The sequence below is a fragment of the Paenibacillus nanensis genome, from assembly GCF_003583765.1.
GTDB classification, from domain to species: Bacteria; Bacillota; Bacilli; order Paenibacillales; family Paenibacillaceae; genus Pristimantibacillus; species Pristimantibacillus nanensis.
In genome coordinates, this window is the sequence record NZ_QXQA01000006.1 from 230687 (window position 1) to 288357 (window position 57671).

Sequence of the window (57671 nt, forward strand, 5' to 3'; positions counted from 1 at the left end):
GCGAGGCCGCCCTGTTCTCTGTTTTTGTAGCTAAGACCGTACATTGGGCCAAAATGCAGCCGAATCCGCTGATGGATGTTGCGGATGCCGTAGCCCAGCGCATGATTGCCGTTTTCGTCATTCAACACTTTATCGATTTTCGCGAGGTCGACCGGCTTATGGCCGTTATCCTCCACCTTAATCGTAACGCGTTCGCCCTCCAGAACGGCGGATACGATAATTTCGCCGTCCTCGCCCATCGCCTTGACGCTATGAATAATCGAGTTTTCGATGAGCGGCTGAAGCGATATTTTGGGAATTAAAATATCGCGGACCGCATCGGGAATATGCCACTCCATCCGGAATTCGTAATTGTAGCGCTTCAGCTGCAGGTTGACATACGCAGAGGCATGCTCCAGCTCCTCTTCCAGCCGAATCAGCTCGCGTCCTCGGCTTAGACCGATCTTCATGAGCTTGGACAGCTCCTTGATCATCTCCGCCGATTCCGAATTGCCCTCCAGCGTGCTCTTCCAATAGATGCTTTCGAGCGTATTGTACAGCAGATGCGGGTTAATCTGCTGATAGAGCAGCTGCAGCTGGGATTCCTTCTGCTTCAGATCCATCGTGTATTTGTAATGAATAAGCGCGTTCAGCCTGCGCGCCATGTCGTACAGCGCGGACATTAGCACCCCGACCTCGTCATGCCTGCGCCTCCCCGGCGTCTCAGGCACCAGCTTGCCCGGCTCGTATGTGCGCGCGAATTGCGCCAGCTTCGCAAGCGGCGTCATTAACGACCGCCAGAAATAGACGAGGAACACGCAGCCCAGCAGCATATAAGCAATCGTTATCCACTGCAGGATCCGCTTCAGCTCGTTCTGCTGCTTCAGCAGCGATTGAACGGGGATTTGGTAGACGAGCTTTTGGCCAAGCGTATCGTAATGATTGACGATATAGATGAAGTCAGACGTGATCAGGTCGTATGTGCGGTACGGTTCCTCAGACGGCGGAGGCTCTGCCGCATTCATGGCTTCCATCGAATTCATCTCCTGCGGAAGCTCCAGCAGTTCTCCGCTTCTTCCCGGTTCCGTCGAGTTTAAAATACGGTTATTCTCATCCGCGAAGGTGATAATTCCGCCCGGCAGCGAGACGGAGCGGAGCGACTCCGCCAGCTTCACATCCATCTTGGTCGCAACCAGCACACCCAATATGTTGTTGCCGTTGCTCACGTTTTTGACCGCCCGAATATAGGCGAGCGTATGAATCCGGGACAGCCCGACGTTGGTATCGATAATATCCATATACCCGCTGCCCTTCTGGCTGACCGCGTAGTCGAACCAGGCCGGCTTGTTATGATCGGAGAAAAAATAAACGCCCGTCTGCATCAATTGGCGTTTCGGCGCAAAAAAATAGTAGTCGTTCGGATCATAAATATAGAGGGAATAATAAACCGCTTCCCCTCCGTTCAGCGGAATCGAATAGCTCGCAAGCAGTTTGTCCACGCTGTCGTATTTGCGCACGCGCTCGATGACGGAATCGTCGCCGCTCGGAACGAGCTTCTGCGTGATCGGATTTTGAATGATGGTCGTCGTAATTTTGTTGATCGTGTCGATGTCGCGGTTAATGATCGTGTGATTTTGTTTGATCAGCTCCACGTAAGCGTTCGTCACATGGTTCTTTAGCAGCTTCTCCGCCTGCAGGTTGCCGTACCAATGGAGCAGAAAGACGGGGCTTACCATGACAAGAAACAGCAGAATCAGCTGCTGCTTCATATTTAACTTCGTAAGGGGATTCATGATCGACCCTCGCATGACGCACCTCCTGCTGTTCGAGGCCGTTCGAATCGAAGCGACACGGGCGCTCTACCTGTACTATAGCAAAAAAACAGCGCTTACAGTGTAGCTATTTCTACGATTATTAGGTCTTCATTCCCGGTGTAATATCGTAGAAATGCACACATGAAGCGCTTGAATTTTATCAATCGGTTATTCGGCGAGAAAGCGGAACATTTCATGGTGGACGGCCTCCGGCTGTTCATGGTTGATGCCGTGTCCGGCTCCGGAAATAATTTTGTGCAGGTATTGCTCCTGTTCCAGCAGCCGGATCATATCCTTCTTCACCACTTGGTGGTGATCGCCAAGCAAAAACATGATTTTGTCTTTAACCCGTTCCCCCTGCGACGGCTCATATTTCACCAAGAAGGAGAAATAAGTGACCGCCAGCATAAGCGGATCGCCTTCCACGATTTCCCCCAGGCGCTGTCCCTCCAAAACAAGAGGAATGAAGTGGCGAAACGGCTACCCTCTTGTTTCTTCGGCGATGCGCTTCGCTTCTTCGGGAATCGCTTCCGAAGCTGACGTCTGGAGCAAAACAAGCCGCCAATGACGCATGGCTAAGCTATCGAAATCCAGAAACGCTTCAGTAAGCCAGCCAATCCGCTCAAGCGGGGTGCCGGGCAGCTTGGCCGCATATTCGATGGCTTTGCCAGCCCCGCCCGCGGCATGCTTTACAATGCTCGTGAAGATTTCATCCTTCGACTTAAAGTACGTGTAGACATACCCCTGGCTAAAACCGGCGCTTTGGGCGATATCCTTAATCTTGGTGCGGGCGAATTAAAAATATCCGTCTTTGAGGACTATTTCCGCTAGAAGAAGAAACGGCGGACCGAGACTTAAAAAGCACAGTCTTAGTCAGCCGCTGAATATCGTCTTCTATTCTTTTTCGCGAAACTTTTTCGCCGTCCCTTAAACCATTTTATAAAGACTATGAATATCGGTTACCTGAGCAAAGGTATCTTGTAAGGATGCCATAAAAGTATCATGAACGGTTTTAGCGGGAATGAACGTGTCGTTCCATACTAAATCTTTGGTGGCGCAGGCGTCACTCAGCAAAATAACTTCATAACCCAATCGGTGTGCCGTTCTTACAGTCGAATCGATACATATGTGGCTCATCATGCCGCAAACGACTAACCGCGTTACATTAATCGCTTCAAGATGTTGATGTAACTCCGTTTGAAAAAAGCTATCGGGAGTATGCTTCACTATAACTTTTTCGTCAGATCGGGGCTGCACTTGTTCATGAATTTTGATTCCATCGGTATCTGGAAGAAAAAATGTTGCATTCTCATCCATAAGAATACACTGTATATGCACAACGGGTAAATTTTGATTTCGGAACAGTGTCAATGCTTCACGTGCATGAGTGACCGCCTGATCACTGTTGAATAATTCATTTCTACCTCCTTCAAAATAATCCTTCTGAATGTCCACCATTAGCAACGCTGTCGTCATGTTTTACGGCTCCTTTATCTGTACTTTTGCTGTTTCTAAAAGTATTTTAGTCTCTGATAAATGAACCGTAAATTACCCACTATTTTGTGGGTATGAGGATGCTGGAAGCTACTTCTTATAGTTGATTCCTTTTCGATCAAGGAGATCGGTTTGTCCCCGTTCCACCATGAATTCAATACCTATCTCTTGCATAATCAGTACTGCTTCTAGGAGCTTTCTCCCGCGGTCCGTAAGAAAATACTCTACATGCAACGGATAGCCTTCCGTTTTGATCTTATCCACGATTGTACAAGATTGAAGTTCCCTAAGATGCTGTAACAGCATCTTTTGGGTAATGCCGTCAATATCTCGCTCCAGTTGAGCTAAAGAGGTATTTCCATTTTTCAGTTGATATATGATCATGGTTTTCCATTTACCTTTTATAATGTCGTGAACGATCTCTAACGGGCATGTGCATATCCCTCGAATTATTATATAGCTCACCTCGATGTGATGGTCATTCATTGAATTAAATATCACTTGCTAGATACTTATGATCATACCACATTGCCAATCGTTGAAACTATGCTTCCCGTTAACATAATAAAGCTGCCGAACGGCACCGGCAGCCTCTTCCTGGTCTTATTCAGCTACCGTTTCCGTTAGGTAACGGCTTATTTATAATGTCTAGCGATACATTTGAACATACCACATTTTGAACCCATGCCGCTCATAAAAACCGACAATACGTTGCCAATCCAAATTCGATGAACCTACAAGTGCATGAGTTACACCGTTTGATTCAGAGGTGAGATCAAGGGTCTGTAGATCCAGAAGCCATCAACGGCATTTTCAAAACAATTTATTTTTTCTGCAAAATACTCTAATTTTTTAGTATCCAAATTCGCTCCTCCAGAGGCTCGTGCCTCATCCTTTTATTGAACAATCGTCTCCCGATAGTCTGAGCGAGGGGACTGATCATTTCGAGGGAGTTGAAAGAATTAACTCTTCATTTTTACCATTCCACTCAATGGTTACATTGATTTTCGAATCTTCTAACGGCAGGGTACCATTTCCCTCAGATTTTGAAACAACTGAATCGCTTCCCGATAACTTCTGTTCCCCACTCCCGCTAATATTGGGTCCTTCATATTTAAATTTAATAACACTTACTTCTTTTGGATTTTCCCCTTTGTAAGTAATCTTCAAGGTATTGTTATGGTATTCTCCTTTTGGATTGTCAATTGAATAACGTGCTGACCAGTTCTTACTCTCGCCTGTATAACTAGTTGAGTTATTGTTTAAACAACCACATAAAGGCACCAATATTAATAGGATAACCAGAATTTTTTTCATTGAACTTACCTCCGTTCACTTTGAAGCTCATTTTTTGCATATCCTTTAAGTTGTTGTCAACATCCCCTTCGCTTTTGATTAACTAACGATACCAGTGATGTTAATAAGTGAGACAAATCAAATCCTTCAGAAAATAAATAAATAAATAAATAAACCTTAGAGAATTTATGGCTGAGAAATCTCTTTCAGCGAGAGCCCCTCAGGAGACATTTCGCTATAATTTTGGCGATAGCCATCCTCTTGCCAACTATTACGGACAGACGTATCGACAATGGTCTTATCCTTCAGATATAAAAGTTGTGGATTGTGCTGTTGTATCCAAAGCCTTGCTTCCTTGATATCTTTTTTTTCAGGAACAGTTATAGACTGTGGGATTAAGTCAAGTAAATGATTATAAATATCGCGTTTTTCATACAATCGAGTAAAAATTGAAGTTTTGTCATCGTACACATCAAGCGATTCATTCACCAATGTGTAATAATAGCTTTGCACTTTAGTATTTTGATCGGTAGGAAAAGGTCTTTCGAATCGAAGTATTTTAAGAATGCGCTGGTCATTTTTAAACCACTTACTTTGCTCATAGACGACCGTATACGAAATATTAATTGCAGAGTCATCGCTAACCTCGTTGAATTCTTCTTGTGTGCTGGGAATCATAATTTCGCCCCCGGGACTAATTGAAAGGCTGTATTCATTCATGTATTTTCCAGTTCCGTGAACTCTATCCGCTTTAATTACTTTCGGTTGTAAAGCAAAGGCACAAGCACCCACCAAAAGGGCAGTGCAGCCCAATCCGATAAACAACTTTGATCTTTTCATTACCCAACCACCTATCTGCTTTGGAAATATCCCGTTTTTAGACAGTCATCAATTGTAAAACATTTAAATACGATCAAGTTTCCTGATGGTATAGGTGATGCTTGATTTCTTTTCTTTTTTATCGATTACACTGCAGCCCTAGATAATCAACGTTCGAAATTATCCAATGGTTGCGCTAATCTGCCCAATAACTTAACGAAAAAAGCAGCTGCTCATTAGGTTTGATGACATGGATTAAAGAGTATCGGCTAACACCCGTTCATTAAGAAAACGGCAGCCTTTCGCGGCTGCCGTTCCTTTATCGTCGTTTAGCTATCGTTGAACCCATAGTTATTCTATATAGTCTTTTATTTTCCGCTAACAGCTTCATTCAAATCCAACATGCGCATCAAAAGGAAGACGGCTTCCGCGCGCGTTGCGGCGGCGAACGGCTCAAATCGATTGCCATCGCGGCCTTGCACGAGACTGATCCCTTCCGCCGCGGCGACTGCGGCACGGGCCCAAGTCGGTATGTCCGCTGCATCCGCGAACGTCGGCTTGGCGTCCCCAGACGTCTCCAAGCCCGCTGCGCGGGCAAGCAGCGTCACCATCTCCGCCCGCGTGATGACGGCATTCGGCCGGAAGGTACCGTCGGAGAAGCCGACGACGATGCCGCGCTCGGCCGCCGCGGCTATGGAGGACGCCGCCCACGCTTCGATGGATTCGGCATCCGCGAAGTGAGGTGCGGACAGGCTGTCGGCCTTGAGCGCTCGCATCAGCATCGTAACGAATTGCGCCCGCGTGACTTGCGCATCCGGCGCGAACGTGCGGGCATCATACCCGCTTGCAATACCGAGCTCTGCCGCCCGCGCGACAACCGACTCCGCCCAATGACCGTCCATGTCGAGGAACCGCGTCGGCGTCGGTTCCTCAGGCAATTCAACACCGAACACCGCGAACTTCGTGAAGTGATCCACCGAGGCTACGACAACCCCATCCTCAACTCGGCTCTCGATTTCGACCCATTCCTCGCGCGCTTCGTCATAGTAGAACAAAGCTGCGCGGAATCCTTTGGGCACCGCTGCCGCATTGAACGCGAAGCGAAGCGTTACCGGCTCCGAAAACGTCGTTCCCGTGTTCACCAGCAGTTCGAATGCTTCGCTTGCCAACTTCATTTCCGCCGGCACCAAATCCGAAGGCAGCTTGATTTTTTCGATGGTGACGATCGCGTCTCCGGACAATCCCGGGATCTCGATCGATACTTCGTTGCCGAACGTTACCGTACATCCGCCGCTCGGGCAGTGCATCGTCGTTTTATCTGTGAAGATCGGCACCACTGGCGCTATGTCGCCCGGCGGTGAGTACACTTCGACTTGAACTTCGGAGCGAAGACCGCCATACTCGGCCGAGATCGTTGCCGTTCCCGGCGATTTCGCCCGAACGATGCCGTTCTCCTCCACCTCCGCGACAGAGGCGTTCGAGGTCGTGTAATTCGCCGAATCGGTAACATCGACCCGATGTCCATCCGAATACGATGCTTCGACGCGGGTAATATGAGAGGACCCTACCCTTAAGCGATAAGAATCCTCGTCAACCTCCAAGCCGACCAGCTTGACTGGCTCTTCCTCTACCGTAATGATTACCGTCGCCGTATGTCCTTCCGGATTCGTCACGCCGGCAGGCGGTGTCAACGTACCTGTGAAAACGTACTCCCCCGCCGTGCTGCCATCGTATGACGGTACACCACCGTCCCACGTCACGCCCGCTGGTAGATCCGTTCCGTCACTTAACCCGATGTCTACCGTCGTCGGAAGGCCGACCTCCGTCAACGGCGTGCCGTACTCAACCGAAATGCCCGTTAATGGAGAGACGGACGCGATTGTGACCGGATTCGCCGTAAAGACGAACGGGATCGATTCGCCCGCCTCGTAACCTGCCGCCGGATCCGCTTTATAACGTACAAACACGGTTTGGTCTCCGGGGAACGTCGGGGCGGAGTCGCTGTCGAATACGACGTAACCGGCGTTTCCATTCCCTAAGTATTCCATGTCTTCCGTCATTCCTGTGATGACGTTCGCTTCGTCGTCCAGCGCAAGGCCTGCCGGCGGACCGACCCGGATGTCGATTAAGTTGGCGCTGCTCCCTGCGACCCGATACGAGCCGTCCGCGAGCTGCAACGCGGCCTGAAGGTTCCACGTGTCCGGAAGCACCTTGAACCATTGCTCGTTCATGTTCGCATCCGTCTTCAGCAGGACGCCGTCGCCCGCATTGGAGCCGCCATATATTAGAAAACCGCCGTCTCTTGTACGCAGCATGCCTTCCGGGACTTGGGGACCTGCGTGAGAGTACTCTTTTCTCCACAGCTCGTTCCCTTCCCCGTCCGTTCGAATCACGACGATATTTTGCTCGCTCCCCTCCAGCACGTTGCCGAGCAAATAATAACCCGAGCTCGCCTCTGCTTCCGTCACAGCTTGCAGCGTAAGGCTCCCTTCACCGCTAGTAAACTTCTTTAAGGAACCCGCACCGGATCCGGCGGCGTAAGTGTACAACATGCCGTACGACGAACCGGTTCCTTCGGAGCCGTACCCGACGATCGCTACGTCGCCGGACGCTAGAGTCACCCCGTCGAACGGAATGCGGCCGTAATTCGTTAGGTGGACAATGCCCGCCCCTGGGTTTCCGTTCGCATCGAGGATGAAAATCGAGTTTACCGTCCCGCTGCCAAAAGGTGAAGCGATACCGCCAACAAGATACCTAACGGTTCCGGCAATGTCCATTGCCGCTATGAAATTCGCGGAACCGCCCCCCGGCAGCTGCACGCCCGATTTAACGACGCCCCCTGTCTCATTAACGAGGCCGTAAAGCATGCCGTCGTTCATCCTGCCGACGAACATATACCCATTGGGTGTTTCCAGCAGGTCGTTCACCGCAGGAGGAATATCGCTGGAGTCGAACCCTAACGAAGTCCGCCATTGCAATTCGCCGTTCGCATCCCATTTCGCCATGAACAACTCGGGCTCCTCGCCGCCTTCGTCTGTCCCCGCCGCGACGTATCCCCCGTCCGATGTGGATATGTAATCCCCATACCGAATTCCGGGATCGCCCGTCACGGAGTCCGCGGCGACGGGCTCCTGCACCAACCGATCGGCGGCGAACGCAGTGGAATAACTAGAAAATACGATTAATGATACAAGCAACAACAGTGTGAATCGCCTCAATGACCGACTTCTAAACCTCACAAAATGCCCCCCGCTTCTATCAAATTACATGGTCCTTCTTATTGTAAAGGAATGGAAGTCTAATAGGAATACCACGATTTGGGGAAATTACAAGACGCTACAACAAAAACACCGCCGTCCAATACTGACGGCGGGTAATCGGTGCCAAATTGACCACAAAGTTTCAGGGACTTTACACGCAAGCGCAGTAAACAACTGCAACTATGACGCTAACCTAAAATAAGAATCTCTACGCAGGTCATATTCTCAACATATCCATGTTCAGCCTCCAGTTATATTAACAACAAGTATTAAGCTCGAGTGATTTTCCCCCAAGCGTGAAAGCAGTGTTAGGTGTAGTAATGCTACTTCGAATAAACTACAGCATTTACGTTAGTTTTTGCAATTAGATCCCCGATTCTTCTTCGCATTAATATCAAAGTAATTAGTTCAATAGGCCAAATTAATACTGTAATATTCCTAGTAATTAAACGAATTGCACCTGGAATTGCTTCATTGTTATTCTCGTCTGTGACGACTAGACCCATAATTCTCTTACCTATACTTCTCCCTTTGTAGAGATCTTTCAATAAATAATACAATATCCCAAATCCTAGTACTGTATTGAATGATTCAAATGGTATCATGGCATTAGAGTCTGTAGGATGAATAAATGAATTCATATTAACTGCAAAAAATAAAATTCCGAACATCAAAGTTCCCACAACATGGTCTAGCAATATCGCGACTAATCTCTGCTGCATTGACTTAATGCTCAACGTTTGCAAATAATATCTTAGTGACTGGATTATAAAATAACATTAAATGCCCCATGTCTTCGAATATTAAAATTTCGTTTCTTTCATTGTTAACAGCCCTAATATCTTTATCCGACTCTATAGAGCAAATAAAACGCATCGGTTCATTCGAAATAGGGCATTTCGGAACATGTGGAAACTGATACCACAAAGGCACCCCACACAATAAGGCCTCTCGCTGATTAAATTTAGAAACATCCAATACATTTGTAGTCTTGAAATTGACTTGAGAATACTCAGTTTGGATGCCTTCATCTATAGATTCATACCAATCATCCGGATCTGTTAAATCTTCGATGAGTTGTGGTTTTAATGGATTGCTGTAATCGAGATAAACACCGCCATAACATTCATTTACAGGGAAAACAATATGTAGCTCATTCATATTTATCCAATTGAAATAAGGATCCGTACAATCTAATGTTCCTATGTATTGAAATTTGGCGGACAATTCAGAGTGCTTTGGAAGAATTAATTTTTGGGGAATAGAGCCGCCAATTCGATGAGTTCCTTTAGGATCCTTCTCCATTAAAAATACTTTATGATCCGTCCAATCACTGATGGGCAAATTCACGTTTTCCCATACTAACTCCTTAATGTCATTATGATGCTTATATCCCTTGATTAGTTTATTTCCTTCAATCTCAAATTCTAGTGCCTTTTGCGCTTCTTTAAAAAACATAAAGCCCTCTTTATCGACACCATGAGTCTTTAAAAATGCAATTGCAGTTTCTATATTTTCAAAGTATATCTCCCAGCCAGCCAAAAATTTTTGTTTTTTTTCAATCAAATTTACCACCTCAACTTATTTATTTGAATAATTATTGCACTCTGTACTAAGCAAATTTGCCCGTCACTTCCTCGATAATAATGCCGCTAACCAGCCGCTCATTGTCTGAAAAAAATGTTTGTAACCAAGTGAGACCAATCTTTCTAAATGCCCGCAGGTTTTATTTTTATATAACTTAAACGTTGCTTACATTCCTTCTTTTAACTTCTTTACTCCTATCTTAGCATTTACTCAATTCCTTCGCCTCTACAAACATCTTAATTACTACTATTGTCCCCAAAAGCAGTGCCTTTTCGGCCATCATTTATTACTCAGCACAACTGTTCTGCTGGCTCTCTACGGTAAAAGGAATTATCTGCCTTCGGGTTAAACAACTGGCGCTAATGCTACCCTCGGCAGCTGACATATGCCCTCAGAAAAAAGAAACTTTATTTTTCGTCCACCATCAGTATTTTTACTGATATAAAAAGTCCTTCCCTCAGACGAAGGAAGGACTTCATTGCGGATCATACGTTGTGTTCTACGGCGCCAAAGGAATTTGGACGGTAAACGTCGTCCATTCATGGCGAACGCTTTTGGCGTAAATTTTCCCTTTGTGCTGCTCGACGATCGCTTTGGCGATGGCCAGGCCCAAGCCGTAGCCTCCGTGCGCGCGGGCTCTGGACGGGTCCGTCCGGTAAAACCGGTCAAAGATTCTGTCCAAATGCTCAGGCTCGATCCCTTCGCCGGTGTTCGCGACGGACAGCGTCATTTCATGATGCTGCTTCTGGAGCTTAATGCGGATGGAGCCCTGCGGATTCGTATATTTGACCGCGTTATCCAGCAGAATCATGACGACCTGCTTGAACTGCTCCGCATTGCCTCGTATCGCCACATTCGGTTCAATTTCGTAATCGAGCGAAATCCGCTTCTCGAAAATGACCGCTTCCATAGGAAGGATGACGTTTTCGGCCGCATCGCTTGCTTGGAAAGCGGTTACGATTGCGGCTTCTCCCGCCGCATCCTCCATCCGGGTCAAATAAAGCAAGTCGCTTGTCAGCTTCGACATGCGGTCCGTCTCCGACTTGATGTAATGCAGCCACTTCATTTGGCTTGCGATCGTCTCTTCCTTGTTCGCGAGCAGAACGTCGGCATTCGTCTGAATAATCGCAAGCGGCGTCTTCAATTCATGGGAGGCGTCGGCGATAAACTGCTTTTGCTTGTCGAACGCTTCCTGCACGGGCGCAATGGACCGGTTGGCAAAAAAACGGCTGATAAAAAAAATAACGACCAGCATCACAGCGCCTACAAGAAGAAACGTATAGATAAGCGTCGTCAGAATGCCTTCGCGGTCGGTTACGTCCAGGAATATGAGCCGATATCCGTTCTCCGTCTTCTGAACGAGGTAGGCCCAATTGTCTCCATCGAGATGCGCCCGCCCTGTTTGCTTCTTGCGGGAAGCGGCGTTTGCGGCCTCTTCGTAAAAGGCCTCGTCCATATCAAAGCGGGAATCGACGCTAAGCACCTGCCAATCCTCGTTCACGACGACCACGAACGAGACGGATCGCCCCATGCGCGGATTCATATCGTCCATAGACGGGTCTGTCTTGCCGCCCGGAAAATCGGTCATCTCCGCCTCTTGATCCGTAACCGTTATCGGCGGATCCCCGCCCATCCGGTTTTTCGGCTGATCCCGCGGCCCGTCAGGCTTGCCGTAAAACTCAGCATTGCGGTGCAGTTCCATGTTAATATCGGCCTGCACATTACGGTGCATAATGGTGTAAATCGCCGCGAAAGCAATCAGCATCATCACCGAGATAATGACGAGATTCAGCAGCAAAAAACGGTTGCGGAGCTTATTGAACATCAGCCCGTCACCTCCAGCACATACCCCACGCCTCGGATCGTATTGATTTTGACAGAGGATTGCAGGAACGTAAGCTTCTTCCGCAGGAAAGAAATATAAACCTCCACATTATTGCTTTCCGCTTCGGAATCAAAGCCCCAGAGCTTCTCAATAATTTGATCCTTGGAGGTCACCGCCATTTTGCGGGTAATCAGCAGCTCCATAAGCTCGCTTTCCTTCAGGATCAGCTTTATTTCCTTGCCGTTCCCCGACAGCTTGAGATTCGCCATATTTAGCTCGATGTCCCCATATTTCAACGTGTCCTCCTGCAGAACCTCGTTTCTGCGTCTTAACGCGGCCCGAATTCTCGCAAGAAGCTCGTCGGTCGAGAACGGCTTCGCGATATAATCGTCCGCGCCGTAATCGAGTCCGGCTACTTTATCGGATATTTCTCCCTTGGCCGTTAACATGATAACCGGCGTCATGACGCCCTCGGTTCGCAGCGACTTTAGAATCGACATGCCGTCCATGCCCGGCAGCATCACGTCCAGCAAGACTAAATCGTAGATACCGCTAAGCGCATTATCCAGACCGGACGGCCCGTCATGAACGGCATCTACCGAATAGTTATGTTTTTTTAAAATCTGCGTCAAGGCCTCGGCCAGATGCTCTTCGTCTTCTACGATTAATATTCTCATGAAGTTCGCTGCCCTCTTTCTTTATCTTTCATTAATTTATACGCATGGGCTCATTATAGCAAGCAAACCTTTAACCAAGCTTAAGCGCTTGCTGGCGGAAAAAAATGAAGCTTTCGTAAATCTTTAAGTTTCATTAAAGGTTCGCCTCGTATTATAAGCCTCAGTGAACGACGCACAAACGACAGCATATGAAAGGGTGAACAGGCATGGCGATCGAGGTTTTCAACCGGTACGAGAACAAGTATCTGCTTGACGAGGAAGCGTATCTGCGGTTTTACGATCGGCTGCTCGACTATATGGAGCTCGACGAATATAACAAGCAGCATCCGTTCTATTCCATAAGCAATATATATTTTGACACGAAAAACCATTCGCTGATCCGCAAAAGCCTCTCCAAGCCGAAGTACAAAGAAAAGCTGCGACTAAGGGCATACGGCGTACCGAAGCCAGGCGCTAAAGGTTATTTGGAGCTTAAGAAAAAAGTGTTCGGCCTCGTCAACAAGCGCAGGACTGCGCTTAAGCTGGATGAAGCCTACGAGTTCGTGCGAACCGGCGTTCTGCCGGACTATCAGGACTACATGAATAAACAAGTGCTGAACGAAATTCATTACTTCCTCGGAAGGTACGAGCTGGAGCCTAAAGTGTATCTTGCCTATGACCGGCGAGCGTTGTTCGATAAGACCAGCCGGGACCTTCGCATCACGTTCGATACCAATATTCGCTCCCGCCGCTATGACCTGACGCTGGAAAGCGGAGATTACGGCGAGCCTTTAATCGAATCCGGGCAGTGGCTGATGGAAGTCAAAGCGGAAAAAACCATTCCGATGTGGCTTTCCCGGTTATTGTCGGAGCACCAAATGTTCCGAACCAGCTTCTCGAAATACGGCAGCGAATATAAGAAATACGCATCATTCGCAAAGACACATAAGGAGGCATTCTACTACTATGCTTGAGTTTATTGAATCTATTTTTTCTTCGACCGCGGATGCTGCGGCTGCGCAGCTTACACTCTCCCATTCTTTGATTACGATCGCGACATCGATTGCGCTCGGCGCTTTGATCAGCTTCACTTATATGAAAACAAGCAACCGGAATGCTTATTCGCAAAACTTCGCCTTAACGATGATGCTGCTGCCCGCGATAGTCGCGATCATCATTCTCTTAATCGGCAGCAACATCGCAAGAGCCTTCAGCTTGGCGGGCGCCTTCTCGATCATCCGGTTCCGCAGCGCGCCCGGGGATCCGAAGGACATCGCTTATGTCCTGTTTACGATGGCGGCCGGACTGGCGGTCGGCGTCGGAAGCTTTGGCTACGCCGTTTTGTTCACCGTGCTGCTGTGCGCGCTCATGTTTATATTGAGCTGCTTCAAGTTCGGCCAGCGGAAGACGACGGAGCGTCTGCTGAAGGTTACGATCCCGGAGGATTTGAGCTACGAAGAAGCGTTTGCCGAAGTATTCATGACCTACGATATTGCTTATGAGCTGAAGAAGGTCCGCACGACGGAGCTTGGCAGCCTGTATGAGTTGGTTTACTCCGTCACAATGGACAACCAGATCGATCAGAAGTCGTTCTTGGACGCGATCCGCTGCCGGAACGGGAACTTGGACATTACGTTAACGATGGCGCCTACTGCTTCGGATTATTAATAAAATTTTGAGAAAAAGGAGCGAACCTCTATGAATAAAACAATTGCGTTGAAAAAACTAGGGATCGTCATCATGAGCATTGCCGTGTTGTCGGCATGCAGTGCGAACGATACGGAAAACACAGCAGCCAACTCCGCAACTGCAGAGACCGTTTCATCGAATGAAGCGGCGGCTGTTGCAACCGCAGAACTTCCGGTTAAGGCCGAATTTGAAGAGGAGGATCTAGCCGCAGACTGGAGCGCAGAGAATGCAACCGCAATCGACCTCGGCAGTCAAGAAGAAACCGTTACGATTACGGCGGCAGGAACCTATGTGTTGAGCGGCAAGCTGAAGGATGGGGGCATTATCGTCAATGTGTCCGCAGAAGACAAGGTTAGACTTGTGTTGAACAACGCCGACATCACAAATTCAAATGGACCCGCAATTGACATTAAGGAAGGCGAAAAGGTATTCGTCACCTTGGCGGAAGGAACGCAGAACAGCGCCACAGACGGAATTGCCTATTCCGACACTTCGGAAGAAGCGCCGACCGCCGCTATTTACAGCAAAGCGGATCTCGTCGTGAACGGCGCGGGCTCGCTTGTTGTAAAGGGTCAATATAAGGACGGCATTACAAGCCGCGACGATCTGAAGCTCGTAAGCGGCACAATTGAAGTGCAGGCGGCTGACGACGCCATTGTCGGCCGGGATCTGCTTGCGGTTCGTGACGGGGTCATCACGGTTGAAGCCGGCGGCGACGGCCTCAAGTCGACCAACGATTCGGAGGAAGGCAAAGGCAATATCGCGATTGAAGGCGGCACATTCGCCATTAACGCTGTAAACGACGGTCTGCAAGCCGCAGTCTCGTTAAGAACGGATGGCGGAACATTCGATATCGTAACGGGCGGAGGCAGCGCCAACGCGCCGGTCAGAACGAATGAAGAACCGTGGGGACGGACGCCTAGAGATGCCGCTGCGCAAGGGGCGGATCCGCAAGCGGCGGCAGCTGCAGAAGCAACAGAGGCGACAGATGCAGCAGCGGGAACGGAGACCGAATCGACAAGCGCGAAGGCGTTGAAGGCGGCATCCGTCCTTGCGGTTACAGGCGGTACCTTCACCATTGATTCGGCCGACGACGCGTTGCACAGCAACAATTCGCTCATCATCAGCGGCGGTGATTTGAGCATTCAGTCGGGAGACGACGGCGCTCATGCCGATGCCTCCCTTACAATCGAAGGCGGCACGGTCGATATCGTGAAGAGCTATGAAGGCATCGAAGGCACGCTCATTACAATCGCCGGCGGCGATATCACCGTTGCCGCAACGGACGACGGCGTCAATGTCTCAGGCGGCAATGATACGAGCTCGGGCGGCTTCGGCCAGGATCAGTTCGCGGATTCGGGGGACAGAAAGCTGGTCATCAGCGGCGGTACGATAAATGTGAATGCCGCAGGGGACGGACTGGACGCGAACGGTTCCATTGAGATGAGCGGAGGCACGGTAACCGTATTTGGACCAACCAATGCGGGCAATGGCACTCTCGACTATGACGGCACCTTTAACCTAAGCGGAGGCACTTTGATCGCATCGGGCAGCGCGGGCATGGCGATGGCCCCTTCCGAGGATTCTGCGCAAGCGACGGTAGCGATGAGCTTCAGCCAAACGCAAACGGCAGGATCTCCGGTCACGCTGAAAGACGCGGACGGCACCGAAATCTTGACCGTTACGCCAACGAAGGACTATCAAATCGTTCTCTTCAGCTCGCCAGAAGTGAAGTCAGGCAGCACATACAGCGTAGCATCCGGCGATACCCAAATCGTGCAGTTCGAAACGGATGGCTCTGTCACCTGGGTGGGCGAATCCGGCGTTACCGAGGCTCCTGCCGGACACGGCGGCATGGGCGGCGGTATGGGGGGAGGCGGCATGAGACCCGGCGGGGGCCAAATGCCAAACGGCGAGCGTCCGGCTAGACCGGGCATGGAGCAGCCGACTGCTGCAGAACAAGCTCAATAAAATAGGCGGGACAGGCGCAATGCCTGTCCCGCTTTTTTGACCACACGCCGTTATTCGATTAACGTCTTCGCCAGCCAATCATAAGACCGTCTGCCGCTGATCTCATGGGCGCCCTCAAAAATATCTTCATCCAATTGATCCGCTGCCTGCATGCCGGCATAAATTTCCTTGAGCCGCGCTATCGCTTCCCGCGTGCCGTCCTCAGGAAAAATCCGGTCGTTCGCACCCGACTCGATAAACAATGCGCGCGGCGCGATAAGTCCGATAAGATCCGGCAGCTCCGCTATATCCAGAATTCCGGGAATGTAATTATCGATGCAGTGGTCGACGGCAAGTATACTTTTCTTAAACGTATTCGTAAAGCCGCATAACACGGTTGCTTTCACCCGTTCGTCGAGCGCGGACGCGTAGGCCGCGATCAGCCCTCCGCCGGAGAAGCCCATCATGCCGATTCGCCCAGCGTCTACATCTGGATCTGTATGGATAAGCTTCAACAGCTGCAAGGTTTCGTGCACGCGCAAACCCGCAAGTGTACGACCGCTCATGAGCAGATGCCTGGACAACGTATTGCAGGAGCTGCGCAAGCCTTTTTCCCTGTCGCTCTCCAGCATCCGGTCGCCAAAGCCGACGATTTCGGGAGCGAACACCTTGAATCCCCGCCTTACGAGCTGCAGGGCAAAATGCTGATGAATGCCGGGCGTTTCCGTATCCTCCGCGCCGTCAGCCGTTAATCCGACAATCTCTCTGCTCCCGTAGCCATGGCCGTGCACAGCGATTGCCGCAGGTTTCAGGCCGGCTTTATTTTTCGGCGTCAGCATATAAACCGGCATGCTGAGATGCCCAGATGTTCGAAGTGCAATCCGCTCGCGGATATAATCGTCAAACTCTTTCTTCTCCAAGACGGTGACGCTCATGTCGGGCGCGCAAGCAAACTCGCCCAGCGCCTTACGCAATCCCTTAAGCATTTCCTCGCGCAAGCTTGCGTAATCCTTATCGCTTTGCCTTTTCGCTGCGGTCTGTTCGTAATTGTCGGCCAAAAACGGTTCCAGCTCATTCATTTCGATCAGCTCCTTCGTTTGCCCGCGGCAAGAAGCCTTTTTTAGAAATTTGCCAAAACAATCTTTCCTGTCGTTCTGCCGGATTCCAAAATAGCGTGGGCCTTCTTCAAATTGGCAGCGTTAATCGGCTCCAGAACCTCGCTGATTGTCGTCCGAATCAAACCTTGGTCCACCATCCTAGACAATTCATTGAGCAGCTTGTGCTGCTCGATCATATCAGGCGTTTGATAGGTGGATCGGGTGAACATCAGCTCCCATACGAAAGTGACGCTTTTGTTTTTCAACAGCGTAAGATCGAGCAATTCGTCGGTCTCGACGATGGAGCAGATTTTCCCTTGAGGAGCGATCGTTTCGGCCATATTCCTCCAATGCTTCTCCGTCGAATTCAGGCAGAAGATATACTCCACTTGATCATAGCCGATTTCCTTCAATTGAGGAACAAAGTCTTGGTAATGGTTAATGATATGATCGGCGCCCAAGCTTCTTGCCCATTCGGCGGATTCGCCGCGGGAAGCCGTTCCGATAACGGCAAGCCCCGCATATCGGGCCAATTGGACCGCGATGGAGCCTACGCCTCCGGCTGCACCGATAATCAATATAGCCTTGCCTTCGTTATCCGCCGGGTTCTTCGAAATGCCAAGCCGGTCGAACAACCCTTCCCATGCGGTAATGGCTGTCAACGGCAGCGCGGCGGCCTGCGCAAAATCCAGAGACGCCGGTTTCGTTCCGACGATCCGTTCATCCACCAGATGGAACTCGCTATTGCCCCCAGGCCGTACGATACTGCCCGCATAATAGACCTCATCCCCCGGCTTGAACAGCGTGCAATCCGGTCCGGTTTGCTCCACCACGCCGGCCACATCCCATCCGAGCACCCGCGGACGCTCCTCCGTGCGTTCCTTTGGCTTGCGTACTTTCGTATCAACCGGATTAACGGAGATGGCCTTTACGCTTACCAGCAGATCCCTTCCGGCTGGAACCGGTTTTGGGATCTTTATATCAATCAAGCTCTCCGGGTGCTCCACCGGCAAATAGTTGTAAAGCCCTACCGCTTTCATCATTTGTTCCGACATATAAGTCATCCTCCCTAACAACAATTTTAATCCTTACTTGTTGCTAAATATAACGCATATGTTCTAATATCGTAAGTACGCACATTGTTGTTATATAGTATCAAAAAATATACTGTGGAGAAGGAGCGGGTCAATCATGCGAAACCGAAAAAGCGGCTACGGCAATTGCCCGAACGATGAAGGCTGTCCGGTCGAATATACTTTGGACGTGATTGGCGGCAAGTGGAAAGGAGTGCTTCTGTACCATCTGATAGATGGAACGAAACGGTTCAACGAGTTTCGAAAAATATGTCCTTCCATCACCCAGCGAATGTTAACTCTGCAGCTTAGAGAGCTGGAGGACGACGGGATCGTTCACCGGGAAGTCTATCATCAGGTTCCCCCGAAGGTGGAATATTCGTTAACGGAGTTCGGATTAACCCTTGTTCCAGTCATTATGGCCATGAAGGAGTGGGGCGAAGCCTACAAGCGGAAAGCGTCGGCTAAAGAACCGTTGGAAGTGAGCCAGGAATAAAGCGGCGCTTCATGGTTTTCTTGGCAGTCCGGTACAAAGTGTTCCTACTTAAGCGGTATTTCAATCGTTTCGCCATTTTCCTTCAAGACGAGCTGTACGGAATGAAGCTTTTCCGGGAGCGGATCGTACCGAAGCGTAAACGTATATCCGTTTTTGGATTCGTTTATGTGAATATCGCTTCTGTGCAATGTAACTCTGTCTCCGTTTGCAACGAGCTCCACGCCATGATTGATTTGACCGAATAGTTTGCGGTTTTCCTCAGGAAGAGTGCCTTCAACTACTGTCATTGTTGGAGTAGCGGTAATGGAACCGAAAATAATCGAACTGCCCTGGGCAGCGACTGTCTGAATAGACTGCTTGATCATGGTCGGCATCGCCTCGTCCGGGTGGAAAGGGAACGTAACATGTCCCTCCTGCCTTTGGTCGCCGTTTGCCGTGTCTTCCCAATATGTGAGGGTTAGTTTTTTGGCAAGCGGACTAACTGGGTCAAACGTGATGATCCCTTTAATCTCGGTTCGGTCCCTGCCTGGCCCCCATGTTTCAGATTGGCTTTTGGCTTCCGTACGGAAGCCCTTGATTCCCGTCGGCAGAAAACGGCTCTTTGCATCTTCCTGCACCAGACCGTCAGGATGACTCAGCGTATAGTACAAAATAAATTGATTTTCATCCGACATGAGACCGTCCAGCGTGAGCATACTTCCATCCGCAAGCTTGACCTGCTCGCCAAGCTCTTGCCCCCAACCCTCTTGGTTCAGCTTATCTAGGGTGCCGTCTGCAACCCTGTCAAAGCCGAGCAGCGTCTTGCCGTAATAAGCCAGCGCACGGTACTGATTCCCTGCGACGAGGAGCATTACTGCAAGGACGGCTGCCGCGATTTTCAAGCCGCCCATCCCCTTTTTTCTGAATGCTATCCGCTTTGGAGCTGCGGTACTTAAAGCGGTTCTTAATCTTGCTTCCATGTTCTCTGGCGCTGTAACTTCTTGTATGCGCGTCTTTTCTTCGTGTAACAAACTTTCAACGATTTTATTCATCCTCGTCCCTCCCGTATAATGTTCTCAGCTTCTTCAGACCTTGAAAGATTCTCGATTTGACGGTTCCCTGCGAAACGCGGGTAAATGCGGCTATCGTTCCATAATCAAGATCGTGATAATACTTGAGTCGAATGGCTTCGCGCTGGTCATCGTTCAGATGGCTCATTAGCGCTTGAAGATGCAATTGTTCGTCTACTTGGCGGTATTCGGACAGTCCGGCTATTTGCCCTTTATTTTGTTCTTGAAGATCTTCGAGCGGCTTCAGTCTTTTGTTTTTTCGCAACGCCAGCTTACATTGATTGACCAGAATCGTCTTGCTCCACGAGTAAAAGGACTCTTCTTTCTTCAATTGCCCAATCTTCTCGTAAAGCTTCACGATCATATCCTCCAGCGCATCCATAGCATCCGCTTCATTCCGCATATAGGAATAAGCCAGCCTATAATACGAATCTTTATCAGCCATGATTAACTGGAGCAAAGCTTCCTTATCCCCTCTTTGAGCTTTCTTTACCTCATTAATCGCATTCATGTATTCACCTCTCTTTCCTGTAAGAGCATCCGGGAGCCTAAAAGGTTCATTTCGCAATTGTTTTTTTATCTGCCATTATACTTCTTTACATTCCAATTGAGCTGTGGTATCTTTATTTCCACAATCATAGAAATAAAGACAACGAGCAAGGGTGTGGGGTTTATGATAGAGGATAACGCGGAAATTCGGCAGGCGGTCAAGGTATATAAGGCGCTCGGAGAACCGACGCGGCTCAAAATCGCTCTTTTGCTCACCGAAGAGCGCAATTTATGCTGCTCCGATATCATGGGTAAGCTGGAATCCGTTGCCGGGTCGACACTCTCGCATCACCTGAAGCAATTGACGGATTGCGGCCTGCTAAATACCCGCAAGGAAGGCACCTATATTTACTACAGCGTTAATCGCGAAATGGCGGAGAAATATGCGCCGTATTTGCTTGAATTGTAGCGGGCGGGCAAATGGCTTTATTTTCGCCGCGGAGCGGTTTGTTCCCGAAACGGGACGAAGACTACCGTAAAAAAGTAGTCTTTTTTCAGATCTTTATTTCTATAATCTTAGAAATATAAAATTAATGGAGTGGAGAGAGGAGCAGTACGATCATGTCAAACGCTTGGAAAATTTACATGCTTGCCGTCATTAGCTTTCTTGTCGGCACGTCTGAGTTTATTATCGCGGGAATTTTGGATAAGGTTGCTGATGATGCTGGAGTAACGGTATCGGCGGCTGGACAGCTGATTACCGTATTTTCGTTGGCTTATGCGTTCGGCACCCCCATTCTGATGGCCGCAACGGCCAGAATGGAGCGCAGGAAGCTGCTTATTTACGCTCTTGCGGTGTTTGCCGCAGGCAACGCAATCGCTGTCTTGTTGCCGGGGTTCGGTTTCCTTATCGCGTCAAGAATCGTCTTAGCGCTAAGCACGGGGGTATTCGTCGTCACGGCGCTTACCGTGGCGGCGAAGCTCGCCCCTCCCGAGAAGCAAGGCAGCGCTATCGCGACGCTTGTTATGGGCTTCAGCACCGCTCTCATTATCGGAGTCCCGATTGGGAGGGTTGCTGCTGCCGCCAACGATTGGAAATTTATTTTCGCAGGGATTGGCTTATTGGGACTCGTCGCCATTCTCCTTATTCTGTTCACGATTCCGCGAACCGACGGCGAGGAACCGGTGCCGATCGGCAAACAGCTCGCGTTATTGAAACAGCCGAAGATCGTTGTCGCCCTGCTGGTCACCTTCTTCTGGATCGGCGGTTATTCCATCGCGAACACCTATTTATCGCCGTTTCTTCTCCAAGTATCGGGTCTTAACGAGCAAGGCGTGAGCGTCGGGCTATTCGCATTCGGAATCGCCAGTCTGATCGGGTCCAAGCTCGGGGGCTTCAGCACCGATAAATGGGGAGCTCCGCGAACATTGGTTATCGGCATGCTCATTCACGCAGTCGCGCTAATTTCCCTCTCGCTTGCCGGGCAGTCGGCCGCTTTCGTTTTCCCGCTTCTTATGCTATGGTCATTTTCGGCATGGTCGTCGGGACCGACGCAGCAGTATAATTTGATAAGCTTGGCTCCCGAAGCGTCCGGCATTATGCTCAGTCTGAACTCCTCAATGCTGCAGTTAGGCATGGCTGCCGGAGCAGGATTAGGAGGCGTTGTCGTCGAGCAGCTCACGCTGTCATCCATCACATGGATCGGTGCGTCAGGCGTAACGATCGCGGCAGTAACGGCCGCTGCATCCTTCCTCTATTCGGGCTCCCGTGTCCGCAAGAAAGCGGCGGAAAAAAAGCTGCTTGATATAGGTGTTTAAGCCGGCTAATCGATTCCGGCAAAAAGATGTAAACTAATGGCCACTATGTTCCAACTATCGATTGCGTTTACTTGTTAGATAACACAGCAAGGCTGCCAATTCTCATGGCAGCCTTGTTGCGCCTCTTATAATATATTTCCCAAAACATATCGGCTCGGGAACTGCTTATCCCCGCCGCTGCCTTAACGCCTCAAACAGAAGCACCGTCGTGGCCATTGCCACATTAAGCGACTCCGCGCCGCCTGCCATGGGGATAATGACGGATTCGTCCACTAATGCCCGGACCTCTTCGGACAGCCCTTCGGACTCGCTTCCCATCACGAGCCAGGTCGCCTGTCTCCAATCGTACTCATAGCAGCTGTGATCGGCCTGCAGGCTAGTCCCGATGACCTTCGCGCCGCCTGCTCTCGCTTTCGGGATCAGCTCGGTCAGGCTGCCCTGCACGATCGGCAGATGAAACAAGGAGCCCATCGTCGATCTTACCGTCTTCGGGTTGTAGAGATCGACGCAGCCTTTGCCAAGCACGACAGCATCTGCCCCCGCCGCGTCCGCGCTGCGAATGATTGTGCCGAGGTTGCCGGGATCTCTGACGCCGTCAAGCGCGACGACGAGCCTGCCTTCGCCGAATAACCGTTCCTCGCGCATAAACAACTTATCGAGAACGGCGAATACGGGAGGAGGAGAATCCGTTCCTGTGCATTTGCTCATTACAGCTCTCGACGCGCTGATCCATTCCACGCTTGTATCGGGATCGGACGCATGTGTCCGCAATTCATCCGGAACGCCCCTCTCCGCATCATAGACGATAATTTGCGGCTCAGCCTTATATCCGAAGGCCTCTTGAATGAGATGAACCCCCTCCACAATAAAGCGGCCTTCGCGGTCGCGGTACTTTTTATCGAGAAGAGAAGACCATTGCTTCGCCCTTTCATTTTGCGGCGAGCCTATATGTAGATGATTACGCATTCGTTTTACCTGACCTTCCGTTATTCAATCCTATCCCGTTCAGTATAGCATATCCGTTCAGCGGATGATCGAGTTCGTAATGGGGTATAGTAATGAAGCAAAATTCCGATTTCGTTAGGAGGTACGTTCCATTGCAAACGATCGATCTTCGTCAAGCGATAGTCCACCGAGTACAGGATAACTCCAAAGAAGAACTAAAAGAAGTCATCGCCGATTCGATCGGCCATGATGAAAAGGCGCTGCCCGGTCTTGGCGTGCTTTTTGAAATGATCTGGAAGCAGTCCGGCTCGGCCGAGCAAACGCAAATGGTGGATTCCTTGTACCAATCCCTTCATCAAAACGAAACAGCTAACCCGTCACCCTCTTGAATCATAACGAACCGCAGCCGAGAACACATGTGCACCGTCTACAAAGGTGTCCGTCACCCAAGGCGTTCCTTCAAACCGGTCAACGATTATAAGATCGGCAGCTTTGCCGGTTTGGATGGAACCTAAGGTATCCGAGCAGCCAAGCGCGCGAGCCGGATTCAAGGTGGCCATCTTTACCGCGCCTGCCAGGTCGGTTATCCCTGCATCAGCCAGCATAAAGATCGCAGCAAGCATGGAGGACGGATGATAATCCGAGCATAAAATCGAAGCAGCCCCCTCCGCTATCGCATCCGCCGCGCGAAGGTTCTTGTCATGCGAGCCGCCGCGAACGACGTTCGGCGCTCCGACGCATACATCCAAGCCTTGCGCGGCGGCATAGCGGGCAACCTCCAGCGTAATCGGGAATTCGCTGACGGTTATGCTGTAATCCGGAGCGGCGTCCACCTTCTCGCGGGTATCATCGTCATGAGAAGCGACCGCTATCCCATGCTCCGCCGCCAGCTTGCCAAGCGTTTTCAGCCGCTCCCAATCGATATCCTGCCGTTTTCTTAGCAAGTCTTCCACGATTTCCTTCACTTCATCCACAGTCACGCCTTGATTCTTCATCACATAACGCTCGAACGAGCCCGGCTCCCGGTATTGCCCTTGACCCGGCGAATGATCCATGAACGATAAATAATGAATCTTCCCCTCTTGGACGTAACGTTCGATGATCGGCAAGCCGGAATGATGCGATACCTCGAAACGAAGATGAATCCGGTTACGGATCATCGCCCGCTTCTCTTTGTACCGGTTAATCAGCTCCACCATCTCGGTGAGCAGATGCTCGCCTCTCAGGCTTAACCCGACGCCGAGCGACAAGGAATGGTACATCGTCGTAATGCCGTGAACGGGCAGCTTCCGTTCGAATTCCAGCAGGGCGAGCTGCAAAGGAAACAGAGTATTGGGCCGAGGCTGCGCCTCCTTCTCGATCGCGTCGCAATGGATGTCAATCAGCCCCGGTAAAATATATTTCCCTGCTGCGTCAAATACGACCGTCTCGCCGCGCCGGTTAGCCAGCCACGCTTGAACCTCCCGTTCGTTCTCCAGCACACTGTAAATCTTCCCTTCCTCAACCGCGACGGAAGCTTGCACAACATCATTCTCCCTTACGATCTGACCGTTCCGTATTAGCATGAAGCGACCCGGCGTCCGGACGCCTGTGCTTTGTATGGCTGACTGTTCCATGCTAGGACAACTCCTTATCATGTTAAGTAATTATTAACATCAGCATAGCATAAACACCTCCCAATCTCACTGTTGCAACAGGGGAAAACGATGCCGAGAGAAAAAATTTCTGCAATTGTGCAGCAATTTGTCTCATGTCGGTGCTCTATCAGCAAAATTCCTGCGTATGTACATCAATTCCGAAGAATATCCATCCGTTTGGCCAATTCGTGCGAAAATTCCTGTATGATTGCAGGAATTTCCCTATATAGCTAACTCCCAAAATCAATTCCTGCAATTTCGCAGGAATTGATTCAGGCGGCACTTGGATTCGGTATACGAATGGGAAAATAAAAAAACCGCCGGCATGCCAGCCGGCGGTCAGTCGTCATCGTCCTATTCTTCTTTCGGCAAAAACTCATAAATCGCTCCCGATTCAAAGGAATCGATCAGACGGTCCAGCCATCTGTAATAGTTGAGCGCATCATTGATTTTCGATTTATCGCTTGCCAGAACCTTCTGAAAGCTTTCGTCCCCGTCATATTCACCGGTCATCGCCTCGAGCTCCTTCAAGCTCTTCGCGAGCGCGCTCATATTTTGCTCGACCGCTTTCCTCCATTTGATCGAGAAATAGTCGGCAAAATTTTGATGCCAGTCCGGCACCACCTCATAAAGATCCTTGCGGGAGCCTTTACCCCATACTTTATTTATCATTTTCAGATCATGCAGCGTGCGCATGCCTGTACTCATCGATGTTTTGCTCATGCCCATCGTGTGGCTCATTTCGTCCAGCGTAACGGGCTCTTGATTGAAATACATATTCCCATACAGATGGCCAATCGACAGTGTGATCCCATACAAATCCATGTTTTTTCCAATCGACTCAATAACGCGTCTTCTTGTATTCAGCAGCTTAGTTCGCTGCTCATCGGTTAAACCCGCAAGCTCGTCCATAATGTCCCTCCATCTAAAGCCATGCGCTATCAAGCGTAATATCGTTATTGTAATCAAATGTGCTTGGAAATGTAAAGAAAACGAATTTGCTGAAAAAGGGAGTTATACGGAGTATTCCGTACGTAAAGTTTGTAAAGTTATAACTGTACAGATCTCACGGCGGCTGAGGCTCTTTGACCGTATCAAAACGAACCGCCTACACTTATAGAGACGATTTTTTCCACGAGGAGGCAGAAAAGGGGGGCTGAACATGGCCATTATAGAAGCCAAGAAACTAACCAAAATATTTGGGCACGATCCTAAAAAAGCCATTCCATTATTGGATAAGGGCTGGTCCAAAGAGAAAATTCTCGCGGAGACGAAGCTGACTGTCGGCGTCAATCAAGCGGATTTCTCGATTGAAGAAGGTCAAATTTTCGTCATTATGGGGTTATCGGGAAGCGGCAAGTCGACGCTTGTGCGTCTGCTCAATCGCTTGATCGAGCCTACCAGCGGACAGCTGCTGTTCGGCGGCCGGGATGTTATGAAGATGACGGCGGAGGAGCTTCGTCAGCTCCGGCGGAAAAACATCGGCATGGTATTCCAGAAGTTTGCTCTGTTCCCGCATCGCACCGTCATTCAAAACATCGAGTACGGCCTCGAGGTGCAAGGCATCGACAAGAAGAAACGCCGCGACTTAGCGATGCAATCGCTCGAGCTTGTCGGATTAAAAGGCTGGGAGAACAGCTATCCTGATCAGCTGAGCGGCGGCATGCAGCAGCGTGTCGGCCTGGCGAGAGGGCTTGCGAACGATCCGGATGTCCTATTGATGGATGAGGCGTTCAGCGCGCTTGACCCGCTTATTCGCAAGGATATGCAGGATGAGCTGCTGGAGCTCCAGTCGAAAATGAAAAAAACGATTGTTTTCATTACGCATGACTTGGACGAAGCGCTTCGTATCGGGGACCAAATCGCGCTCATGAAGGACGGCAGCATTGTGCAAATCGGCTCGCCGGAGGAAATTCTGATGCAGCCGGCCAACAAATACGTCGAACGCTTCGTTGAGGACGTCGATCTGTCGAAGGTGCTGACGGCCGCCCACGCCATGGAGAAAGCGGAGACCGTTACGCTCGATAAAGGCCCGCGCGTCGCGCTTCAATTTATGCGGGAACGCGGCGTTTCCAGCTTATATGTGGTCGATAAATCGATGAAGCTGCTTGGCCTCGTTTCGGCGGAGGACGCGTCGAATGCGGTGAAGGACGGGCGGAAGCTGGAGGATATTATACAGCGGAAAGTGCCGGTAACGTATCCGGAGGCGCTGCTGAACGAATTGTTCGAAATGATGGCAAGCTCACGCCATCCCGTCGCCGTTACGGACGAGAACGGCCGTTTGATGGGCGTTGTTATTAAAGGCGCGGTACTGGCTGCCCTTGCGGGGAACGCAGGAACGGCTTTAGGAGGTGATTCGAGTGAATCTGCCTAAAATTCCGCTTGCAGAATGGATTGAATCGTTAGAAGCATGGCTGGAGAATAACTTGGAACCGCTTTTTGACTTCATCAGCCTGATTATCGGCGGAACCGTCGACGGCCTCAGCGCCGCGCTGGACTGGCTTCCTCCACTCGCCGTTATCGCGATATTCGCTGCAATCGCTTGGTATATCGGCAAATGGAAGATGGGCGTCTTCACGGCAGCAGGCTTGCTCATCATCGATAACCTGGGCTTATGGAGCCAAACAATGCAGACACTCGCATTGGTGCTTACCGCGGCTTTTATTTCCATCCTTATCGGCATTCCGCTTGGCATCCTATGCGCCCGTCACAACGGCATGCAGCGGATCGTGACGCCGGCGCTTGACTTTATGCAGACGATGCCGGCATTCGTCTATTTGCTTCCGGCGGTAACGTTCTTCAGCCTTGGCGTCGTTCCCGGCGTCATCTCTTCGATCATCTTTGCCATACCGCCAACCATTAGGCTGACGAATCTGGGAATCCGGCAAGTGCCGGCCGAGCTGGTTGAGGCGGCCGACGCTTTCGGCTCGACGCCGGGACAGAAGCTGGTGAAGCTGCAGCTGCCGATCGCGATGCCGACCATTATGGCCGGCGTCAATCAGACGATTATGCTGTCGCTGTCGATGGTCGTGATCGCTTCCATGGTCGGCGCGCAAGGCGTCGGCGCAACCGTCTATCGGGCGGTTACGCAAATTAAGACAGGCGTCGGCTTTGAAGCAGGCTTAGCCATCGTCATACTTGCCATCATTCTGGACCGGTTAACCCAGCAAGTCATTAAGCGTCCAAACCCACAGCCAATCAAAAAAAAATAGGAGCGTGATTGCATTGAAAAAACTTAGTCTATTGGTAGCCGCGGTTACCGTCATGGCGTTGCTTGCGGGCTGCGCGTCCGGCAACGGCAGCAAGGAGAACGGAGCGGATAAATCGATTAAGCTCGCTTACGTCGCATGGGACTCCGAAATCGCCAGCACGTATGTCGTCAAGGAAGTGTTGGAGACTAAGCTTGGCTACAATGTAGAGATGCTGCAGGTTGACGCCGGACCGATGTGGGCGGGCGTCGCCGACGGCAGCGCCGACGCGATGGTGGCGGCCTGGCTGCCGACAACGCACGAGACGTACCTGAAGGATAACGAAGGCAAGCTGGAGGATCTCGGTCCTAACTTGGACGGCACGAAGCTTGGTTTAGTCGTTCCCTCCTACATGGACGTGAACAGCATTGAAGACTTAAACGGCGACGCCGGAGAAAGCGTCAATTACACGATCACCGGCATCGAGCCTGGCGCCGGCCTAATGATGAAGACGGAAGCTGTGATGGAGGAATACGGCCTGAAAGACAAATGGACGCTGCTGGAGAGCTCGTCGGCGGCAATGGCGCAAGCGCTTCAGGACGCATACGACAAGCAGGAGCCAATTATCGTCACAGGCTGGACGCCGCATTGGAAATTTGCCAAGATGGATCTGAAGTATCTCGAGGATCCGAAGGGCGTCTACGGCCAAGACGAGCAAATTCATACCTTTGTCCGCAACGGCCTGAAGGACGATCAGCCGGAAGCCTATGCGTTCCTGGACGCGTTCAACTGGACGCCGGACGATATGGCTGAGGTGATGATCAAAATCGTGGAAGGCGCTTCCCCAGAGGAAGCAGCCAAGGAATGGGTTGAAGCCAACGCCGACAAAGTGGACGCTTGGCTGAAATAAGAAGAGGGGCTCTCCTCTAAGTCAATGACGTTGACTTAGGGGAGAGCCCCTTCGCTATTTACTCCCTTACATCCATTTCTTCTGATAGGCGGCAATTTCCTGATACTCTTCCGTCAGCAGGCGCGAGACCCGCACGAAAATCCGGCTCAGCTCCTTATATCGTTGAACATTCGCTTTGTTCGGCAAATGCCGGTGAGACGAGCCCATCATCCCCGATACGACGTGCAAGGAATCCACTTCGCCGATCGCGTACATGCCAAGAATCGCGGCTCCCAGACAAGAGCTTTCGAAGCTTTCAGGCACCAGCACTTCCTGGTCGAAAATGTCGGCCATCATTTGCCGCCACAGCTCGGAACGCGCGAACCCGCCCGTCGCCTGAATTTTTTTCGGCTGACCGATCAATTCCTCTAGCGCCATAAAGACGGTAAATAAATTGAAGATGACGCCCTCCAGCACCGCTCGGATCATATGCTGCTTCTTATGGTGCAAGGACAATCCGAAGAACGATCCTCTCGCGTTGGCGTCCCAGAGCGGCGCCCTCTCCCCCGCCAAATAAGGGTGGAACAGCAGACCGTCGGCGCCCGGCGGCACCAGCGAAGCGATTTCGGTCAGCACCTCGTACGGATCTTTGCCCAGCCTTAAAGCCGTCTCGGATTCCGCCGAACAAAGCTGGTCGCGTATCCACCGGAAGATCATGCCTCCGTTGTTCACGGGACCGCCGATCACCCACAAATCCTCTGTCAGCGCGTAACAGAAGATGCGCCCCTTCGGGTCGGTAACGGGCCGGTCCGTAACCGTGCGTATCGCTCCGCTCGTGCCGATTGTGATCGCAACCGTCCCCGGGTCGATCGCGTTAACGCCCAGATTGGACAGTACGCCGTCGCTGGCGCCTACGACGAACGGGGTGCCGGCAGGCAAGCCCATCTCCGCCGCCCGCTCCGCATCTAAGCCGGACAGGATGAAAGTGGTCGGCACAGGCTTCGACAGCCGCTCCGGCGTCACTCCCGCGACTTCCAGCGCCTCCGCGTCCCAATCCAGGTCCGCAAGATTGAACATCCCCGTGGCGGAGGCGATCGAATAGTCGATAACATATTGCTTGAACAGTTTGTAGACGACGTACTCTTTGATCGAGATAAACTTGTGCGCTCGGGAGAACACGTCCGGCTCCGTATCCTTCAGCCAAGCGAGCTTGGAGAGCGGCGCCATCGGATGCAGCGGGGTTCCCGTCCGCAAATAAATGTCGTGCCCGCTCCGCTCGTTCCGGATCGTCTCCGTCCAGGCCGCGCTGCGGTTATCCGCCCATGTAATGCACATGGTTAGCGGATGGCCTTCGCTGTCGACTGCGATTACGCTGTGCATTGCGGAGCTGAACGACACGCACAGCAGCTTGCCGTCCTCGGCGGCCGGCGCGACGTGTTTGATCGTTCCAACGACGGCGCGGAATATTTCATCCGGATCCTGCTCCGCCACGTCAGGCTTAGGCGAAAAGAGCGGGTATTCGATCGTATGGTTCGCTATGGGCGCGCCTTTTTTATTAAAAAGCACGGACTTCGTGCTGGTCGTCCCGATATCGACGCCGATCATATAAGCGTTCGTCATGAGCGCACAACCTCATGCCCGCCGAATTCGTTCCGCAGCGCCGCGACCACCTTGCCGGCAAGCGAATTTTCGTCCTGCGAACGATATCTCATGAGCAGGGACATCGTGATGACAGGCACAGCCGCGCCATAATCCAATGCGGTTTCGACCGTCCATTTGCCTTCACCGGAGGCATGCATGACACCTTTCAGACGGCTCAAGCCCGGATCCTTGCTGAACGCCCGCTCCGTCAGCTCCATCAGCCATGAGCGGATAACAGACCCGTTATTCCACACCCTCGCTACCTGCTCGTAATCGAAATTATACGGGCTTTTGTCGAGCACCTCGAACCCTTCCGCGATCGATTGCATCATCCCGTATTCGATGCCGTTATGAACCATTTTTAGAAAATGTCCGCTCCCGGCGGGACCGGCGTACAGGAGCCCATTCTCTACGCAAATATCCGTTAGGATCGGTTCGGCCAAGGCGAATGCCTCCCGGTCGCCGCCTACCATGGCGCAAATGCCGTAACGAGCGCCTTCGGTGCCGCCGCTTGTTCCGACGTCCAAATATCGGATGCCTGCTTCCCCCATTTGTTCCGCCCGGCGGACCGAGTCCTTGTAGTGGGAGTTGCCTCCGTCGATGACGATGTCGCCTGCGCCGAGCAAGCCCTTCAGCTGCATGGCAACGTTCTCCGTAATATCGCCGGCAGGAACCATCATCCAGACAATGCGGGGGGACGCAAGGCTGTTCACGACATCCTCTACGGTTCGTGCGCCTCGTCCTCCGGCCTTCGTCAACGCTTCAACTGCCTCGGCGTTGACGTCATATGCCGTCACCTCATGCCCTTTATCCAACAAATTTTTAGACAGCTGCAGGCCCATTTTCCCTAAACCGATCAATCCGATTTGCACAGCGAAGCACCCTCCTTCTTTGACCAAAAGTAGTCTATATCTTCAACGTTATGGCTAAACCACAACGTCCAGCGCCAGTATCAAGACGAGCGCAACGACGGCAATAATCGTCTCAAGCGCCGTCCACGTCAGCAGCGTTTCCTTGACGGACATCCCGAAATATTCTTTGATCAGCCAGAAGCCCGAGTCGTTCACATGCGACAGAATAAGGGAGCCTGATCCGGTAGCCAGCACCAGCAGCTCGGCGCTTGTTCCCGGCATTGCAAGCGCAATCGGGGCCACGATGCCCGCCGCCGTCATCATCGATACGGTTGCCGAGCCCGTTGCAACGCGGATCATCGCGGCGATGCCCCAGCCCAGCAGAATCGGGGAAATATGCGACGCAGTGGCAAGCTCCGCGATGTAATCGCCGATGCCTGAATCCAGCAGGACGCGGTTGAACGCGCCTCCGGCACCGATAACGAGCAGAATCGTTGCGGTCGGAGCCAAGCAGTCGTTCGTGAACTTCAGAACCTTCTCCCTGCTGTAGCCGCGGAAGTAGCCCAGGCTGAAGAAGGAATAGACCGCCGCAATCAGCAGCGCCACGACCGGATCCCCGACGAATTTAGCGGCTTGGTAGAAGAAGCTGTCGCTTGCGAGCGCTCCCTGCTCCATGAAAAAATCGGCGAGGGTAGCGATCAGCATCAGCAGCACGGGTACGAGAATCGTAAATATCGTATTGAAAAACCCCGGCAAATTTTTCGTTTCGGCGTTTTCCGTTAACTGCTCGCCCATTTCCTTCGGCACATCTTTATGGATGCGTTTGCCGATCCAATTCCCATACAGAGGTCCCGCAATGATAGCCGTCGGCAAGCCGACGATCAAAGAGTAAAGAATCGTTGTCCCGATATCCGCTTCGAAGATGCCGACGGCGGCCATTGCCGCCGGATGCGGGGGAACCAAGCCGTGAACGACGGACAGACCTGCGACAAGCGGAACGCCGATCTTTACAAGCGACAAGCCCGTCGATTTCGCGATCGTGAAGACAAGCGGAATGAGCAGGACGAAGCCGACCTGGAAAAAGACCGGAATGCCGACGATAAACGCGACGACCATCATGGCCCAGTGTACGTTGCGTTCGCCGAACAGCCGGATCAAGGTGCGGGCGATCCGCTCCGCTCCTCCAGATTCCGCCATCATCTTGCCGAGCATCGTGCCAAGCGCGAGTACGATGGCCAGGAATCCTAGCGTATTCCCCATACCTGTCTTAATGGAGTCGATAATCCCCGGTTCATTCTCTGTCGCCAGAAGCGGCATTCCCGCGGCAAGGCCCGCGCCGATCGCGGTAATAATCAATGCGACGAACGGATTGAGCTTCACGACGGTAATGAGCAGAAGCAGGAGCACAATCGCCGCCAGAACAATAACGATCAACATGATGCAAAACCTCCGTTTGGTAGTGGATATGCTGCGGTATCCGCAGCTTTGTCACCGTGCTCCTATTATTTGCAAAAGGGGAAACCCGCTATCCAACGGAAGGAGAAGATTCCAGCAAAACAAAAAAGAGGAGAACGGCTGAGCCATTCTCCTCTTCGCATGAATGCGGCATATTTAGTCTAGCGTAAACGGCGCCAGGCCAAGCGGCAGCAGGGCCGGACGTTCGCAGGTGCTCTTCATGCTGTAGTGCGTGCCTTGCTCCGATGCGTCGTGGAAACCGTGCATCGCTTCAAGCACATGATATGCGAGCTCGCCGTTGGCCCGGTGCTTTCGGCCGGTCTGAATCGCTTTGGCCATATCCGCCGCGCCGACGCCTCTGGCATTCTCGGAGTAACCGTAAGCGAGCGGGATCGTCGACCATTCGTTCGAGCCGGCGCGCCAAATTTTGATCTCGCCGCCGAAGTTGTTCGGGTCCGGCACAAGCAAGGTGCCCCCGCTTCCGTAGACTTCGATTCTCGGCAGCACGGAGCCGCCCTTCACGTCAAAGCTGGTCAATATCGTACCGATCGGACCGGAGGCAAAATCCATAACGCCTGCAATATGCGTCGGCACTTCCACTTTGATCTTCTGGCCGTACTTCGGCTGGCTTGTAATCGTGCGCTCCGGGTAAGAAATCCGGGCCGAGCCGGTTACGCGGGTCATCGGGCCGAGCATCGCCACGAGGGCGGTTATATAGTACGGTCCCATATCGAACATCGGGCCGCCGCCTGTCTGGTAATAAAATTCCGGAGCCGGATGCCATCTTTCGTGGCCTCCGCCCACCATAAACGCTGTTGCGCCGATCGGGGTGCCGATCCAGCCGTCTTCAATCAGCTTGATGCTGGTTTGAATTCCCCCGCCCAGGAAAGTGTCCGGCGCGCTGCCCACGTAAAGCCCTTTTTTCGCGGCAAGCTCCAAGACCTCCTTCGCTTCCTCGCGCTGCACGGCAAACGGCTTCTCAACGTACACATGCTTGCCCGCTTCAAGCGCCCGCAAATTAACCGACGCGTGTGCTTGCGGAATCGTCAAATTGATGATCATGTCGACTTCCGGATCCGCGAGCAGCTCATCAACCGAGCAGCCCCGCACGCCATATTGCTCGCCGCGCGCTTTGGCCCGCTCGACGTCGAGGTCCGCGCATGCCACAACCTCCATCGCGTCGAATTTGCTGCCATTTTCGAAATAAATTCCGCTAATATTACCTGTACCGATAATGCCTGCTTTGATCTTCTCCATCTACCCGTCTCCGCTCCTCGCTTTAGCGCTGTATTCTTTAAAGCTGGTTATCCTGCATCCCCGTGTAAGCTTCGCCGTTCCCCGAGCTCTTCGCTGCCGTCTTGCCTTCCGCGCACCAGAGGAAGCCTCTTCTCGTCAATTCCATGACGACCGGAATTTCCATGATGTTTGCCTGATGACCAAGCGACGTATAATAGACGCGGCCCTGCCCCCATCGCTTCGTGTAAATAACCGGCATATCGACCGGTTTGTTCGCGGAATGAGGACCCGGCGCAACCGGAAAACGCGTCGTCGCCAGCACTTCCACCGCCGGATCGACATGCAGGTAATACTGCTCGGTGCTTACTTCAAAATCTTCAATGCCTTCCGTAAGCGGGCTCGACGAATTGCTGATATTGACCGTGTACCGGACGCCGTCGTTGCCGGGATGAGCTACCCATTGGCTGCCCGTCATAAACTGCCAATCCACGTTCTCGCGGAACGCGTCGCACATGCCGCCGTGACTGCCGGCCAACCCGACGCCGCTTTGGACAGCCGCGGACACATTGTCCACCAGTCTTTGTTCGATTTTGCCCATCGTCCACAGCGGGATGATGAGATCCAGCGATTTCAGCTTTTCGGCGTCCGCGAACGCTTCAAGCGTATCGGACACTTCAACCTCGAACCCTTCCGCCTCCAATTGACCGCGAAAAATCGCGGCAACCTCCTTCGGCTGATGTCCTAGCCATCCGCCCCATACGATCAACGCTTTTTTCATGCTGATTTCCGCCTTCCGTTTGGTATCACTATTTTTGGCCTTCCATCTATTACAGCTCGCTAATTGTTACCCATCTGCGCTCAGCGATCGAACGGTCCACGGCTTCCAGCACTTCCTGGCACTTCACCCCGTCAACGAAGTTCGGCACAGGCTGGCGGTCCTCTTCAATCGCGTTCATCAGCTCCAGCACTTCATGCGTAAAGGTGTGCTCGTAGCCGATCGTATGGCCGGCCGGCCACCACGCGTCCATGTAAGCATGAGACGCATCCGTCGCCAGCACGCGGCGGAAGCCCTGCACATCTTCCGCATCATCGGTGAAATAAACCTGCAGCTCGTTCATCCGCTCGAAGTCGAATTTAATGCTGCCTTTGCTGCCGTTAATTTCGAATGCGTTCGTGCAGCGATGACCCGCCGCAAACCGCGTAGCTTCGAAGCTTCCGAGCGCGCCGTTCTCGAAGCGCGCCATAAACAGCGTCGCGTCATCCACCGTCACGTCGCCAAGCTCGGAGGCATCGCTTCCGCCTTTGGCGCTCAATCCCGTCATCGCGGCGGCAATCGGTCTTTGCTTCACGAACGTTTCGTTCATGCCGATCACTTCCTTGAACTCGCCAACCAAGAAACGGGCGAGGTCGATGCTGTGCGCGCCAAGATCGCCATGCGACCCCGAGCCCGCGATTTCCTTCTGCAGCCTCCAGACAAGCGGAAAGCTAGGGTCGAGAATCCAATCCTGCAGGAACACCGCGCGGATATGATAGATTTTGCCGATTCTTCCTTCCGTAATCAGCTTTTTCGCCAGTTGAACAGCCGGAGCAAAGCGGTAGTTGAAGCCGACCATATGCTTTACGCCCGCCTTCTCGGCAGCGGCCAGCATGTCGCGGGAATCTTCCAGCGTCAGCGCCAATGGCTTCTCGCAGAACAAATGCTTGCCGGCTTCCGCGGCAGCGATCGCAATCTCCTTATGAGCGTCGCTTGGCGCGTTAATATCGATCAAATCGATGTCTTTGTCTTGAACAAGCGCTCTCCAGTCCGTTACGGAGCTCTCCCACCCGAATTGGGATCTCGCTTGCTCCAAGCCTACCGGGTCGCGGCCGCAAATAACCTTCATTTCCGGCTTCACGGCGTTCGGGAAAAACATAGGCAGCGCCCGATACGCGTTGCTGTGCGCTTTCCCCATAAATTTATATCCAACCATCCCGACATTTATCTTCTTCATGCTATGACCTGCCTTTCGACTTAGATTAAAGATGTTTCTCTTGCCAAAAAACGAATCGGCAGCAGATGCTCATGGCGCTGCTTGCGGTCATCCTGCTGCTCCGGATCCAGCAGCTTCTCGGCGGCCAGCTTGCCCATCTCATAGAAAGGAACGGAAACCGTAGATAAGGCTGGGCTCGTCATGCGGGAGGCATCGGAGTCGTCGTAGCCGACAAGCGAATACGCTTTTCCAGGTTCAACGCCTTGCTCCTTCAGACCTTGCATGAGACCGATGGCCATGCGGTCGTTGGCGGCAAATACCGCGTCGATCTCTCCTCCGCGGATCCGCTTGCCAATCTCCTCTGCCAGCAAATAACCGCTCTTGCGGCTGTAATTGCCGATATACACAAGATCCTCCCGGACGTCCAAGCCGTTCTCTCGAAGCGCCGCTTTATAGCCGGCATAACGGTCCATGCTGTTCGAATACTCCGGCGGGCCGTTCAGGAAGGCGATTCTCCTGCGGCCGATCCCGATCAGATGGCGTACAGCTTCCCCGCTGCCCGCGGCATGGTCGGCGTCAACCGTCAGAAACTCGGCGCTTTCGAAGCGTTGATTCACCAAGCAGAACGGGTAGCCTTCCGTTTGAAGCTCCGCCAGCGCCGCCCGCTCCTCCGGAACATCTCTTGAGCCAAGCACAATGCAGGCGTCCACCTTATGCGTCCGGAACAGTATCGCATAATCTTTGGCGTCGTCCGGCTGACGGAAGATCAGGAGCAGATCGTAGCCGAAACGGCTCACGGTTTCCCCGATGCCGCTTAAAATCTCCGAGAAGTAATACGTGGAGAACAGGTGCACCTTCGGAACAAACGGCAAAATAACCCCGATATTGCCGCTTCTCTTACGCGCGAACTGCTGCGCCAGCACATTCGGCACATAACCGACCTGCTCGGCGGCGCGCAGCACGCGCTGCCTCGTTTCCTCCTTAATGGGTCCCACATTATTCAGCACCCTGGATACGGTAGCTTCCGATACGCCTGCCAGCCTGGCCACTTCTTTCCTGCTAATCGTCATTTCCTCCTAATTTTGCACGCTTACACATAATGTACACGCGTACATTATGGCATGAAACCGCTTTATAGTCAATGAGCTTTTATGTTTAAATTTCCCACTAAAACGACAAGCTCCAACGCCTCATTGGCATTGGAGCTTGTCGATTGAAGGTTAAGATTAGGTGAGCTTATGAGCTTAAGAGCTTAAGAGCTTAAGAGCTTAAGAGCTTAAGAGCTTAAGAGCTTAAGAGCTTAAGAAGCTTCCGGAAGCTCCTCGCTTGCCTGTTCCTCTAGCTGCCCGCCGCTTGCTTTCTCGGCAAGCGAAGCGTAGATGATATCGGTAGGAGTAGTCAGACTCGTGTACAGAATCGCAGCTTCCTCCGCGCGGTTCAGCACCTTCTTGGAATGATAATCGAAGGAGCCGTCCTCGGTTTTCGTCACTTCCGGTCCGTGCAACCCAAGCGCGATCATCATTTGCACGGCCTCAACCGCCCATTTATCCGTAGAGCCCGCCAGTTTAATGTCCGCGTAAGCCTCAGGCGGATATTGAGCGGAAATCAGCCGATAGACCATGACCGCCGCTTCTTGTCGGGTAATCGGCCGGTCAGGGTAGAACTTGCCTTTGCCGTTGCCCATTACAACGCCCAGATCATGGGCAATTTGAACATAACGCGCCGCTTCATGGCCTTCCAAATCGACAAACGCCGATTGTTCCGAAGCGGTTGCAGGATCTGCTTTAATCAGCTTAAGCAGCGATTGAACATATTCGCCTCTTGTTACAGCCCGGTCCGGCTTGAAGCTGGCGTCGGCGTCGTTCTCATAATAGCCGAGCGACTGCAGCGGATAAATGTACGCCGCAAAAGGATGATCCGCCGCCACATCCTTAAAGCCTGCAGCCTTGGCTCCCTTTTTCGCGTAACCCATCGGGTTCAGATAAGGCTCTTTCATATACAGGACATTGCCTTCTTCATCAAGCTTAAAGCCTGTAAATTGGTTCGTCATGCTGTCGACAAACAGATTGTCGTCAACTTGCTTCAGCGGTCTCGGCCCGATAAAAGAATCGGTAATGACGAGATCGCCTTCGCCTTCCGTGCCGATTGCGGATACGATAATATCCATTCTAAGGTCGGAATAGTGTCCCGCGAATTTAGCAAGCTCTTCTTCCGATTGCGGCTCGAAAGCCTCTAGAGCGGCAGGTGCCGCGTATTGCGGGAAAAACGTTGCTATAAATTGCGGATAAAATAAATTGCGCAAAGCGCCCGTCTGGTTGTACGTCAAGAAAACGCCGGTGTTCTGCTCAGGGATAAGGAACAGATAAGAGCTGGTTCCGAGCAAATCTCCAGCCTTCGTAATGATCTTCGAGCTGCTGCCCGCACCTGGAATCTGGAACGGAGCCTCGAAGCCGTAAGTCGTATTCGGCAGTAGCGGGTGGATCTCCGACCGGTACTGCTCCATCGCCGTAACGGTTTCATCCTTCAGAATGCGGTTGGAACCTGAAGCGCCGCCGTTTAGGAACGCGATCATAAATTTGCCGATGTCTTCGGCCGTGCTCAGCATCCCGCCTTGCGGCATAACCGTCGGCGTTACCGCATAAGGCTCCATCACGGTGTGCTGCGGCGTATATTCAACCGCAAGCTGATCCTTCAGTTTCCCGGTAAGCAAGAAATCGCTGTTCTCCATGCCCAGCGGCTTGAATATATGCTCTTCCATATACTCTTCGTACGGCTGTCCGCTTACATTTTGAACGATCAATCCAAGGAGCATCGAAGCAAAGTTATCGTACATGTACACGCTGCCCGGCTCCCGGACAACTGACGGCATATTGTCTCTTACATAGTCGTCAATCTCCACCACTTTTTCGAAATCGTTATGTAAATCTTCCGGTTTCGGGTCCCGAATTTCGAAGCCGGTCGTATGCGTCAGCAAATGCTCAATCGTAACCGGTTTGTCAAACGGATTATTAAACTCTAAATCTTCCACATACTTCGTAAAATCGTCCTGCAAGCCGATCTTCCCTTGCTCGACCAGCTGCATGACCGCCGTTGCCGCGAACGTCTTGGATACCGATGCGATTCGGAATACCGTGGACTTCGGGTCGACCGGCACTTCATTCTCCTGATCCGCAAAGCCGTAGCCTTCCTGCGCAAGCACCTGTCCGTCCTTCACGATAACGACGGATGCTCCGACATAATGGGGCTTCGCTTCTTCCGATGCGAAGAAGTCATCAAGGAAAGCGGACGCGCTCGCCGCATCCAACGGTTTCCCCTTTGCTGCATCAGATGCAGAGCTGGAAGCCGACGCCGAAACGGCCGGCACCATCAAACTGATAGATAACATAGCCGCTGCGATCGTTTTCGTCCATTTGCTAGGTTTCTGAACGACGAATAGTTGTTTCAAACTCTTTTCCACTCCTTTTCCTCATTTGGCAGACACCTTCCTTTATACGAATAACTAGATTTGTAGTTTCAATATTTTCCAAAAAAGAAGCGTACGGCGGCAAAAGGCCGCGTACGCTTCGTTCATTGTCTATGAAAAATTAATAAGTCACGCCGGCCACTTTCGCGACCGCATCTTTAAGGAGCAAATAAACATCGCCGTTCGTCAGCTCCTGCTGATCTTTAATGGTGGACAACGTCTCGTTCGTGATGACGCCTTCCTCCGTCAATCGAGCCAACGAGCCTTCTAGCTGAGCCTCTCCATAAATCGAAATCGCAATCGTATAAGCGGCTTGCTCCAGCGTAAGAGGCTGTTTATCGGAGTCTGCCATGCCTTCGATTGCAGCCGCGGCAGCATGCGGAAACGCATCCCGGTATACTTTCGACACGCCGGCCATGTTATTCACGATTCTTTTCGGATTCGAGGTTTCGTCCAGGGCAAAATCATTTTTGTATGCGCCTTGCGCGATCCCCATGCTTACGGCCGCTTTCAGTCCCTCATAAGCCGGATGGCTGATGAACGCGTACGGCTCCGTCTTCGGCGCCTCCAGATCCATGCCTTGCGCGGTCAGTCTCTCCTGCAGCTTATCGACCAGCTGCTCGGACGCCGCCAGCTCGCGCAGGCTCACGTTCTCGTCCAGCGACACTTTAACGGCGGCGCCGGCAGCTTCCCCTGTCGCCATGCCAAGCGGCACGACGCGCGCGCTTCCATGAGGGAGCGTGTCAAAGCTCGCCGAGCGGCCGACAACAAGCAAGCCGTCAATGGTTTGCGGTACTAGCGCGCCGAACGGGACGCCGTAAAGCTTAGGGCCCATCAGCACCGCGCCGCGGTCCGTCTTTGCCGCCGACGTGCTTTGAATATCAACAGGATAAGAACCATAAGCGATATCATCCGGATGCGTCCGCTGCTCCAGCAGGTCGACCATATTCAGCCGATACATGCCGACTAAATGACGCGTCTCGCGAATATATAATTCCGGCGCCAGCTCTCCAAGCTCGATATCCGCAAACTCCGGATAAAGCTTCTTCATATGCTCCAGCATTAGCGGAAGCTCCTTGCGGGCGATCTCGTAAGCTTCCTCGCGGGAAGCCGGATCGAACGGATCGACGCCGAAAATTTGAACGGAGTTCACCAGCATCGTTTCATCGTTTTGCCGGCCCAGGTTTAGGCCGCGCGAACGAATTCGTTCAGGATTCGTCGAAGGATAATCCCACATTTCGACATATCCCCAGGCGCTGTGGTCATTCGCTCCTGTGCCGTCAGATTCGTCGCCGTTTAATCTTTCTTTCACTTTGCTCCAAACCTCAGGCGTCACATTGGTCAGCTTAAATACAGGCGTCACAGCCATAAGCAGCTCCGTATCTCCGATATCCTCGCGCCCGAACGTGAATTCAGCGCCGGCCGCCGCGGCGAAGTCCGCGTCCTGGGTCGCGTCGATGACCGCGCTTGCGCTTACCTGCAGACTTGTCCCGTCTCCCATCGTCAGCTTGGCGCCGGTTACGACGGAATCGCCGTTCTCCGACTCTTCTACAATCGGTTCAATGGCTTCAAGCCCCATCCGAACCTCGATGTTCTCTTCCGCTTCCACCATGCGGTGGAAAGCATTCGCCGCGGTTACGATATCAAAGGAATCGCCTTCGATCTGGTCGAACCATTCCTTGAACAGCCCTTTGTTATAATAATCCTTGCCGTCCGGCGTCCGGTTCATGTCCAGGCTGTTCAGCCAGCCGAGCGTAAACAAACCGCCCATGATTTCACGGTCTTTCCCATCGACAAGCAGCGTCTTCAGTCCGTTGCGGGCTGCCGACACAGCTGCGGTTACGCCTTCCGGATCGGTGCCGACAACGATTACATCGTATTTCTCCTTCGGCGTTTCCACCTGCGGCACTTCCGTTACCGTAACCGGCGGAGGAGGCGTTTCTTTTTCTTTGGTCCCAACCAATCCTCCCGCGATCAGCATCGTTCCTACGACAATTAGCGCCATCAAGACGATACCGACCGGCAATAGCAGCTTCCATTTCCTATTTTCCATAATCGATTTTTCCAAGCTCCTTTAATTACATTCTCTTAATCATCGTACCTCTACTAGTCTACCAAATCAGAAGCTATTTTTCTTAATAAAATCATATTTTTCTCTTAACATTTTGTTGCAAAAAAGCCTCCTCCCAGGATCGGGATCCCGAGAGGAGGCTGACATTCGATTATTTAATTTATGGAGCCGTCTCCAAAAATTTGGAGGTCGGGTTTTTCTCCATCGCCGTGCGCATCGCGTATTCGTTCTCGAACAAGGCGACATAATTGCCTTTCTTGTCCTTCACAAGCGTGGAATTGATGCGGAACTTCGAAGGATCGATCTTCTCGTCCACGATCCATCTCGCGAACTGGAACGACATGCGGTGAAGCTGAATATCGACGCCGTACTCGGCCTTCATCCGATGCTCGAACACCTCGAATTGCAGGTGGCCGACAACGCCAAGAATCGTCTCGTCGAAGTTGCCCGTCGAATAGAACACTTGAATCGTGCCTTCCTCCGTCAGCTGATCCAGCCCCTTCTGATATTGCTTATGCTTCAGCGCGTTTTTCACGGTTACTTTGGAGAAAATTTCCGGCGAGAACGTCGGCAATTCGTCGAATTCGACCTCCGCCCCTTGCGACAAGGAATCGCCGATCCGGAAAATGCCGGGATCGAACAAACCGATAATATCGCCGGGATACGCCATTTGGACGATATCGCGGTCCTGCGCCAAAAATTGCTGCGGCTGCGACAGCTTAATTTCCTTCTTGTTGCGGACATGCTTGACGCTCATGCCGCGTTCGAACCGGCCCGAGCAAATGCGCAGGAAAGCGATGCGGTCGCGATGCGCCGGGTTCATGTTCGCTTGAATTTTGAACACGTAGCCGCTGAATTTCTCGCTCGTCGGTTCCACCGGTCCCGTCGTGCTGTTGCGCGGTGTCGGCTTCGGCGCGAGCTGCAGGAAGTTCTCCAGAAAGGTCTGAACGCCGAAGTTGTTAACGGCGCTTCCGAAGAAAATCGGCGTCAGCTCGCCCGCGCGAACCTTATCGTAGTCGAACGGATCGCCCGCAACGTCAAGCAGCTCCAGCTCGGAGATGAGCTGATCCGTCAGAAAATCGCCGGCCATCTCGCGGATAATGCCGTCGTTGTAGTCGTTCACCTTGCGGACTTCGATCGTAGAGTGATCGTTGCCTTGGAACAGCTCGACCTGGTTTTTCATCCGGTCGTAAACGCCGCACAGCTCGCGGCCCATCCCGATCGGCCAGTTCATCGGAACAGAGCGGATGCCAAGCACCTGCTCCAGCTCCTCCATTAGCTCGAACGGGCTTTTTCCTTCACGGTCCAGCTTGTTAATAAACGTGAAGATCGGAATGCCGCGCTTGCGGCAAACCTGGAACAGCTTGATGGTCTGCGCCTCGACGCCCTTCGCGACGTCGATAAGCATGACCGCGCTGTCCGCCGCCGTAAGGGTCCGGTACGTATCCTCGGAGAAGTCCTGGTGACCCGGCGTATCCAAAATATTGACGCGATGGCCTAAATAATCGAACTGCATAACGGAGGAGGTAACGGAGATACCGCGCTGCTTCTCGATCTCCATCCAGTCTGATGTCGCGTGGCGGCTTGCTTTCCGCGCTTTGACGGAGCCGGCCTCCCGAATCGCTCCCCCGAACAGGAGCAGCTTCTCGGTCAGTGTCGTTTTACCTGCGTCAGGGTGGGAGATGATCGCGAACGTGCGTCTCTTGTCCACTTCCTGCTGAATTTCATCCTTTAACGATTGACTCATACTTGCCTTCCCTTCGATTCATACGAATAGATACTCATGGAACGGGATAAAAGCCTGCATGCCGCAGGCTTTTACCAAAAAGGTCTATATCATTATACCTTATTTCCCGTTGTTTGTGATCCAAATCACGTTATCTTCCTCTTGTCCGTTGACCGGCCACCAGTGGAAGCCTTCTTCGTCCAGCAAACGGCTGACCTCTTCCGGTCCCCACGAGCCTGCCGGGTAGAAGGCAAGATCGCTTTTGTCTTCGCGCCATGCCTGCGCGATCCGATCGACGAATTCCCAAGCATGGGATACCTCATCCCAGCGGGTAAAGTAAGTGGAATCGCCGCGCGCGGCGTCATGGATCAGGCGCTCGTAAGCTTCCGGCGTATTAATGCCGATCTGGCAGCTTTGGCAGAACTCCATCGATACCGGCTGCACAGCATTGTCCGAGCCAGGCTTCTTGGCGTTGATTTTAATATAAATGCCTTCCATCGGATTGACGCGAATGACAAGCAGGTTCGGCGACAGATCGTGGCGCTGCGCGAACAGCACGTTCTCCGGCATGGACTTGAACTCGACGACGACCTCCGTCGTTTTGACGGGCAAACGCTTGCCCGTGCGGATATAGAACGGAACGCCGGCCCAACGGAAATTATCGACGTACACTTTAGCCGCGAAATACGTTTCGGTCATCGACTCCGGATCGACCGAATCCTCTTGTCTGTAGCCCGGCAGCTCCTTGCCCCCGACTGTCCCTTCCGTATATTGGCCGCGCACCACATGCTTGCGCACATCGTCGCTGGACGTGTAGCCTCTAAGCGAACGAAGCACCTTCACTTTCTCGTCGCGAATGTCTTCGCCGTGCAGACGGCTTGGCGGCTCCATCGCAATCATGGTGAGCATTTGCAGCATGTGGTTCTGACCCATGTCGCGCAGCGCGCCGGATTTGTCGTAATAACCGCCGCGTTCCTCAACGCCGACCGTCTCCGACAGCGTGATTTGCACGTTCGCGATATGCTTGTTATTCCACAACGGCTCGAAGAACGCGTTCGCGAACCGGATTACTTGAATATTTTGAACCATCTCTTTGCCGAGATAGTGGTCGATACGGAAAATCTCTTCTTCCTTAAACACTTGATTCAGCTGCTCGTTCAGCTTCTTCGCCGACGGAAGGTCGTAGCCGAACGGCTTCTCGATGACGAGACGATGCCAGCCTTTCGACTCGAGCATGCCCCCGTCGCGCAGGTTGAACGACACAGGTCCGAATAGGGAAGGCGCGAGCGCTAAATAGAACAGGCGATTGCCTGGAATATTAAACTTCTTGTCCAGCTCAGTGGATAGGGCGTTCAGCTCGCGGAAGCCGTCAACGTTATTGATGTCGAGGGACATATACACGAAGTGTTCCGTGAACCGGTTCCACAGCTCCGCGTCATCCGGCTTATAACGGCAAAATTCGTTGATCGACTCATACAGGTCGGAACGGAATTGATCGTTCGTGCGCGGACGGCGAGCAAGTCCGACCACCGCAAAATTGTCGGAGAGCTTGCCTTCTTTATATAAACTGAATAATGCCGGGAACAGCTTGCGCTTCGCCAAATCGCCAGTTGCGCCGAACAGGTAATAAATAGCGCCTTCTGGGGAGACCGTATCTACATGGTTATTGTATGTCATATGCCTCATTCTTTCTTTGGAATTTTTAGACGATTTACATGTTATTGAGTGTAGCATATTCATCCTTAATTCGCCATTAACCGAGCCATAAAAAATACTGATGTGTACCGCAAATTTTTCTGATTGAATGATGATCAGAAAATTTTGCGAACCGCAAATTTTTCTAATCCATGAATGTCGATCCGAATTCTCCCGTAATAAGCGGTATCCCGATCGTAAGCTCCCGCTCCTTCCGCTCCGTATGCCGATGCACCGAAACTTGAACATTCGCGAATCTTCCTCGCTGCAGCTGCTGCGCCGAGAGGAGGCTTCCCGAGCTGAACGTCACGCTCCGCGTCCCCTCTTCGTCGTACTCCTCCTGGATTTTACCCTGCGCCAGCCGTTTTATTTCTGCGGCGGCATCCGACTGCGACGTGAACCCGTGCGTCTTCATGCTGGCCGTCATAGCGCTTGAGATTGCCGACAATTGACGCGATAATTTTTCGGACGAAGCAAGCAGCGCATCCAACGTTACTCCGCTGCTCCCCCGCACATCCAGAAGCACGACTAACGAAACGCCTGCTTCTGTGCTTTCGGCTGCATGAACAGAAAGATTTCCGCCGTAAACCGGAGATTCGCCCTGCGCCGATTTCCCGTCCGTCGTTACGTTTTTGGGGATCGGCTGCCCCTTCGCATCCCGGAACAATAACGCGACGAGGCGATCGAACGCATCCGGCTCCTCGGCTTCCACATTCCATCGCAAATGCCAATCCGCCGATTTGGCTCCCCCAGTCATCACTTCATCGCTCCAGCTCCACAGCTTGGCCAGATCATGCGAGAGCTTATCTTGAGACTGCTTTACGTCCTGCTCCGACTTATTCATCAACAGGGCCGCAACAATAAGAAGCAGCAGCAGAAGCAGCGCTCCGGCTATTCCGAAGGTTTGTCTTTTTCTCGAAAGCTTAGGCTTTCGTGCAAATTCTTCACCGCTCTTCCACACTTTATTTTCCGGCATGTACATGAGCTCGACCTCCCATACGGTTTTACACGTTCGCCCGGCAGATGAATACACTGGATGAAAGCTGATAATGAGGTGAATGCTGTGCAACAAATCTATCCTTTAACAGAAGAAGTCATATCCCGTTACCGCGACATGCTCGTATGTGTCGTGTATAAAAACGGGGCGAGACACATCGGCGTGCTTGAATCCTGCCGCAACGGCGTTGTTGAACTGGACGACAGCCCCTTGTGGTTCGGAAGAAGCCGCGCTTACGGCGAAGCGCATGAGAAACCGGCGTCTCCAGCCGGATCGGCCGAGAAACCGCAAAAGCCGGCCAGGAGCCGTAAAACCAAAAAAGCAAAAGCTGCGGCCGTGGCGAAAACGAACCAATCCTCTACTAATTACGCCTCTCATTCGGAGATTCCTGCATCCGCCGAGCGACGCGTAAGTGGCCCTGATCCCGCCAAAATCTCATTAAACGACATCGCTTTCCTCGTGCTTCTAGTCTAGTCGACAAAGCTAGTCAACCGCCGACCGCTTCGTCCCTTCCTTCGATGGAATACGCTATGTTTGCGCCGCGCCTTTCGCCAGTCTTTTCGCGGATGTTCGGATATGCTTTTTTTAGAAAGATTTGAAGGAGGAAGACGATAAGCTTATGTCCGAATATACGAGGGTCATCCGCGGTATCGAAAGATCGGCGGACTTTATGAAGGCGAGGCCTGCGAGCCGTTATGACGCTTATAAGCTGACGGCTTATGAACGAGCGGCCGGAGCCGCCCGGCTGGAGAGGAAGCAGCCGTTTGATCTAGCGGCGGACAGCGCCGCAGCATGGCTGAGCATTGCCCGCTCCGCGCAGAACCGGTTAGAGGGCATGATGAAGGAGCTAGGCAGGGATCGGAAAATCGAAAATCCATCGTTTTTGCTAGAGAGCGTCGGACAGCTGGTAGAGTGGTTGAACGAATGGGAGCTCGGCTACAAGCAGTACAAGGAGATGCTAAAGCCGGAGATATGGGGAGCGGTTGAGCTTGCGCTTCGGCATCCTGCGATGGACGCGCTGGGCATTGGAAGAGGAAATGACGGGCGTTTTTACTCGCGCGGCGGCTTCGCTTCGAGATACAGCCAACCTAAAGAGATCGCAAATGCCGAGGGAATGGCGTACGGCAAAAGCTTTACAGAAGCAGCCGCCCGGGAACAAGAGCTGGCCCCATACAGGCGGCTGCTGCTTGGATCGGAGGGGCTGCTGATGGATTTGAAACGGGCGATGTCCTACGCCGAGCAGCAAAGACCCGTCGATCTGATCCGCCTTTCCTTCGCCTCCGCTTATCCGTACGCGCTCTATTACGGTGCGTCCCAAGCGTACTGGCCGCTCCCTCCCCGCGGGGCCGTCATCAACAAGTTCGTTTGAGCAGCAGAACCTGGACGACGTCGCCTTCCTTGGAGCCCTGCGAGCCGGAAGGAATGACGGCCAGTCCATCCGCTTCGGCCAGCGATGCCATCATGCTCGACTTGCCGAAGGCGAGCGGATCCGCATATACGATGCCGTCTCCGCCGAATCGGAGCTTCGCGCGCACATAACGGACATGGGGGCTGCCTTTTCCGATATCCGAGCTTAATCTCGCAATAATCGCCTGGGCCGCCGGCGACGGATCGCCCTGCATCGCCCGCAGCGCCGGCGCCGCAAGCAGCTCAAAGCCGACGAAGCAGGCGCCTGGGTTGCCGGAAAGCGCTAGGACAAGCTTCCCGTCCAGAAGCGCTGCGGAAGTCGGGCTGCCCGGCCTCATCGATACCCGGTTGAATAGAAGCATGCTTGGGGCAGGCGCTGGGCTTGAAGAGGAATAGCTCGCTAATCCTCGCAGCAGCTCGGCCATCGCGTCGTAATCGCCGACGGAGACGCCTCCCGTCGTAATGATCATATCGACGGCGGCGCTTACGCGCGCGAGCGCCTCGCGAAGCGCGGCGAGCTCGTCCGGCAGCGTGCCGCAGAGCACCGGCTCCGCGCCGCACTCGCGAATCAGCGCGGCAACCATGGCGCTGTTGCTGTCGCGGATTTGCCCCGGCGCAAGCGGCGCCTCGACGGGCAGCAGCTCGCTGCCCGTCGCGAACACCGCCACGCGCGGGCGCTTGTACACCGGCACGGCGGCATAGCCGAACGTGCCGAGCAGCGCGGCATGGCCCGGCGTGAGCAGCTCGCCGGGCGCCGCAACCGGGCTCCCGAGGCGAAACTCCTCGCCTCGGGGCGCCACGTTCTGGCCGGGGCGGGCGGCGGCTTTAATCAGCGCCGCCTTCTCGCCCCCGGCCACGGCCTCTGCGGTCTGCTCCAGCATGACGACCGCATCGGCCCCCTCGGGCACAGCCGCGCCGGTCATGACGCGCGCGGCTGTGCCCGCTTCGACGGCCGCGAGGGCGAGCCCGCCCGCCGCGACCGTGTCCACGACGCGCAGCGTCGCCGGATTCGACGGCGACGCCAGCGCCGTGTCGGCCGCGCGCACGGCGTAGCCGTCGAGCCCCGCGCGCGCGAAGGGCGGCCAGTCGCACGTCGCGCGCAGCTCACGCGAGAGGCGGCGGCCGCCGCATTCCGCAAGCGGCACATGCTCGCTTGCGACAGTCCCTGCAGCAGCGAGCACGCGCCGCTGCGCCTCCTCTACAAGCACGGCGCGCCGGTTAAAGCGCCCGTCGATTTGATGATCCCCATGCCCCGATTCCGCTGCCATACTCCCCATTGCCCCCTGAACGCCATCGCCGTATTATTCTTGCTCCATTGTATCACAGCCGCGATTGTTGGGAAGGCCATTCTGTCACAGTCTTCGTGCCCCTGGTCCATAATATGCTACACTAACAGCAGAACGGTAATATCCTTATTTCTTCCCAGCCTTATATCAACTCATCAGGAGGCCAGTACGGGCATGAATCCCCCTCTTATTATTCAATTCGCCGGATACAAAAATACCGGCAAAACCACTTGGGTTTGCCGGATGACAGAACGATTTAAGCAAGCAGGCCGCCGGGTCGGAACGATTAAGCATGACGCCCACGATTTTCAGATGGATACTCCCGGCACGGATACATGGAAGCACCAAGCATCGGGAGCCGATGTGACGGCCATTACCTCCGCCAAACGAAGCGCCATTATCAAGCATTCGGGCGCAACGCTTGAAGCCCTTATCGAGTCGATGAACAATGAAGTCGATGTCATCCTCGTCGAAGGGTTCAAATCCGCCGATTACCCGAAAGTCATATTGGCGCGCGAAGCCTTCCATCTTGAGCTGCTCGAGCAGCTTTCGCAGCCGATAGCGCTTGTCTGCTGGCCCGAAGCGCGGGACGGCGCGCCTGCAAGCACGCAGCGCCCTGCCGTCCCCGAGTTCGGCTTAGACGACTACGAGGCCGTCTTCCTGCTGCTTGAGGCCAGGCTGCGCCGTTCGTAGCTATTCCACAATGCCTTGCCGATGCGCATAGATGGCCGCTTGCGTGCGGTCTTCTACATGCAGCTTGTTAAAAATATTCGTAACATGGAATTTAACGGTCTTCACGCCGATGAACAGCTCGTCGGCAATCTCTTGATTCGATTTGCCCTGCGCCACCCGTTTCAGCACATCCATTTCTCTCTCCGTCAAATCATCATGCAGACGTACTTCTTCCTGCTGCTTGGGCGCGCGGAACCGGTTCATCATTTTGGCGGCGACCTGGGATTCCAGTACGGACTGTCCTCTAGCCGCCGCTCTGATCGCCTCCGCGATTTCGCTTGCCCTTGATGTTTTGAGTAAGTAACTGAATGCGCCGGCCTCGATAACGGGATAGATTTTGCTGTCGTCAATAAAGCTGGTGAGCACGATGACTTTGCAATCCGGATGAAGCTCCAGCAGCTTCGCTGTCGTCTCCACGCCGTCCATGCCGTCCATAACCAAATCCATCAGCACCACATCCGGCTTGTAGGATTGCGCAAGACGAATCCCGTCCACGCCATTGCTTGCTTCTCCTACCACTTCTATGCCTTCCTCGGTATCCAGCACAGCAGCCAGCCCGATTCTTACCATTTCATGGTCGTCAACTAATAATACCTTAATCGGTTCCTCCACGATTCCCGCCTTCTTTCCTTGAAGTGAAACTTGTTTCCTTACACGTTAGCCGAGTTTATCGGATGCCCATCCATCGGCACCCACAAATGAATCGTAGTTCCTTCGCCCGGCTGCGAAATCATTTGAAGCTGTCCGCCGAGCTCGTTCACCCGCTCTTCCATGGTAAGCAGACCGTATGACGTTTGCTTCTTCGCTTCGAGATCAAATCCGACGCCGCTGTCCTGCAGCGTCATATGCACCTTATTGTCCAACCGGATTAACCGGATCCGCATGCTGTCCGCTTTGGAATGGCGAAGCGTATTCGATAAAGCCTCTTGAGCGATTCGGAACAGATGATCCTCCGCATGAGGCAGCAGCACGATCGACTCGTCCACTTCGAGCACGATTTCCATCGGCACCTTCTGCTTCAGCTCATCCACCAGAGCTGTCAACGCCTGCCCTAAGTTTTTCCCGTCGAGGTGGACCGGCCGCAAATGCAGCAGCAGCGCCCTCATCTCCGACTGAGCGACAGCCGCCATCTCCTCGATCAGCTGCACTTGGCGCTTGGCGCGTTCCCAATCCCGTTCGATCGTGCGGCTCACGGCGGTAGCGGTCATGGATATGGCGAACAGCTGCTGACTGACCGCGTCGTGCAGCTCCCTTGCCAGCCGCTGCCGCTCCTCAATGACCGCAGTGAACCTGACCTTCTCCGTCCATTCCGGATCGTTCTCCCGCTCCTCCGCATCTTCGCCCGACTCCGAATCCGAATGGTCAAGCGTCACGTGAAAGCTCCTTTTTCGCTGCTGTTCAGTGAGCCTTCTAATCGCGGCTTTAAGCTTCGAGTTTTGCAAATAGCCGTTTATCGCCGCCGCCGCCAGTCCGACGCCTACCGCGCTAAGCCCGATGACCGCCCATTTGCCCTTTAGCAGGAACAGCTCGATGACATTCAGCCCCTGCAGCAAAATAATAACCAAACAAACGATGATCAGCAGCCATAAAAACGTTTCTACGATATTGCGTCTTCGCGCCGCCTTTGCTTGCTCCGCCTTAACTTCCCCGGGATTGCCCTTCTCCTGCTCTCCTTGCATGCCTACAGCTCCTTATGTACCCGTCAACGCAGGAAAGAGCAGACCGATAATTCGGTCCGCCGCTTTCGATGCCGAAGACTTTTTTATTCCGCTTCAGGAGCGCTAGCCGCCCCTCCGTTCAATTTGCTTTTCAGCGCTTGAAGCTGCTCATCTACCTTCATTTGCTTCTCGAGATCGGCAGCGCTTACTGGAGTCGCCCCAGCGCCGCTGATCGAGTATGGACCGCGCGCAACTTGCGCTTCCGCTTCCAGCTGCATAATTTTTTCTTCCATCCGGTAGAAGCCGCGCGATGCTGTGCCGCTGTCAATCGTATGGTTTGCGCTAAGCTGCGCCATTTGTTTTTGCGCTTTCGCCACTTGAGCGCGGGAAGCAAGCTCGTTGCGCTTGTTGCGGAGCTGATAGAACTCTTCCTTCATGCCGTGCAGCTGCTGCATCAGCTCGTCGGCTTGCGTCTTGGCTTGCGCATGAAGCTCGGTATATTCGACAACCTTTTGGTCGAAATAAATTTTCTCTTCAAGCAGCTTGCGAGTCAATTCCTCCTGGCCGGCGCGCAAAGCCGCTTCGGCCTTCGATTCGCGATCCGCCGCGTTGCGAACGGAATCGTCCAAGCGCTGCTTCATGCGGCGCTCGTTCGCCATTTGCTTCGCCACCGTAACCTCGGCTTGATGAATTTCGGATTCCATATCGCGCAAATATTGATTCAGCATAACAACCGGATCTTCCAGTTTGTCCAGTACCTCGTTTACCGATGCTTTCGTCATATCCTTTACTCTTTTAAAGATTCCCATTGTGTTATTCTCCCTTCTCCTGTTTCGCTAATTTAGCTTTTAATTCTTCGATTTCGCGTCTAAGCGCCTTCTTTTCCAAATCGTCCATCATGCTGTCGAACTGCGAGCCGGCTGCTGGACTCTCTTTGCCGTAGCCTGGGCCCCAATTGTCTTGCGGTTTATGAGGATTACCGTTAAAGCTTCCGTTGTAGCCGGTATGCGGACCGTTCTGCGGGCCAAAACCCGCGCCATATCCGCCGTTGCCATAACCGTTGCCGTATCCGTTAAAGCCGTTCCCGTCGCCATAAGGGCCGAACGCGCCGTAGATCGGCGGCTCCTTCGGTACAACGAGCCCGGCAATGATATAGATGAAGATAACCATACCGCTCGAAAGTACGGTGATAACAATGAGCAAGATACGGAGCAACGTAGCATCGACATTCAGCATTTCGCTTAAGCCGCCGCATAGGCCGAGGATCTTCTTATCCCGCCTAGAGCGATACAGTTTTTTCAAGACGACCAGCCCTCCTTCTGAAGCTTACGCTTCAGTTCCTCGAGCTCGCGTTCAATGACGGATTTAACGGTGTTGCCGATTCCGCCATCGGCGAACTCTCTGCCCATTCTCCGAACATCGCGCAGACTTTTGGCTTCCTGCTCCAGATCGCTGATCCGATCCTCCATTTGACGGAACATGGAGCCCGGTTGTATGCCTCCGGATACGCCGCCTTGGAAGCGGCTGTTCATACGCTGCTGCAGGCGAATGGACTCCATGCGCGCCGCGTAGTATTCCCGTTTGTCATAGACCGTTTGATATTCGCTGCGCATCTCGCGAAGCTGTTCCTCAAGCTCCAGCGTGTTTTGCCGGCTTTGCTCGTACAGCTCGCGATATTGCGCCGCGCGTTCTTCACAGCTTGCTTTCTCGTGAAGAGCTATGCGCGCCATGTTTTCTTCACCGGCTTTCAAAGCCGTCAACGCTTGCTGCTCCCTGCGCTCCTTCTGCGCCTCAGCTTGCAGCCATTGCGCTCTCAGATGATTGCTGTGACCCGAATACTGCTGGTAAAGTCTTTCGGCTTGTATAATGTCCTCCCGCGTCGCCCACAGAAACTGGTCGATCATCCGAACGGGATCTTCAGCTTTCTCTAATCTCTCGTTCAAGGTGGCAACTGTAATGTCGCGGATGCGTTTTGCGATACTCATCTCTATATCCTCCCAACCATTCTCACATTAAAGCATTTTTCTTAATAAGATCTTCTGCTGCTTTTGAACATCGAAACTCCGAATACGATCAACCCGATCGCGAGCAGCAGCATGATGATTCCGCCGAGCTTGCCTAGCAGCATAACGCCGCCGATTGCGATAAGGAGGCTGCCGATCACCTTTTTATTATTCTTCCAGCCCACAACGCCAAAGCCGATCAGGATAAACGGTAACAGCAAGCCGAAGATCCAGCCCAAGTTAATGTCAAAAAAGTTTAAAACAGCCAGCGCACCCGCAACAATCAGCAGCACGCCTAATGCAGTTTTTCCATTCATCTCCAAAACTCACTCCTTTCTTCTATTAGAAATTGCTCATTTTCTTCACTCAGCTATGTGTAACGGCTCTTGCTTATGTACTTAGTATAGATGCTTTAAACCCTTTATAAAACGGACTTTCGGCGGTTTTTGACCTAGACCTAGGTCGAGTCGCGGCTCCGTCCAAAGGGGTCAACCTGGTTGGATGTCCAGTTTTTGTGGGTTCAAACCGCTTAGAAGCCCATGTTAAGGTATAGCTATCAACCAGGAGGTGCAAAACAAATGAAAACAAACCTTTTCAAAAAAACACTCGTCGCTGGTATCGTATCTTCCGCTCTATTAACAACAGGTCTTGTGCCTTTTCATATAAACGATCAAGCTTATGCAGCAACTGCAACGTCGAAGGCTTCGAAGATCGAGTCGGTTATCAGCCTTGGTTACAAATATAAAGGCACGCCGTATGAATTCGGCTCCAACCGCAGCACAACAAGAACGTTCGATTGTTCCGACTTCGTTAAGCATATCTATAAGAAGGCAGCAGGCGTGACGATCCCGGGTTCATCCGCGACGCAAGCGGCTTGGGTGAAAAAGAACAAGCGCTCCACTGTTAAGACAAGCTGGTCAGAGTTGAAGCGCGGCGACCTTGTGTTCTTTATGTCCTATAAAGGCTCATCGAAATCCAGCTATTCGAGAATCAACAAATCTGCGCAAAGGGTAACCCATGTTGGGCTATACCTTGGCGACGGTAAAATTCTGCACACTTATTCGAATAAGAGCGGCGGCGTTCACGTTGATACCGTCAAGGGCACGCAATGGGAATACCGCATGATTTTCGGCGGAAGCGTCTTGTAGTTGACTCCCGTCGTTCTCATTATTCCCTAAAAAATAAAACGCCGAAAGGACCAAATGGTTCCTTCGGCGTTTTTATTTAAGCATTGCTCGACAATTTCCCGGCAAGGAATGAGGGCTCGGCCAACGGCAAAAAGACATCAACCTCTGTCCCCTCATTCTCCTTGCTTCGGATATCGATTTTGCCCTCAAAGTGATCAATCAGCTTTTTCACCATAAACAGCCCGATTCCTTGGCCGCTTTTCTCCACATTCATTTTCTCATACTTCCGAAATAGCTTCGATAATTGCTCCGTTGTCATGCCGGCCCCATGATCCATTACACGCAATCGGAAGCCGTTATCGATATAAGCGCGCACGGTTACGGCGCCGCCCTCATCGCTGTATTTGATCGCATTGCTGACGAGGTTGGACACGATTAATTTAAACCCCATCGCATTCGCGTACAGGACCTTATCGTCCCTAATATCGATTTCAGAGGAGCAATGAACCGCCTGCGTTCTAGCCTTCGTCTCCATCATCGTCATGACTTCTTGAAGCAGCGGTTTTATTTTAACCAGATCTCTTTCCCATAATGAATCGGTCGTCAGCATTTGCTCCGTATTTATAATATGAGCCATTTCGTGATCGATTACATCTACATAATCAATAATTTTGCTTAACTTGGACATATCGTCTTCCCGAAGATTGGAGTTGCCCTTCAGAATCAGGTTGGCATAAGCGCGTATAACCGTCAATGGATTCCGTACTTCATGCGATACGACATGCGCGAAATCAAGCTTCTGCTTATACAAGTCCATCTCCGACTTCATTTCCATATGTACGGCCGGCGAAGGCAAAATAACCGTCTCTTCCGACTTCTCATAGAGCATCGATTTGGTGAATGTCGTATCCGTCATAAAATATTGATGCGTCCGCAGCATTTCATTTTGAATATGGGCGGGAACAAGTTTGCCATCGTAAATGCAGACGCCAAGCAATTGGATCTCCGGAATGGATAATTCGCACTGATGCTCATAAAGACGAAGCTGCTCCGCTATATCCTCTTGGTCGGTCCAGTGAACATGGCCCCAGGAGCGAATCGAACGTCCCTTCAACAGAAGAGGGTTAAACAGCTCATTAAAATTATGGATTACATTCCTTACATGCAAGCTGCCGTATTCGGAATAAAATCTTTGGTGATCGATATATTGTAATCGCTCCCAATCGGATAAAGAAAGAACATGATCCAGTTGCTCTTTTATTAAGGCATAATTTTCGCTTGAGTCAATCAAGACGACGTAATCCCCGTGCATTAAACCGATTTTGAGGAATGATACAGCATTTTTAATATACGCCTCGGGGTCATTGTAAAAATATAAGATATGTGCTCCATTGGTAACATCAACTTGCTCCATTAGTGCAATTGTTTTGGTCGGCATAGGATATCCTTCACATTTCATCATTATTAATCGTCTCTTAATGAATTCAACGCGTGATGGATAATCCCTTTAAACACGAAAAAACTCTTAAAATTCGATTGTCGAATTTCAAGAGTGTCATTTGCATCATGGTGCCGGTGAGAGGACTCGAACCTCCACGGTTTCCCTCACGATTTTGAGTCGCGCGCGTCTGCCATTCCGCCACACCGGCTTTTTAATATAATGGCGCGGCCTAAGAGATTCGAACTCCTGACCTTTTGATTCGTAGTCAAACGCTCTATCCAGCTGAGCTAAGGCCGCACATTATGGTTTTGTGGAGGCGCCACCCAGACTCGAACTGGGGGTAAAGCTTTTGCAGAGCTCTGCCTTACCACTTGGCTATGGCGCCGTAAAAATAATGGAGCGGAAGACGGGAATCGAACCCGCGACCCTCGCCTTGGCAAGGCGATGCTCTACCGCTGAGCCACTTCCGCATAAATGGCTGGGGATCAAGGATTCGAACCTTGGAATGACGGAGTCAAAGTCCGTTGCCTTACCGCTTGGCTAATCCCCAACGCAAGTTTTTAATTGTAAAGGTGTAATATGGGGCGATCGATGGGACTTGAACCCACGAATGCCGGAGCCACAATCCGGTGCGTTAACCCCTTCGCCACGACCGCCATGTGAACACCTTTATGAAATTGGCAGGGGCAGCAGGAATTGAACCCACACCAAAGGTTTTGGAGACCTTTGTTCTACCTTTAAACTATGCCCCTAGGTAAGTGGTGGAGGATGATGGATTCGAACCACCGAACCCGAAGGAAGAGATTTACAGTCTCCCGCGTTTGGCCACTTCGCTAATCCTCCATGTGGTGCCGCCGAGAGGACTTGAACCCCCAACCTACTGATTACAAGTCAGTTGCTCTACCAATTGAGCTACAGCGGCATATTCAATCATTGCAAAACATTGATGGTGGCTCGGGACGGAATCGAACCGCCGACACGAGGATTTTCAGTCCTCTGCTCTACCGACTGAGCTACCGAGCCTGATGATGTTATAATGGCGGAGCTGACGGGATTCGAACCCGCGGTCTCCTGCGTGACAGGCAGGCATGTTAGGCCTCTACACCACAGCTCCACATCATATTGTACCCGGATATCTCAGGGTGATAATTTGGTTGCGGGGGCAGGATTTGAACCTGCGGCCTTCGGGTTATGAGCCCGACGAGCTACCGAGCTGCTCCACCCCGCGTCGTTAATGGTGGAGGATGACGGGATCGAACCGCCGACCCTCTGCTTGTAAGGCAGATGCTCTCCCAGCTGAGCTAATCCTCCATGTTGAGCGACTTTTATATCATATCACATTAGCCTATATGATTGCAAGTCTTTTTTTATTTTTTTCTTAAAAGAGATGGTGACCCGTAGGGGATTCGAACCCCTGTTACCTCCGTGAAAGGGAGGTGTCTTAACCCCTTGACCAACGGGCCATACTGGCAGAGAGGAAGGGATTCGAACCCTCGATACGCGGTTAACGTATACACGATTTCCAATCGTGCTCCTTCGACCACTCGGACACCTCTCTGTATGGCTCCCCGAACAGGACTCGAACCTGTGACAACTCGATTAACAGTCGAGTGCTCTACCAACTGAGCTATCAGGGAATGGAAATATGCGATTTTCTCAAGGCTTGCGCCTTGAAAACTGGATACGAAAGTTTGCTGAACTTTAGCTTGTAATTAGGGTCCCCGCAAAGTATCAAGAATAATCCTCGAAGCATTCGCTTCACTTTGTGGGGTATCATTTAGGATAAGCCCTCGACCGATTAGTATTCGTCAGCTCCACACATTGCTGTGCTTCCACCCCGAACCTATCAACCTCGTCGTCTT

General features: G+C 52.3%; 52 protein-coding genes, 16 tRNA genes, 1 rRNA gene and 1 pseudogene (1 of these 70 cut by a window edge). 14 read left to right on the forward strand and 56 right to left on the reverse strand.

The genetic code is table 11. The features are described from left to right. The 12 genes and pseudogenes from D3P08_RS12285 to D3P08_RS12340 all read right to left on the reverse strand — a co-directional run. Positions 1-1787, reverse strand: the 5' portion of a protein-coding gene (locus D3P08_RS12285; protein WP_119599988.1) for a sensor histidine kinase. It extends 52 nt beyond the left edge of the window; 1787 of the gene's 1839 nt are visible here — the first part of the coding sequence; its start codon is at positions 1785-1787; its stop codon lies beyond the left edge, outside the window. A 174-nt stretch (positions 1788-1961) separates the two neighbouring features. Beyond that, positions 1962-2219 carry an alpha/beta hydrolase gene (locus tag D3P08_RS12290; protein WP_147381803.1) on the reverse strand — a complete coding sequence of 86 codons (258 nt, stop codon included), beginning with the start codon at positions 2217-2219 and terminating at the stop codon, positions 1962-1964. 54 nt (positions 2220-2273) lie between these two features. After that, positions 2274-2576, reverse strand: a pseudogene (locus D3P08_RS28065) (TetR/AcrR family transcriptional regulator); the annotation flags it as partial. 144 nt (positions 2577-2720) lie between these two features. Beyond that, positions 2721-3269: a cysteine hydrolase family protein gene (locus D3P08_RS12300; protein WP_119599990.1), complete on the reverse strand. Its 549-nt coding sequence runs from the start codon at positions 3267-3269 to the stop codon at positions 2721-2723. 108 nt (positions 3270-3377) lie between these two features. After that, positions 3378-3773 (reverse strand): winged helix-turn-helix transcriptional regulator, encoded by a 396-nt coding sequence (locus tag D3P08_RS12305; RefSeq protein WP_276311154.1) that lies wholly within the window; start codon positions 3771-3773, stop codon positions 3378-3380. Between the two features lie 453 nt (positions 3774-4226). Then, positions 4227-4604, reverse strand: coding sequence for a hypothetical protein (locus D3P08_RS12310; RefSeq protein WP_119599991.1), 378 nt, complete (start codon positions 4602-4604; stop codon positions 4227-4229). 165 nt (positions 4605-4769) lie between these two features. Beyond that, the gene (locus D3P08_RS12315; protein ID WP_119599992.1) at positions 4770-5423 is read right to left on the reverse strand and encodes a hypothetical protein; all 654 of its coding nucleotides are present in this window, start codon (positions 5421-5423) and stop codon (positions 4770-4772) included. A 347-nt stretch (positions 5424-5770) separates the two neighbouring features. Continuing rightward, positions 5771-8602, reverse strand: coding sequence for a DUF4073 domain-containing protein (locus D3P08_RS12320; protein ID WP_119599993.1), 2832 nt, complete (start codon positions 8600-8602; stop codon positions 5771-5773). A gap of 383 nt (positions 8603-8985) precedes the next feature. Further along, complete coding sequence (locus D3P08_RS28070; RefSeq protein WP_119599994.1) at positions 8986-9384, reverse strand: RDD family protein; 399 nt, start codon at positions 9382-9384, stop codon at positions 8986-8988. A 4-nt stretch (positions 9385-9388) separates the two neighbouring features. Continuing rightward, on the reverse strand, positions 9389-10228 hold the full coding sequence (locus tag D3P08_RS12330) for a hypothetical protein (RefSeq protein ID WP_119599995.1): 840 nt from the start codon (positions 10226-10228) through the stop codon (positions 9389-9391). Positions 10229-10748: 520 nt separating this feature from the next. Continuing rightward, complete coding sequence (locus D3P08_RS12335) at positions 10749-12074, reverse strand: sensor histidine kinase (RefSeq protein WP_119599996.1); 1326 nt, start codon at positions 12072-12074, stop codon at positions 10749-10751. Next, positions 12074-12751 carry a response regulator transcription factor gene (locus D3P08_RS12340; RefSeq protein ID WP_119599997.1) on the reverse strand — a complete coding sequence of 226 codons (678 nt, stop codon included), beginning with the start codon at positions 12749-12751 and terminating at the stop codon, positions 12074-12076. The genes D3P08_RS12335 and D3P08_RS12340 overlap by 1 nt, the downstream gene beginning before the upstream one ends. Positions 12752-12957: 206 nt before the next feature. Between D3P08_RS12340 and D3P08_RS12345 the strand changes: the two genes are divergently transcribed. Genes D3P08_RS12345 through D3P08_RS12355 form a run of 3 tightly spaced genes read left to right on the forward strand, consistent with a single transcriptional unit; the run spans position 12958 to position 16390 of the window. After that, the gene (locus D3P08_RS12345; RefSeq protein ID WP_119599998.1) at positions 12958-13704 is read left to right on the forward strand and encodes a polyphosphate polymerase domain-containing protein; all 747 of its coding nucleotides are present in this window, start codon (positions 12958-12960) and stop codon (positions 13702-13704) included. Further along, entirely contained in the window at positions 13697-14398 is a 702-nt protein-coding gene (locus D3P08_RS12350; protein WP_119599999.1) for a DUF4956 domain-containing protein, read from the forward strand. Before D3P08_RS12345 ends, D3P08_RS12350 begins: the two co-directional genes overlap by 8 nt. A 30-nt stretch (positions 14399-14428) precedes the next feature. Further along, positions 14429-16390, forward strand: coding sequence for a carbohydrate-binding domain-containing protein (locus tag D3P08_RS12355; protein ID WP_119600000.1), 1962 nt, complete (start codon positions 14429-14431; stop codon positions 16388-16390). 50 nt (positions 16391-16440) lie between these two features. Here D3P08_RS12355 and D3P08_RS12360 read toward each other — a convergent pair whose 3' ends face one another. Beyond that, positions 16441-17448, reverse strand: coding sequence for a dienelactone hydrolase family protein (locus tag D3P08_RS12360; RefSeq protein ID WP_119600001.1), 1008 nt, complete (start codon positions 17446-17448; stop codon positions 16441-16443). 41 nt (positions 17449-17489) lie between these two features. Continuing rightward, positions 17490-18521, reverse strand: coding sequence for a zinc-binding alcohol dehydrogenase family protein (locus D3P08_RS12365; RefSeq protein ID WP_119600002.1), 1032 nt, complete (start codon positions 18519-18521; stop codon positions 17490-17492). 136 nt (positions 18522-18657) lie between these two features. On the opposite strand from D3P08_RS12365, the gene D3P08_RS12370 reads away from it, so the two are divergent. After that, positions 18658-19035, forward strand: a complete 378-nt coding sequence (locus D3P08_RS12370; RefSeq protein WP_119600003.1) for a winged helix-turn-helix transcriptional regulator — start codon at positions 18658-18660, stop codon at positions 19033-19035. 44 nt (positions 19036-19079) lie between these two features. Here the strand turns inward: D3P08_RS12370 and D3P08_RS12375 are convergent, their stop codons facing one another. Together D3P08_RS12375 and D3P08_RS12380 are read right to left on the reverse strand one after the other, a co-directional pair. After that, on the reverse strand, positions 19080-20066 hold the full coding sequence (locus D3P08_RS12375; protein ID WP_119600004.1) for a DUF4179 domain-containing protein: 987 nt from the start codon (positions 20064-20066) through the stop codon (positions 19080-19082). Further along, positions 20059-20595: a sigma-70 family RNA polymerase sigma factor gene (locus D3P08_RS12380; protein WP_119600005.1), complete on the reverse strand. Its 537-nt coding sequence runs from the start codon at positions 20593-20595 to the stop codon at positions 20059-20061. Before D3P08_RS12380 ends, D3P08_RS12375 begins: the two co-directional genes overlap by 8 nt. A gap of 162 nt (positions 20596-20757) precedes the next feature. Here D3P08_RS12380 and D3P08_RS12385 point away from each other — a divergent pair, with 162 nt between their 5' ends. Together D3P08_RS12385 and D3P08_RS12390 are read left to right on the forward strand one after the other, a co-directional pair. Beyond that, positions 20758-21042 (forward strand): ArsR/SmtB family transcription factor, encoded by a 285-nt coding sequence (locus D3P08_RS12385; RefSeq protein ID WP_119600006.1) that lies wholly within the window; start codon positions 20758-20760, stop codon positions 21040-21042. Positions 21043-21194: 152 nt separating this feature from the next. Beyond that, positions 21195-22391, forward strand: coding sequence for an MFS transporter (locus tag D3P08_RS12390; RefSeq protein WP_119600007.1), 1197 nt, complete (start codon positions 21195-21197; stop codon positions 22389-22391). 165 nt (positions 22392-22556) lie between these two features. Here D3P08_RS12390 and D3P08_RS12395 read toward each other — a convergent pair whose 3' ends face one another. Then, positions 22557-23357 carry a TrmH family RNA methyltransferase gene (locus D3P08_RS12395; protein ID WP_119600008.1) on the reverse strand — a complete coding sequence of 267 codons (801 nt, stop codon included), beginning with the start codon at positions 23355-23357 and terminating at the stop codon, positions 22557-22559. A gap of 131 nt (positions 23358-23488) precedes the next feature. Between D3P08_RS12395 and sspI the strand changes: the two genes are divergently transcribed. Beyond that, positions 23489-23725: a small acid-soluble spore protein SspI gene (gene sspI / locus D3P08_RS12400; protein ID WP_240647471.1), complete on the forward strand. Its 237-nt coding sequence runs from the start codon at positions 23489-23491 to the stop codon at positions 23723-23725. Here sspI and D3P08_RS12405 read toward each other — a convergent pair. Beyond that, positions 23714-24952 carry an alpha-D-ribose 1-methylphosphonate 5-triphosphate diphosphatase gene (locus tag D3P08_RS12405; RefSeq protein ID WP_240647474.1) on the reverse strand — a complete coding sequence of 413 codons (1239 nt, stop codon included), beginning with the start codon at positions 24950-24952 and terminating at the stop codon, positions 23714-23716. The two genes, sspI and D3P08_RS12405, sit on opposite strands and share 12 nt — an antisense overlap. 375 nt (positions 24953-25327) lie before the next feature. After that, entirely contained in the window at positions 25328-25885 is a 558-nt protein-coding gene (locus D3P08_RS12410; protein ID WP_119600010.1) for a GbsR/MarR family transcriptional regulator, read from the reverse strand. 250 nt (positions 25886-26135) lie between these two features. Between D3P08_RS12410 and D3P08_RS12415 the strand changes: the two genes are divergently transcribed. The 3 genes from D3P08_RS12415 to D3P08_RS12425 are packed head-to-tail and all read left to right on the forward strand — an operon-like array spanning position 26136 to position 29071. After that, complete coding sequence (locus tag D3P08_RS12415) at positions 26136-27347, forward strand: quaternary amine ABC transporter ATP-binding protein (protein ID WP_119600011.1); 1212 nt, start codon at positions 26136-26138, stop codon at positions 27345-27347. Continuing rightward, positions 27334-28185, forward strand: coding sequence for an ABC transporter permease (locus D3P08_RS12420; RefSeq protein WP_119600012.1), 852 nt, complete (start codon positions 27334-27336; stop codon positions 28183-28185). The genes D3P08_RS12415 and D3P08_RS12420 overlap by 14 nt, the downstream gene beginning before the upstream one ends. 7 nt (positions 28186-28192) lie before the next feature. Continuing rightward, on the forward strand, positions 28193-29071 hold the full coding sequence (locus D3P08_RS12425) for a glycine betaine ABC transporter substrate-binding protein (RefSeq protein WP_240647487.1): 879 nt from the start codon (positions 28193-28195) through the stop codon (positions 29069-29071). 66 nt (positions 29072-29137) lie between these two features. Here the strand turns inward: D3P08_RS12425 and gntK are convergent, their stop codons facing one another. From gntK to D3P08_RS12485, 12 genes are all read right to left on the reverse strand, one after another. Next, positions 29138-30670, reverse strand: coding sequence for a gluconokinase (gene gntK / locus D3P08_RS12430; RefSeq protein WP_119600013.1), 1533 nt, complete (start codon positions 30668-30670; stop codon positions 29138-29140). Further along, complete coding sequence (gnd, locus tag D3P08_RS12435; protein WP_119600014.1) at positions 30667-31563, reverse strand: phosphogluconate dehydrogenase (NAD(+)-dependent, decarboxylating); 897 nt, start codon at positions 31561-31563, stop codon at positions 30667-30669. Before gnd ends, gntK begins: the two co-directional genes overlap by 4 nt. A gap of 54 nt (positions 31564-31617) precedes the next feature. Continuing rightward, positions 31618-32979 carry a GntP family permease gene (locus tag D3P08_RS12440; RefSeq protein ID WP_119600015.1) on the reverse strand — a complete coding sequence of 454 codons (1362 nt, stop codon included), beginning with the start codon at positions 32977-32979 and terminating at the stop codon, positions 31618-31620. A gap of 174 nt (positions 32980-33153) precedes the next feature. Then, positions 33154-34254: a Gfo/Idh/MocA family protein gene (locus D3P08_RS12445; RefSeq protein ID WP_119600016.1), complete on the reverse strand. Its 1101-nt coding sequence runs from the start codon at positions 34252-34254 to the stop codon at positions 33154-33156. 37 nt (positions 34255-34291) lie between these two features. Next, a complete protein-coding gene (locus tag D3P08_RS12450) occupies positions 34292-35011 on the reverse strand; it encodes a ThuA domain-containing protein (RefSeq protein WP_119600017.1) in 720 nt (239 codons plus the stop codon). A 49-nt stretch (positions 35012-35060) separates the two neighbouring features. Beyond that, positions 35061-36224 carry a Gfo/Idh/MocA family protein gene (locus D3P08_RS12455; RefSeq protein ID WP_119600018.1) on the reverse strand — a complete coding sequence of 388 codons (1164 nt, stop codon included), beginning with the start codon at positions 36222-36224 and terminating at the stop codon, positions 35061-35063. A gap of 20 nt (positions 36225-36244) precedes the next feature. Continuing rightward, positions 36245-37273 (reverse strand): LacI family DNA-binding transcriptional regulator, encoded by a 1029-nt coding sequence (locus D3P08_RS12460; RefSeq protein ID WP_119600019.1) that lies wholly within the window; start codon positions 37271-37273, stop codon positions 36245-36247. 230 nt (positions 37274-37503) lie between these two features. Further along, the gene (locus D3P08_RS12465) at positions 37504-39648 is read right to left on the reverse strand and encodes a serine hydrolase domain-containing protein (RefSeq protein ID WP_240647476.1); all 2145 of its coding nucleotides are present in this window, start codon (positions 39646-39648) and stop codon (positions 37504-37506) included. A 139-nt stretch (positions 39649-39787) separates the two neighbouring features. Beyond that, positions 39788-41719, reverse strand: coding sequence for an FAD-dependent oxidoreductase (locus D3P08_RS12470; RefSeq protein WP_119600020.1), 1932 nt, complete (start codon positions 41717-41719; stop codon positions 39788-39790). Positions 41720-41897: 178 nt separating this feature from the next. Next, positions 41898-43484, reverse strand: a complete 1587-nt coding sequence (locus D3P08_RS12475; RefSeq protein WP_119600021.1) for a peptide chain release factor 3 — start codon at positions 43482-43484, stop codon at positions 41898-41900. Between the two features lie 99 nt (positions 43485-43583). Further along, positions 43584-45140 carry a glucose-6-phosphate dehydrogenase gene (gene zwf, locus D3P08_RS12480; RefSeq protein WP_119600022.1) on the reverse strand — a complete coding sequence of 519 codons (1557 nt, stop codon included), beginning with the start codon at positions 45138-45140 and terminating at the stop codon, positions 43584-43586. 163 nt (positions 45141-45303) lie between these two features. After that, positions 45304-46140, reverse strand: a complete 837-nt coding sequence (locus D3P08_RS12485) for a YwmB family TATA-box binding protein (protein WP_119600023.1) — start codon at positions 46138-46140, stop codon at positions 45304-45306. An 81-nt stretch (positions 46141-46221) separates the two neighbouring features. On the opposite strand from D3P08_RS12485, the gene D3P08_RS12490 reads away from it, so the two are divergent. Next, the gene (locus D3P08_RS12490; protein ID WP_147381804.1) at positions 46222-46629 is read left to right on the forward strand and encodes a hypothetical protein; all 408 of its coding nucleotides are present in this window, start codon (positions 46222-46224) and stop codon (positions 46627-46629) included. A 145-nt stretch (positions 46630-46774) separates the two neighbouring features. Further along, a complete protein-coding gene (locus D3P08_RS12495) occupies positions 46775-47524 on the forward strand; it encodes a hypothetical protein (RefSeq protein WP_119600025.1) in 750 nt (249 codons plus the stop codon). On the opposite strand, the gene D3P08_RS12500 is transcribed toward D3P08_RS12495, so the two are convergent. After that, entirely contained in the window at positions 47508-48839 is a 1332-nt protein-coding gene (locus tag D3P08_RS12500; protein ID WP_338068720.1) for a molybdopterin molybdotransferase MoeA, read from the reverse strand. The two genes, D3P08_RS12495 and D3P08_RS12500, sit on opposite strands and share 17 nt — an antisense overlap. Before the next feature lie 183 nt (positions 48840-49022). Here D3P08_RS12500 and mobB point away from each other — a divergent pair, with 183 nt between their 5' ends. Continuing rightward, positions 49023-49541: a molybdopterin-guanine dinucleotide biosynthesis protein B gene (mobB, locus tag D3P08_RS12505; RefSeq protein WP_119600027.1), complete on the forward strand. Its 519-nt coding sequence runs from the start codon at positions 49023-49025 to the stop codon at positions 49539-49541. On the opposite strand, the gene D3P08_RS12510 is transcribed toward mobB, so the two are convergent. The 6 genes from D3P08_RS12510 to D3P08_RS12535 form a co-directional block, all read right to left on the reverse strand. Beyond that, positions 49542-50195, reverse strand: coding sequence for a response regulator (locus D3P08_RS12510; protein WP_476703855.1), 654 nt, complete (start codon positions 50193-50195; stop codon positions 49542-49544). 35 nt (positions 50196-50230) lie between these two features. Beyond that, the gene (locus D3P08_RS12515) at positions 50231-51259 is read right to left on the reverse strand and encodes a sensor histidine kinase (protein WP_119600029.1); all 1029 of its coding nucleotides are present in this window, start codon (positions 51257-51259) and stop codon (positions 50231-50233) included. Positions 51260-51342: 83 nt separating this feature from the next. Then, positions 51343-52047 (reverse strand): PspA/IM30 family protein, encoded by a 705-nt coding sequence (locus D3P08_RS12520; protein ID WP_119600030.1) that lies wholly within the window; start codon positions 52045-52047, stop codon positions 51343-51345. 4 nt (positions 52048-52051) lie between these two features. Continuing rightward, positions 52052-52540: a PspC domain-containing protein gene (locus D3P08_RS12525; protein WP_119600031.1), complete on the reverse strand. Its 489-nt coding sequence runs from the start codon at positions 52538-52540 to the stop codon at positions 52052-52054. Then, positions 52537-53223, reverse strand: a complete 687-nt coding sequence (locus D3P08_RS12530) for a PspA/IM30 family protein (protein ID WP_119600032.1) — start codon at positions 53221-53223, stop codon at positions 52537-52539. Before D3P08_RS12530 ends, D3P08_RS12525 begins: the two co-directional genes overlap by 4 nt. Positions 53224-53264: 41 nt before the next feature. After that, positions 53265-53558 carry a LiaF transmembrane domain-containing protein gene (locus D3P08_RS12535; protein WP_119600033.1) on the reverse strand — a complete coding sequence of 98 codons (294 nt, stop codon included), beginning with the start codon at positions 53556-53558 and terminating at the stop codon, positions 53265-53267. A gap of 261 nt (positions 53559-53819) precedes the next feature. Between D3P08_RS12535 and D3P08_RS12540 the strand changes: the two genes are divergently transcribed. Continuing rightward, a complete protein-coding gene (locus D3P08_RS12540; RefSeq protein WP_240647478.1) occupies positions 53820-54389 on the forward strand; it encodes a C40 family peptidase in 570 nt (189 codons plus the stop codon). Between the two features lie 76 nt (positions 54390-54465). Here D3P08_RS12540 and D3P08_RS12545 read toward each other — a convergent pair whose 3' ends face one another. The 18 genes from D3P08_RS12545 to D3P08_RS12630 form a co-directional block, all read right to left on the reverse strand. Further along, complete coding sequence (locus tag D3P08_RS12545; RefSeq protein WP_119600035.1) at positions 54466-55830, reverse strand: MEDS domain-containing protein; 1365 nt, start codon at positions 55828-55830, stop codon at positions 54466-54468. 105 nt (positions 55831-55935) lie between these two features. Beyond that, positions 55936-56017, reverse strand: a tRNA-Leu gene (locus tag D3P08_RS12550). Positions 56018-56029: 12 nt separating this feature from the next. Beyond that, positions 56030-56106, reverse strand: a tRNA-Arg gene (locus tag D3P08_RS12555). A 14-nt stretch (positions 56107-56120) separates the two neighbouring features. Next, positions 56121-56194: transfer RNA gene (locus tag D3P08_RS12560), tRNA-Cys, on the reverse strand. Positions 56195-56204: 10 nt separating this feature from the next. Continuing rightward, positions 56205-56279: transfer RNA gene (locus D3P08_RS12565), tRNA-Gly, on the reverse strand. A 5-nt stretch (positions 56280-56284) separates the two neighbouring features. Next, positions 56285-56359 (reverse strand) — tRNA-Gln (locus tag D3P08_RS12570). 30 nt (positions 56360-56389) lie between these two features. Next, positions 56390-56465, reverse strand: a tRNA-His gene (locus D3P08_RS12575). Positions 56466-56487: 22 nt separating this feature from the next. Further along, positions 56488-56561 (reverse strand) — tRNA-Trp (locus D3P08_RS12580). 7 nt (positions 56562-56568) lie between these two features. Further along, positions 56569-56652: transfer RNA gene (locus D3P08_RS12585), tRNA-Tyr, on the reverse strand. Between the two features lie 3 nt (positions 56653-56655). Further along, positions 56656-56731, reverse strand: a tRNA-Thr gene (locus D3P08_RS12590). A 25-nt stretch (positions 56732-56756) separates the two neighbouring features. Next, a tRNA-Phe gene (locus D3P08_RS12595) sits at positions 56757-56832 on the reverse strand. A gap of 14 nt (positions 56833-56846) precedes the next feature. Beyond that, positions 56847-56923, reverse strand: a tRNA-Asp gene (locus D3P08_RS12600). Between the two features lie 37 nt (positions 56924-56960). Continuing rightward, positions 56961-57037: transfer RNA gene (locus tag D3P08_RS12605), tRNA-Met, on the reverse strand. Positions 57038-57044: 7 nt separating this feature from the next. Beyond that, positions 57045-57120: transfer RNA gene (locus D3P08_RS12610), tRNA-Val, on the reverse strand. Between the two features lie 77 nt (positions 57121-57197). Continuing rightward, positions 57198-57272 (reverse strand) — tRNA-Glu (locus D3P08_RS12615). 4 nt (positions 57273-57276) lie between these two features. Further along, positions 57277-57367 (reverse strand) — tRNA-Ser (locus tag D3P08_RS12620). Positions 57368-57370: 3 nt separating this feature from the next. Then, positions 57371-57446, reverse strand: a tRNA-Asn gene (locus D3P08_RS12625). 141 nt (positions 57447-57587) lie between these two features. Continuing rightward, a 23S ribosomal RNA gene (locus D3P08_RS12630) occupies positions 57588-57671 on the reverse strand; the annotation flags it as partial.

What these genes read in the sequence shown, in the direction of transcription:
- D3P08_RS12300 (WP_119599990.1), bottom strand. Translation starts at nt 3,269, where the DNA reads ATGACGACAGCGTTGCTAATGGTGGACATTCAGAAGGATTATTTTGAA.
- D3P08_RS12305 (WP_276311154.1), bottom strand. Translation starts at nt 3,773, where the DNA reads ATGAATGACCATCACATCGAGGTGAGCTATATAATAATTCGAGGGATA.
- D3P08_RS12310 (WP_119599991.1), bottom strand. Translation starts at nt 4,604, where the DNA reads ATGAAAAAAATTCTGGTTATCCTATTAATATTGGTGCCTTTATGTGGT.
- D3P08_RS12315 (WP_119599992.1), bottom strand. Translation starts at nt 5,423, where the DNA reads ATGAAAAGATCAAAGTTGTTTATCGGATTGGGCTGCACTGCCCTTTTG.
- D3P08_RS28070 (WP_119599994.1), bottom strand. Translation starts at nt 9,384, where the DNA reads ATGCAGCAGAGATTAGTCGCGATATTGCTAGACCATGTTGTGGGAACT.
- D3P08_RS12335 (WP_119599996.1), bottom strand. Translation starts at nt 12,074, where the DNA reads ATGTTCAATAAGCTCCGCAACCGTTTTTTGCTGCTGAATCTCGTCATT.
- D3P08_RS12340 (WP_119599997.1), bottom strand. Translation starts at nt 12,751, where the DNA reads ATGAGAATATTAATCGTAGAAGACGAAGAGCATCTGGCCGAGGCCTTG.
- D3P08_RS12345 (WP_119599998.1), top strand. Translation starts at nt 12,958, where the DNA reads ATGGCGATCGAGGTTTTCAACCGGTACGAGAACAAGTATCTGCTTGAC.
- D3P08_RS12350 (WP_119599999.1), top strand. Translation starts at nt 13,697, where the DNA reads ATGCTTGAGTTTATTGAATCTATTTTTTCTTCGACCGCGGATGCTGCG.
- D3P08_RS12355 (WP_119600000.1), top strand. Translation starts at nt 14,429, where the DNA reads ATGAATAAAACAATTGCGTTGAAAAAACTAGGGATCGTCATCATGAGC.
- D3P08_RS12360 (WP_119600001.1), bottom strand. Translation starts at nt 17,448, where the DNA reads ATGAATGAGCTGGAACCGTTTTTGGCCGACAATTACGAACAGACCGCA.
- D3P08_RS12365 (WP_119600002.1), bottom strand. Translation starts at nt 18,521, where the DNA reads ATGTCGGAACAAATGATGAAAGCGGTAGGGCTTTACAACTATTTGCCG.
- D3P08_RS12370 (WP_119600003.1), top strand. Translation starts at nt 18,658, where the DNA reads ATGCGAAACCGAAAAAGCGGCTACGGCAATTGCCCGAACGATGAAGGC.
- D3P08_RS12375 (WP_119600004.1), bottom strand. Translation starts at nt 20,066, where the DNA reads ATGAATAAAATCGTTGAAAGTTTGTTACACGAAGAAAAGACGCGCATA.
- D3P08_RS12380 (WP_119600005.1), bottom strand. Translation starts at nt 20,595, where the DNA reads ATGAATGCGATTAATGAGGTAAAGAAAGCTCAAAGAGGGGATAAGGAA.
- D3P08_RS12385 (WP_119600006.1), top strand. Translation starts at nt 20,758, where the DNA reads ATGATAGAGGATAACGCGGAAATTCGGCAGGCGGTCAAGGTATATAAG.
- D3P08_RS12390 (WP_119600007.1), top strand. Translation starts at nt 21,195, where the DNA reads ATGTCAAACGCTTGGAAAATTTACATGCTTGCCGTCATTAGCTTTCTT.
- D3P08_RS12395 (WP_119600008.1), bottom strand. Translation starts at nt 23,357, where the DNA reads ATGCGTAATCATCTACATATAGGCTCGCCGCAAAATGAAAGGGCGAAG.
- D3P08_RS12405 (WP_240647474.1), bottom strand. Translation starts at nt 24,952, where the DNA reads ATGGAACAGTCAGCCATACAAAGCACAGGCGTCCGGACGCCGGGTCGC.
- D3P08_RS12410 (WP_119600010.1), bottom strand. Translation starts at nt 25,885, where the DNA reads ATGGACGAGCTTGCGGGTTTAACCGATGAGCAGCGAACTAAGCTGCTG.
- D3P08_RS12415 (WP_119600011.1), top strand. Translation starts at nt 26,136, where the DNA reads ATGGCCATTATAGAAGCCAAGAAACTAACCAAAATATTTGGGCACGAT.
- gntK (WP_119600013.1), bottom strand. Translation starts at nt 30,670, where the DNA reads ATGACGAACGCTTATATGATCGGCGTCGATATCGGGACGACCAGCACG.
- D3P08_RS12440 (WP_119600015.1), bottom strand. Translation starts at nt 32,979, where the DNA reads ATGTTGATCGTTATTGTTCTGGCGGCGATTGTGCTCCTGCTTCTGCTC.
- D3P08_RS12445 (WP_119600016.1), bottom strand. Translation starts at nt 34,254, where the DNA reads ATGGAGAAGATCAAAGCAGGCATTATCGGTACAGGTAATATTAGCGGA.
- D3P08_RS12450 (WP_119600017.1), bottom strand. Translation starts at nt 35,011, where the DNA reads ATGAAAAAAGCGTTGATCGTATGGGGCGGATGGCTAGGACATCAGCCG.
- D3P08_RS12455 (WP_119600018.1), bottom strand. Translation starts at nt 36,224, where the DNA reads ATGAAGAAGATAAATGTCGGGATGGTTGGATATAAATTTATGGGGAAA.
- D3P08_RS12460 (WP_119600019.1), bottom strand. Translation starts at nt 37,273, where the DNA reads ATGACGATTAGCAGGAAAGAAGTGGCCAGGCTGGCAGGCGTATCGGAA.
- D3P08_RS12470 (WP_119600020.1), bottom strand. Translation starts at nt 41,719, where the DNA reads ATGGAAAATAGGAAATGGAAGCTGCTATTGCCGGTCGGTATCGTCTTG.
- D3P08_RS12475 (WP_119600021.1), bottom strand. Translation starts at nt 43,484, where the DNA reads ATGAGTCAATCGTTAAAGGATGAAATTCAGCAGGAAGTGGACAAGAGA.
- zwf (WP_119600022.1), bottom strand. Translation starts at nt 45,140, where the DNA reads ATGACATACAATAACCATGTAGATACGGTCTCCCCAGAAGGCGCTATT.
- D3P08_RS12485 (WP_119600023.1), bottom strand. Translation starts at nt 46,140, where the DNA reads ATGTACATGCCGGAAAATAAAGTGTGGAAGAGCGGTGAAGAATTTGCA.
- D3P08_RS12495 (WP_119600025.1), top strand. Translation starts at nt 46,775, where the DNA reads ATGTCCGAATATACGAGGGTCATCCGCGGTATCGAAAGATCGGCGGAC.
- D3P08_RS12500 (WP_338068720.1), bottom strand. Translation starts at nt 48,839, where the DNA reads ATGGGGAGTATGGCAGCGGAATCGGGGCATGGGGATCATCAAATCGAC.
- mobB (WP_119600027.1), top strand. Translation starts at nt 49,023, where the DNA reads ATGAATCCCCCTCTTATTATTCAATTCGCCGGATACAAAAATACCGGC.
- D3P08_RS12515 (WP_119600029.1), bottom strand. Translation starts at nt 51,259, where the DNA reads ATGCAAGGAGAGCAGGAGAAGGGCAATCCCGGGGAAGTTAAGGCGGAG.
- D3P08_RS12520 (WP_119600030.1), bottom strand. Translation starts at nt 52,047, where the DNA reads ATGGGAATCTTTAAAAGAGTAAAGGATATGACGAAAGCATCGGTAAAC.
- D3P08_RS12530 (WP_119600032.1), bottom strand. Translation starts at nt 53,223, where the DNA reads ATGAGTATCGCAAAACGCATCCGCGACATTACAGTTGCCACCTTGAAC.
- D3P08_RS12535 (WP_119600033.1), bottom strand. Translation starts at nt 53,558, where the DNA reads ATGAATGGAAAAACTGCATTAGGCGTGCTGCTGATTGTTGCGGGTGCG.
- D3P08_RS12540 (WP_240647478.1), top strand. Translation starts at nt 53,820, where the DNA reads ATGAAAACAAACCTTTTCAAAAAAACACTCGTCGCTGGTATCGTATCT.
- D3P08_RS12545 (WP_119600035.1), bottom strand. Translation starts at nt 55,830, where the DNA reads ATGATGAAATGTGAAGGATATCCTATGCCGACCAAAACAATTGCACTA.